A 49,295-nucleotide genomic window follows, 5' to 3' on the forward strand; every position below is an offset into this window, starting at 1 on the left:
CCGCCACGGAGAAGCAGGAGCGCGTCGACACCGCCATGCGAGCCATGGCGGTCCTTCGTGACAAGTTCTACGACTGCGCCGACCGGCAGCTCCCCGGCCTCGTGAAGTCGGGCGAGAGCGCCGACGTGTTGGCGAGCGCCGCCATGACGATCTGCGGCCGGCCGCTGGCCGACGTCCAGGACGCCGCGCTCGAGGTGTCCAAGGCCAAAGAAGAGACGGCCGGCAGCGTCGGGGAGGCGGTCATGCGCGAGCAGGTCAAGGCGCTGGTGAAGGAGCGTGTGGTCGCCGATGCCGTCCAAGCGAAGGCCGGCATAGGCGCTTTCGCGAACACCTCTCGATGAGACCCACCCCGAGCGCCACCCGGCAACCTCGACAATCCGCAGTCCGCCCCATGCGCCCCACAGCCCTCGCCCTCGCCGCCCTCGTGACGCTGGCCGGCGCGACGCCAGGTCGAGCGGAGGACGCTGCGGTGAATGCGGACCCGGACTATGCGGAGCGATATGCTTGCGTCGACAGGCTGTCGGCCGCCAACCTCGGGCGAGGCTCGACGGCGCTGGCGAGCGACATCGCCGACCGCTGCCTCGCGGATTTCCTGCTCAAGCACCACTCGGCCTATCGCTTGGCGGACGTGAAGCGAGCAGCGGCCGAAGCGCCCGGAGGAGTCCTCATCGACCTGATGGGCAAAGTGCCGGGCGTCGGCGACACAGGGTTCGGCGGCATGCTGACGTTACGGGCGGAACAGAACCTCGATTGCAGGTCGATCCACCCAGGCGAGGATGAGATGGTGTGCAACAGGCCTATTGATCGAGCTTGGATCGATGAAAACTGGCCTTGGTGGCAGAAAGAGTTTGGCGGAACCCGCGCCGAATATGAGAGCGATCAACTGCGCTTTATGCTACAGGATCAAGAGCGCCGCCGCAGACTGTTAGAAATAGTCGCTCAGCATCATTGAAGCGCAGTCACTCCCGCAGCCCCGCCCGGCTCGCCGCCGCGAAGGTCGCGAAGGCGCCGAGGTCCGCCCCGTCCGCGTCCCGCACCCGGTAGCGGCCGCGCTCGAAGCGGATCGTGTGCGACAGCACGCGGTCGCCGGAGAAGGTGACGGGGCTGAACGCCAGTTCGTCGCCGGCCCGCAGGGACCGCTTGAGCCTGCGGTGCTCGACGCGGTGCAGGGCGTCCTTCACGTGAAGCCCATGTGGATCTGACTCTCGTTCGGAGAGGCACTGATCGCGAGACAGGTCAGGACCATGAACCAAGGCGCCGCGCGTGTGCTTGCCTCTATCTCGACGAACAGCACACGGTAAATACCATCCGCTGCGATACGACCCGTGTTCATCAAATTCATGTTCTGCGTAGAAGCAGGGCCTGTGAGGGGGTTATTGTTCTGCTCTGCGTCGATAATGCTGCTTTCGTCAATCTTTACCTGCGTATTGATCCATATTGCAGGGTTGATTAGCACCCTTGCAATGATGCCGTTCTCTGTACGCTGGGCATAGCCGACAAGTCCAGTTTTCGAGTTGAGAACGATGGGCCCGCCCGTCTCGACAGCCTGCTCATGGTCGATGATGTGAACGAGTCCTCTGCTCATCGAACACGTGGCGCCGAGTGACAGAGCTACATCGCGTATCAGATTTCGAGCCATGCCCGAGAAGGGCCGAGCCCTCGAATACTTCGGACTTCCGAGGTCGACGTTGACGAGGCCGAGGCCTGTAATCCCAAAGGGCTTCATGGCGTCGAGCGCCAACTGCAATTTGTCCTTCGGCGTCCAGCCGGCGGCCAGCGTAGAGCTGACCCGCGCCTGCTGGTGAGCGTTACCATGCTCGACGGCCCAAATATCGATGTAGCTGTCTACGACGTTCTCGGCATGCGCGTATATGCTTTGTTTGACGTCACCGCTATAGATGAGCCCGATGTTGTTTTCGTACCCCGCCTGCCAAGTGAGTGTCTGAAACTCTTTCCCCTTGAGGGCTGAGATGGTCGCCTCGTTCGGGTTATAGATGCGGAAGCGACTCGGGTTGGGCGAGATCACTGACGCCGCGACGATCGAAGCCTCCACCGTGAGGTCGGTCTGTCTGCCGCTGGGGATGGAGATCGACGCTGACCCGGACAGGGACAGCACGCATCGCCGAAGCCATTGCTCTGTCACGCCACCCTCACCATGAGTTGCGAACCATTGCGGTAGAGGTGGCCGACCTGCACGGGCGGCACCAGCGCCGCGGCCGCGCTGTCGTTGGCGGCGTTGGGCAGAAGGTTGGCGTTCGACACGTTCAGGACGGACACCACCTGGACGCTCGGCAGCGTGCCGGTGACGTCGCCCGACAGCGCACCGACGTTCTGCGATGCGGCGCCGGCGGCGAGGGCGGTGCCGCCGATGGAGTTGGACGGCAGGGACAGGCCCGAAGAAGGGCACTGGAGCGCGATGCCGGCGCTGGACGCGACCTGCACGCCCGACGCGTTCGCCGTGACCGTGTGCTGCCCGTTGAAGGCCGAGAGCAGGGCGCCGGACGGCTGGGCCAGGATCTGGTGCAGCCCGTTCATGGCCCGCATGAAGGCGCCGCCCGCGTGGGTGACGCCGTGCTCGTGTGTGCCGCCCGAGCTGACCGCCTGCCCGAGCAAGCCCTGCGCGCCCCGGACGAGGTGATGGTAGAAGGCCGACGCCATCGACAGCGGGTCGAAGGTCGGGGAGGCCGACCTTGGCCTGCGACGCGGTGTCGAGCTTGAAGCCGAAACCGAAGAAGAAGTCTTTAATGTTCTCCGACATGGTCAGATCCTCCCGCTCTCAGCATCTTGAATGAACGCGCGCCGAAGCCGCATCACTTCGGAGTAAAAGTCCTCGCGTAGGACTGTCGACAGCTTGAACACGTCTTCGTCGGAGCCGCGCAGCACGGGAAGGCTCGACACCATCGCCAGCACCTTGACCAGTGCGGCCCTCATCTCATCGGATCGTTGATTGCCGTGCGGGGCCAGGACACGCATCAGCCCTTCGGTCATTTCGAGAAAGGCGGCGTCATCGAAGGATGCGTGGACGCGCGGGGTGCCGGCCACCCAACTGGCGACGGCCTGTAGCTCGCTGTCCAGGAGCGCCGGGTGGGCAGGAGGTGCGGGGGGCTGCCGGCGACGCCTACCGAACATGCTGCATCCCCTCTGCGGTGAGCCTCGCCACCAGCGCCTCCAGCGCGGCGCGTGAGACGGTGCGGATCGGGATGGAGCGCGATGGGGCCGGCTGCCGGGGAGTGGTGGTCGCCATCTCACCTGTCCTTGATCACGTGGGTGACCGACCTTTGGAGGTCGTAGGTGTCGAGCAACGGCTTCGCGAGGCCGGCGTCGTGCAGCACGTCGTCGGGCACGCCCTCGGCGCGGAGCTTGAGAAAGGAACGGGCGTCCTTGCTTCGACCATCGCCGAGGAGCTTGCCCGTCTCCGAGTTGCGGCGCCGCGCGCGAGCCTCGATGGTGCGGTCGGACAGAGGCGCGAAAGGGCCGTCGATCATCTTCTTCTTGACGGAGACTTCAGCGGATAGGCCGGCCTCGTGCAGACCGTCGTTGATCTTGCTCGGCTGGGCGGAGAATGCTGCGCGGGCGGCGTTTTCCATGCCCTTGACGATCGCGGGCCGCGCATTCTCGACACCCGGCACCAGGAAGGGCCGGGCCGGGATATGCTTCTCGTCGTCGCCGAACTCCTGGATGTAGCCGATGACGGCGTTCGAGGGCGGCGTGCCCTTCTGGCCTGGCTCGGGCGCGCGTGGCGCGCTGTCGCCGGGGATGCCCACGAGCACCTGCTTCCTGAGAAGGCTCGCGACCGCCTTCTCAATGACGCTGAGACCGGGGCCGGACGATGTCACCTTTGCGCGTGCCGCCATCACCTACTCCATCGAGCGGCGCGCGGGACGGTGCGGATCGGGATGGTCCACGCTGGCGTTGCGAAGGCCGTGGACGGGCGAGACGGGATCGGGGCTGTCATCTGGCCGCCCCGGTGAAGGTGGACACGAGCGAGCCCCGGCCAGCCGTCACGGCTCCGGGCGGCGGATGATGTGAGCAGGACGCTGTGAGCGTGATGGCCGCGAAGGCGGCCCACGCAGCGAGGCCCGACGCGAGCGCGCGGGGTCGGAGGCGGTGCAGGACGGGGTGCGGAAAGGTCCGATCGGGCACAGTGCCACCTTATTCGCCGAGGGCGGGAAGGGGCCTGCGAGCTGCCGAAGCAGCCCCGATAGGCAGGAGGGACCGAGATCAACCTCAGACCTCAGTATGCGACCACCGCGGGCGGATCGCAAGGGGCCGCCCAGCGGTCGGGTCGACGCGCTGTGGACGGCGCCGGCGCGGCGGGAAACGCCTTGCCCGCACACCGGCCGAGCCGCATCCTGCCCGGCTCCGGGGCGCCCGTCCCGGCCGAGCGGGGGCGCGGGATGGCGGTCGAGGCGTCGCGGTGGGTGTCCTACGACGAAGCGGCCGCCATGCTCGGCCTGTCGCCCGAGGCGACGAAGCGACTGGCGCTGCGCCGGGGCTGGCCGCGCCGATCGGCGCCGACGGGCGGAACGCTGGTTGCGGTGCCGGACGCGCTGGCCGACGATCCCGACGAAATCGAGCCCGACCGTAGGGGCGCGCGGTCGCTGGTGGATTTCCTCGAGGCCCACGTCGACCGGCTGACGGAGGAACTGGCCGAGGCACGGACCGAGATGCGCGGCGTCCGATACGAGGCCGAGTCCCTGCGGATCGAGGCCGGCCGCGCGCAGGTGCTCGCGGCGCTGGTGGAGGCGGAACGGACCCGGTCGGCGGAGATCAGGGCCGAGCGCGACAGGCTGGCGGCCGAACTCGCCGAGCGCCGCAGGCCGTGGATCGTCCGAGCGCTGAGGATGCTGTTCGGCCGACCGCCGGCGCGGCGGAGGCGGCGGGCGTTCTGAGCGGGAGACGCATCCCACCAGGGCAGGCTTGTCACGATGACAGGTTGCGGTGAGGATCGGGGCACGGGCCGCCACGGGCTCGTGGGAGGGACGACGATGGCGGGTGCTCTCTACCGGATGGACTATCAGTCCGGGACACAGTCTGGCGGCGCGGTAGTCTATATCGGCGATGACGGCGTGACAGGAACCGACGTCGGCGGCGGTATCTACTCGGGCAGCCTTGTCGCGGTCGAGGGGCGGGTGCGCGGCGCCGTGAGGATCACGTACCCGCAGGGCGGCACGCTTGTGACAGGCCAGCCTATTGCCATCGGTCACGGCATCACGATCAACCTCGACATGCCGCCTGACTTCGGGAACGGCCAAGCGCTCACCATCGACATGGGCGGCGTGATGCTCGTCGCCCGGCTGTCGTTCATTTCCCCCATCCCGATCCCGCCGAGCATGAGCTTCAGCAACCCGGCGAATAGCGGCCTTCTGCCCTTGCTGTAGAGGGCCTGGCCGACATCACGCCGCGAGGTCGCGCAGCACGCGGGCGACCTGGACGGGCGACCACCGGCCGCCGCGGCTCGCCGGAACACCGCGATCGTTGAGGCCGGCGGCGAGGCCCGCCAGCGACGTCGCACCGCTGGCGCGTAGCTCGGCCATCACGGGGGCCAAGTCGGCGGCGCGGGCCTTCGCGCGGGCCGACAGGGCAGCTCGACCCTGCGCGCGCTGGGCATCGGACAGCCGGGCGCCACGATCTCCGCCGAGCTTCACGCCGCGGGCCTTGGCGGCCGCCAGCGCCTTGCGGGTGCGGTCCGCGATCATGCCGGCCTCAAGCTCGGCGACGGCCGCCATTTGCTGGAGCATGAACCTGCCCGTCGGCCCCTCGATCTGCGGCAGATCGCAGAACCGGACGTCCACGCCGGCCTCAAGCAGCCGCGACAGGAAGGCCAGCGACCGCGTGAGCCTGTCGACCTTCGCGACCACCAGCGCGGCGCGGTGGAGCCGGGCGCAGGCCAGCGCGCGGGCGAGCTCGGGCCGGGCGTCGTTCTTCCCGCTCTCGACCTCGACGAACTCGCCGACCACGCGCCAGTCGCCGCCGTTGAGGTAGCCCGCCACGGCGGCGCGCTGGGCATCGAGCCCGAGCCCCGAGCGGCCTTGGCGGGCAGTCGAGACGCGGCAGTAGCTCACGAAGGCACCGTTTGCCATGGCTTTACGTCCTAGCCAACGTCCGTTGACCAGAATGTAATACGCCGGACGGGGCGGGAGCGCAAGCCCGTGTGAACTACAGTTGACATCCGAGGCGGTGTGACCTATAGTTCACACATGGTCGAAGTGCGCTCCACCCCTACCTTCGTCGCTTGGCTCGATGCTCTGGCCGACATCACGGCCCGCAGCCGGATCGCGAAGCGCATCGCGCGTTTCGAGGTCGGGTTGTTCGGCGACGTGAAGTCGGTCGGCGGCGGGGTGAGCGAGGTGCGCGTCGACTACGGCCCCGGCTACCGGGTCTACTTCACCCGTCGCGGCGCCGAGGTCGTGATCCTGCTCTGCGGCGGGGACAAGGGCTCTCAGGCCCGCGATATCGCCCGCGCTCAGTCCATGGTGCTCGACTTATGAGAGCGCCCGGCCTGCCGCTCCAACATTCCGACATTCCGACATCGTCCGCCTTTGGAGGCGAACACATGCCCCTCGACACCGTACCCTTCGACTCCGCCCAGTACCTCACCGACTCGGCCGACCAGGTCGAGCTCGTGTCCGAAGCCTTCGCCAGCAACGACCCTGCCGTGATCCGCAACGCGCTCAACCTCGTAGCTCGCGCCCGCGGGATGGGTCGCGTCGCCGCCGACGCCGGTGTGAGCCGCGAAGGCGCCTACAAGGCGCTCGGGCCGGACGGCGACCCGAAGTTCAGCACCGTGCTGGGCATCCTCGCCGCGCTCGGCATCAGGCTCTCGGCCACGCTCGACCGGAGCGAGGCGCAGCCGGCGGGTTGACTGCGCCAGCCTCGCGCGTAGGGGATGGAAACCACGCTGGAAACCTACACCTCTCACACCGCCTCAACGAGCCGTCGCGCGTCGGCCTGGAGCTGGCGCACCAGCCGCCGGAAGTCTCGGCTGGCCTGGCTCCGCCCACCATGGCGCGTGACGGCCTCGCGGTGGCGCTCGATGCCCTCCGGGGTGCGCGGCCCTGTCGACAGCCCGCCGTGCATCCGGCACCGCCGCCCCCGCGCCATCGCCATGTTGCGACAGGGCGCGCCGCTCCGGGTCCTGGCCCCGCAGGCCGGCGGCATGTCGGCGGCGTCCACGGCCTCGCATGACAGCTTTTGAGGACAGTGGGGCGACGGGCTCCCCCGGTGCATGGGGTCAACCGTCCGATCCAGCATCGCGCTCCCCCTCCCCCGCCCCCGCCCCTACCGCGACGGGCTCGGCGTCGAACATCGCCATGGGTGCCGCGCCCTGCCCGATGGCCGCTGGCGCCGGAGGCGAGGCGGGCAGCGGTGCGGTGGTGGTCACAGCGCCCGCCACCAAGGCTTGCCCACCCTCGTTCACGATGACTCGTTCGACCCGCACCGTCTGGCGCGTGCCCTTCCCGCGGCGGCGCTGTATCGCTTCGGTCAGCTCGATCAGGGTCCGGGCCGAGTTGGCGGCGTCGCGGCGCAAGCGGCTCCCCGCGTCGCTCGGCTGCTGCGGCAGCATGGCCCTGCGGGAGCACTCCATCACGCTGGCGTGCATGGCGACGGCGGCGGAGGCGAGCATGGACTCGACCTCGTCCCGCGGCGCGAAGGCCCGCAGGGCGAGGCCGGCGACGCCGGCGTTGTAGTTGTCCAGCGCCATGCCGTCCGGGCCAGCATACTGCGGACAGGCCAGCATCGTGCGCTGGAGCAGGGTGTCGTTCCACAGCGCCCACTCGCTGCCGCCAATCTCCCGCATGGAGTCGGTCGTCTGCTTGCTCACCGTGACCTCGATGTGCCGGGTGGCTCCCGGCGCGGTCATGTCGATCGACGCCGCCTTGGCCTTCGTGTTGCCCTTGCTCATCGTCCCGTCACCCTCTGTGTCTCGACCGCCGCCGTTCCGGCCTCGCGCCGCAGCAGTGCCACCAGCGCCGCGAGTTCGTCGTCCCGCAGCCGCGTCGTCCCGGCCGGGGTGCCCTTCGCCCGCCGGGCCGCCTCGCGCTCCAGCAAGGCCAGCGTCGAGCGGAGCGGGTGCGGCGCGTCCTCGTGCCTGTCCGTCATCGTCCAGCCCTCTCCCGTTGAAGCCCAGCCCATCCGATCAGCGCCGCCTCGGCCCTGTCGTGGTCGAGCTTGCGCGCAAACAGCTCGGCGTGCACCGGCCACCGTTCGATCGCCCGCGACCGCGCGAGATCCTTCATGCCCTTGCCGGCCGGGATCCCGGCGCAGCGCTTCCACACGGCCGGCGTCAGGGTGCGGAATGGCACGCCGCAGCACGCCAGCACGGCCTCAACGGTGGCGCGGCTTCCGCCGAACGCGAAGGCGCCGGCCGGGCGGTCGCCGGCACGCGGCCCGATCCATTCCACCCACGCCCTCGATGGGGCCCAGCGCCGGACGATGGCGGCGAACAGGTGAGGGCTGATCTCGGGCCGGCACGCCGGACCCGCCTCCAGCGTCGGCAGGTCGACGACGTCGAGCAGGTCGCCCGCCTCGTCGAGCAAGGCCGCGGCGCCATGGGCCCCGATGTCCACGGCCAGGATGCGTCGGGTCCCGTCGACCGGCGCGAGGCCCCGCAGATCGGGCGGCAGCGCGGCGCCGCTGGACGCAGGCGCGGGGGCGAGGTCGAGCGTCGTCATGCTGCTTTCTGCTCCGGCCGCCATCCGCGGTCCCACAGGTTCCGGCACGCGGCGTTGAACACGCGGATGAGCTTCCCGCCCGGCGTGATCTGGTGGCGATAGTAGGCGGCGCGGAACGCCGTCATGGTCTCGGCCTCCGTTTCGGTGAGGGCGGCCTCGGCTACCACCACGTCCAGCATCCCGAGCCGGCCGAAGTGCGAGAGCTTGGCCCAGGTCGGCCAGGGTGGCGGTTCGCGGTCGATCCTGAGGCCCTTCGTCCAGGCCGCACGCGCGAGCCGGTTGAACAGGCGGGTGTCGTCGGTCGTCACCGCGTCAGGCGCGTCGGCCATTCTGCCGCGGAAGGCCGCGAAGATGTCGGACTCCACCGTCGCCATGATCTCGGCGTCCTTCGCGATGGCGGCGAGCCAGAGCTTGCGCCGGGCGTGAGACGTCGTGCCGAAGGTGGGCCAGGGCGACGGCTCGGGCTTCGGCGGTGGGGCAGGCCTCTGTGGTGGAGGCGACGGTGAGGTTGGCCGTGCGTCGGCCTTGGCGAGGAGATCGGTGAGGGTCTGGCCCGTGAGACGCGCCGCGAGGTCGTGCCAGTCGAGCCCGGCACCCGCCAGCGTCCTGCCGATCGCCGCGGCGGTGGCGACCACCTCGCCGGCCTGGTCCGACGCGAGGCGCGGGATCAGCTTGGACAGGCGGTCTGCGATGGGGGTGAAGGCGAGGGACTTGGTGTGGCCGCTCATGCCGCTTCTCCCGATGTTTCGGCGCCGTAACCGGCGCTCCGCATGATCCTGTCGACGAGCGTGGCACGGCGCCGCCGGTGCGCGTCGTGGCACTCGCCGCCGTGCACCCACAGGCTGCCGACCTTCGCCTGCATGACCGCGACCACGGGCCGGGCATCGTCGAGGGACTGACCGCAGGCGTGGCACTGGCCGTCATGGGCCTGCCGCTCGACCAGGACCGGGCTGTTGCGGATCTTCGCCGCGGTGATCTCGACGGCGCGGGCCAGCGCAGCAGCATCGGAAAGCCCGAGATCGGCCAGAGCGTGCAGCTCGCGGGTGATGCCGGCACGGACCTCGCCAAAACCGATTGGGAGGGGGTCGGAGGGGGTCGGAGGGGGTTTTTCAGCCCTCTCATGCGAAGTGTCAGAAAAGGTCATTTTGACAGTTTCCATGCGTCTAAGAGAATACCCCCTCCAAGGTCCTCCAAGGTCCTCCCAGGACCCTCAGAACCGAGGCTTCCCGCCGTCCCAGAAAGAGTGGGCGGAGGACGCGGAACCGGGCGAGGACGAGCGCTGCGCGGGGGCCTTGGCGCTGTTCAGCCGCCACGAGGAGGTGCCCTTGTGGCTTCCGTCGGCCTCGAACGAGTCTCCATCCAAGACGCGGTTCTTGTTGCGGCCCAACCACGTCCCAAGCTTCACGGCATCCACGAAGCCGCCGGCGCCACCCACGGCCAGCAGGGCGTCCCGGAACTCGGGATGGAGGAACGGCGCCTTGCCGTTCGGGTCGAAGTGCGACGGTGTCGCCTTCTCCGAAGCGCGCTGCACCACCTCGCTCAGTGTGACCCGCTCCGAACCGATCACCTCGCGCCACGTCACCATCACGGCGCGCAGCCGCTCCATTTTCGGGTCGAGCGCGCGGGCGCTCTCCATCGTGTCGACCGGATCCGCACAATCCAGCCACAGCAGCGCGTCGCGCACGGTGCGAGACCATTCCTCAAACGAGCCGAGCGGCGCCTTCTGCGCGGGCCGGCCGGCGTGCTGGTAGGCGCGCAGGACCGTCAGGGCCGCGACCACGAGCCTGCCGCGCTCCGCCTTGGCGCGCTCGACCGGGTCGAAGTCGAAGGTGCGAAGCTCGGGCCGCTCGACGCCGGCGTCCAGGCGGCACAGCAGCCCGCGACGGGTCATGTCGCCGCCGAGCACGAGGTTGTTGCCTGTCGCCGTGACGAGGACGTTCGTGGGCAGCTCGGGCGTTTCCGACTTGCCGAGGATGCGCGGCCGCACCGTCGTCTGCGTCAGGATCTGGCACAGGAGGTCGGACCCCAGCGTCGCCTCGACGTTGTCGATGGCGATGGCAGAGCCCGCCATCAGCAGGGCCCCAAGCCGTTTCTCCATCTCTTCCGGGTTCGCGCCCATGGCGACGACGCCGGCCTCCCGGCCGGTCGAGATGACCGACGACAGGTCGACGATTTTGCTCTTGCCCGTGCCTGGGGTCGGTGCCGTGAAGCCGTGCAGGGGTGCGGTGCGCAGCGCTCTCCGGATGCAGCTCGTCAGGATGACCGACAGCGCTACGGCACGATCGGCCTCGCCCACGAACGGGAACCCCGCGATCATCTCCAGCAACGCGTCGAGGGCGGCCCGCGCCATGGTCTGCGACGGCCGCTCGGGGATGGCGGGAAACTCGACTCCCACCGGATCGAACAGCAGGGCCGTCCGCTTGTCCCACCCCGGCGCGGCCAGGATGGAGCCGTCGGCTCGCATCGTCGGCGCGTTGACGATGCCGGCGAGCAGCGGGAACTTGAACCGGCCCACGCGCTGCTCCAGCGCCTTGATAACCATCATGGGTGCGTTAGCCGGCACCATCTCCCCCGCGCGGCCGTCGAACTTCTCGAAAGCCGCCGCGACGGATGCGGCCTCAAGGAGCGCGTGGTCGCCCAGCGCCACGATCTGTTGTGCCTGCACGCTTTCCTGCTCGTGCGTCAGTACCGGCACGAGCCCCACCGTCACGAGGGCGTTGGCGCGCTGGTAGATGCCGAGGCGGGCCGCGATGATGGCCCGCTCGGTCTCAGACACCATGCGGGGCAGCTCGCCGGGCCGGATCGCGATGACGGGCCGCGTATCGTCGTCGGACCGCGGCGGCGGAGCCTTGGCGGCGCGGCTCGCTTTCTTCTGTCGACGACGCGCCTCGTCTAAGTCGATGGGACCACCGGCCATCACGCGGCCTCAAGGTTCGAGAGAGCCGGGACCATGATGCGCGGTCGAGGCGGGGTGAGGAGGCGCCGCAAATCCTCTCCATGGGCGAGGTCGTCGGCTTGCAGTGTGAGGCCTTCGAGGATGCGCCTGGCTTCGCCCGGAGCGAGGATCACCACGCCGGCGCGGTCGTCCTGCAGCCATGTCAGCATGTCGCGATGGACGCGGAGGGGGCCGTCGTCGCGCTGCGCCAAGAGGTCCTGCAGGCCGAGCAGCGGCACGGCACCGAGCCAGGGCGCGGTCCATCCGGCCTTCGGCTCATAGGCGACGAGGTCCGCAGGGCCGCCCAGGTCGTCGCGGGCGATCACTACGAAGGCGCCGACGCCGTCCTCGGGTCGGAACTGGAAGCGCCGCCCGACCCGCTCGACCTTGGCGGCGCCGATCGGCCATCCGTAGCCGTCCCCGTCGTAGGCGAGCGCCAGCGGCGGCACGCCGTTGCGCCTCGTCAGCCAGTCGATTTGGACCTGTGTCAGCCCTTTGGTGTTCGCGAGGAATGACGCCTTGAGATTGGTGGAGACGGGGCCTTTCATGCCGCGCCTCGCGGATCGCCGTCGTCGCTCTCTTCGTCGAACTCGCCTCGGCGCACAGCCTCGATGTAGGCGTCGCCCGCCGCCAGCGCGGCCCAGACGTTGTCGAAGGTGCCGATCGGCGTCGAGCGACCCACGACAGGCAGGACAAGCCATCGATCACCGTTCCGCACGACGTCGAAGGCGCGGTAGCCGAACCGATGCAGCCGCACGCGCTCGCCGAGCTCGGTGTGTTCGCGAACTTGCGACAAGAGCGCGTTGGATGGGAGACCTCCGATCAGGCCTCGCGGGACGATGTGGACCCGCGCGCGCGGGATCCGGCCGGATGGAGGTGCGGGGCGGCGCATCAGGGCTTGCCCTCCACCTTCACGCCGGAGAGAAGCGCCACCACCGCGGCCAGCGCGGTCAGCGGCACGACGGTCCGATGCCCCAGCGGCGCGACTGCCGCACTCGGCGACAGCGCCACGTGGCGCAGTTCGACGCCCTGGCGGCCGTCCTGCTCCACCATCGTCAGCCGCAGGCCGCGGCGGCGGCCGGTCGCGACGATGCCGAGCGGGCGGGTCACCTCCACCGGCCCGCCCGGAGCGCGGTTGCGCCGGCTCACGGCCGCGACCCTTCGCGGAGCCGCGTCGCTAGCCGGGCGCCGAACAGCAGCCCGGACCGCAACAGCACGGCGTCGCGGACGGCGTCCGTCGCCTCGCGGCCGAGGGCACCACGGACGTCCACACGGAGGCGGCGCCGGCAGTAGTGTCGCGCGGCTTGGCTGAGCTCGACGTCCACCTCGCCGATCGCCAGCGAGGCGAGTGCCGCGCGCTCGGCCCAGCGGAACGAACGGGCCACCACGAAAGCCGAGAGCTCCGCGCTGCGGTCGCCGGCCTGGCGCCGGATGTCGTCGGCCAGGGTCTCGGCGAACATATGGTCGAGGGACGGGACGCTCATAAGCGCGCCTCCGCCTTATCGTGCCGGCTGTAGTGCATCAGGTGTCGCCAGCGCTCGGCCTCGGGCTCGATAACGATGCGGTGCGCGCCGTCGCGGCCGAGGACTGTGAGCAGGTCGCAGGCATGGTGCGGGTTGTGAAAGGTACGCTGCAGGAGCACCCTCCCGAGCCCGACCTCGTAGGTGGTGACCTGCCACTCGTGCTCGGCCGGGTAGGTCAGGACCGCGACGCGCTCGCGGATGGGGAGACGGACGACGTCGGCCATCAGGAGCGCACCCCCATCGCGTCGGCGACCCGGGCCGATGTCACGCTCGCCAGCGCCGCGAGGTCGCTGCGGCGGGGCTCGCCGAAGGCGAGGGAGGCCACGAGGGCCGCGACGCTGTCGGACGCCGAGATGCGCCGGCGGACGCGATCGGCCTGCAGGAGGATCGGGGGCGGCGCACTGCTGGCGCCGGAAATCTGGACTGTGTGCATTGACCCTTCGCCTTTCAGCGTCGGGCGCCCTTCCAATTTGCCGGGTCCTGCGGTATCTCTTCGGTTGTCACACCAGATCCGCAGTCCTGAAAGCCCGCCGGCGCCCACTGGCGGGCTTTCGGCGTTCTCAGGCCGCTTCGGTCTGCGCCTGCAGGCCGAGCAGCCGAGCGGCTTCCTCGGACGGCACGCGGATCGACCGGCCGATGCGGGTCGAGGCGACCTCTTTCCGCCGGATCGCGAGATACAGCCCATTGCGGGACAGGTTCAGCGCGTCTGCGAGGGACGGCACCTTCACCGGGACCCCTCGCGCCAGATCGCGCTTCAGTTCCTCGTCCATGATCGCGGCTCCGCGTATCGCCTATCATTCTCATATTACGCCATGGTCCTCTTGCGTGTCAAATGTGAGAATGATAGACGATACACTGTGTGCAGGGGATATGAGAGATGCCGAAGACAGCCACGCCGGATGGCCCGGGCGAGCGGGTCGCGCTCCTCAGCCGGACCACGATCGAGCTTCGGAAGCAGCTTGAGCACGCCGCGTCCCTGTCGGGGCGTTCGCTCGGTCAGGAGGTTGAGCGGCGCTTGGAGCGCACCTTCGACTTCGACTACCTGCTCGGCGACAACGAGACCGCCCTCGTCCTGCGCAGCATCGCGAACGCGATCCGGCGTTTTGAACTGGCGTCCGGTAAGTCGTGGGTGAAGGACTCGGAGACGCAGGCCCGCGTGCATGAAGCTGTGTCGAAGATGGTCGACGTCCTCCTGGCCGTGCGCCCCGAGGTCGACGATAGGAGGCAGCAGACCGGCGAAGGGCTCCCTGTCGACTGGAGCGATCCCGAGATGCGTGCCGGGTTCAGGACCATGGCCCTCGACGCAGCGATCCACGACCTGAAGGTCTACCGGGACGACAAGGAGCAGGAATCCAAGCGCCTCAGGCCGGCCGGAGCCGCCCAGCGCGGGGCGCGTCGGCAGGCATCGCAGGCGCCCGCCGACCTTCCGCATGAGACGCGAGTGGCCGAAGCCGCCGCGGCAGCACAGGCCGGCATCGCCGCGGCTCTGCAGAACGCGACACCCGGCGCCGAACTGCACATCGGCGGCGTCAACGGCGGTCCACTGGTGCAGGAACGGGGGCCGAACGGCGAGCTGCGCGAGGTGGTGCCGACCCCGCGCAAGCCGAAGCGCACCCCGAAGTCGGCCTCGGACGAGTAGCCCGGCGGAGATCACCGCCGCCGCCGCGCCCGCATCGCCGCCATCCTCCGTCCGGCTCGCCGCTGTTCGTGACGGTACACCCGGCACGCGGCCGCGGTGCACCCGAGCCCCGCCAGCGCCCGGCCGAGCGTGATGACGAGCCCGAACCGCACCCGGCCCGCCAACAGCGCGCCGACCCGAAGGAGAATGGCCGGCGCCCACCATACGAGGTAGGCCGCCAGAGCGACCCACCACGCCGCTCTTACGAGGACGTCGCGGGAATGAAGTGCAACTCCCTTGACTTCCGGTCGCATGAAGCCCAAGTCTAAATCATCGATCTTAGGCTGTTCGTTCAAGCCATCGTGCGGTGATGCCCCAGCGCCCCGCACACGCTGATGACCTCTCCCTAGTACTCTCGATATCACCTCGCTCGACGCATCTGCGTTCGAGCGATCCTCTACGCATGGGAACAGGAGTTCATCATGGCTAACGGCACAGTGAAGTGGTTCAACGCCACCAAAGGTTTCGGCTTCATCCAGCCCGACGATAGCAATCAGGACGTGTTCGTGCACATCTCCGCTGTCGAGCGGGCCGGCATGACCAACCTGTCGGAAGGTCAGAAGCTCAGCTTCGAGCTGACCAAGGACAACAGGTCTGGCAAAATGTCTGCGGACAAGCTCCAGGCCGAGTGACGTCGAGATCGCCCTTTCGGTCGCGGCGACCACGGATGTACTGGCGCCGCTGATCGAAGGACGATCGTCGAAGGTGAAGGGTCGGAGCGCTGCTCCGGCCCTTTTGCTCGTCGGCAGGGCGCGGCTCACGACGCAGCCTCGCCGAAGCCCGCCACCTCACGCGCGAACGCCTCGCCGAGGTCCTCGTCGGCATAGGGATCAGTGGCGACATGGTCCGCCACCCATGAGGCCTTCGCCCGTAACCCCGGCAGCGTGCGGGCCGGCGTCTCTGCGATCTCCCGCTCGATCTCGCGCAGGACCACGACCGCCGCGCGCCTGGCTTGATCCGCTGCGGCGTACCCCGTGCGGACGTCGACCTCGTGGCGCTCCGCGCACCAGCGATCGTACGCCTCGACGATCTCCCGCCGCCGCGCCTCGGCCTCGGGCGTCCACTGCGCGGTGAACGTGGACGTCCGCAGCCATTCGACCCCGCGGCGGATGTAGCGGCGCTCCCCCTTGTCCCCGATCGGGTCCGAGGCCGCCCGCCCGTAGCTCGTGCGCGGGAAATCGGTCGACCGCCACCGCAGGGCGTCGGGCCACGGCGGTTCGGCCGCCGCCGCGTCGCGGGCCCGGAGGTCCGCCTCGTCCTCAGCTTGCACGCACGCGGTCAGCGCCCCGGCGTGCCGGCCGATGAGGTCGAGCAGCCCGACGTCGAGGTCCGGTGCGGGGCTCGCCAGTGCCGAGCCCGCGAGCCCGGCGGCCGTTGCCCCGATCGCAGCGCCAGCACCCCGGACGAGGCCGCGGCGGGTGAGGGTCGGAACTTCACCCATGGCGAGCCTCCCTGTTCATGGCGTCGAGGCTGACGAGGGCCGACTTCGCGCTTTGCTCCCCGAGGCGGGCGACGGTTCCCAGCGCCTCGCGGAAGCTGTCCTCGACCGGCAGGTCGGTGTTGTTGAGCACGATCGACAGCACGAGGAACACGTCCTGTGCGTCGTGCATCGCCTTGTCGGCGTCGTCGTAGTGGTTAAAGGACCCGTCAGCCACGGCCGAGCCCTCCCACCAGCGGCACGCCGGCGGCCGACAGGGTCACCGCCGCCCGGCTCGACGGCGGCACGGCCGGCAGAAGCCGGAACCGCTCCGACGTCGGATCGGGGTTCAGGACGTGCGTGGTACGGCACCACTCGCGCCTGTGATCGATGACGAAGTCGCGCCACTTCGGCTCGGCGCGGAGCCCGTCGCGCTCGATGAGGGTGTGGCCGAGTTCGGTGGCGAGCCAGTCGACGTAACGGTCGCGCAGCGCGTCCGTGACCGGCACGGCCGCGGCGGTTGGCTCCCCGACGAGAGCGATGGAGCCGCCGACCAACGGCAGCCCCGCCAGGGTGCGGAGGAACCCGCGCCGAGCGATCACGCCGACACCCACGCGCTGGTGCCGAACAGGGCGATGAAGTCGCGCGCCATCGACAGGGCGAGCGCCGTCTCGTGCGCCCCGCTGTCCCGCTCCATGGCCCGCGCGATGAGGGAGTCGAGGCGCGCCTCGCTCCGGTCGCACAGGTCGACGATCGCCAACGCCTTCACGGTCAGCGCGTCGGGGTCATCGGTCCGCATCTCGACGAGGCGGATGCGGAACGCCCTGTAGGCCGCGCTCGCGGCGTCGAAGCGGTCCTGTGCGGCGGTGTATCCCACCGCGTCTTCGGCCGCCGTGTCCTCGGCCTCCCACCGCTCGATGGCGGCCAGGATCTCGTCTCGGCGCGCGCAGGCAGCGGGGCAGCCCAAGCCATCGAGACGACGGAACGCGTCGTTTCGGAGGTGTTCGACCGTGCGGGGGTCCGCCCACCAGTCGCGCCCGTTGGCCTTGTCGGACCACGACGGCTCGGGCTGACGCATGAACAGGCTGCGGTCGCCCGGCCGCACGTAGAGCGCTTCCGGCGGGTCGGGGTACTCGACGCGCTCGCTGACCTCGTCCGCCTCGCGGCAGGCCACCCGGTACTCCCGCGACAGGCGGGCGAGCTCGGCCTGCAGCGCCTTGGTTTCGGGGCTCACAGCCGGAACGGCTGCCGGCGCGGCCAGGGCGGGCGCGACCCCGGCCCCGATGCCCAGCGCGGCGGCCGCGGAGGCCACCAGCGCCCGGCGGCGCGTGACGGGGGCGCTCATAACGTCACCGCGGCGTTGCCGGCCAGCAATGCCGCCAGCACGTCCTTGCGCCCCGCGTGCGGCAGCTCGGCCAGCACGTCGAGGCGCGTCACCGGCTCCGGCCGGGCGACGTCGGGGCGACACCAGCGCTTGCGCGCCGGCCTCCCCGAGTCGGGTGGCAAGCCGACATGGCTCCGCCCTTCACGCTCACGCATGTCATGTCCTCCGGGTCGTGGTGGATCTCGGCCGAGGGCCGATGCCGAGGCCGCAGCGGTGGCGGCGGCCTGGAGATCGGTCACGGGCGGGAGGGCGCCGGAGCGCCCGCGCTCATAACCGCGGGTGCGGGGCCGGGCGGGTCATCGCGCGGGTTCGAGGACGTCGGCCACCCCGCGCAGGACAGCGGCGCAGCGCGCCAGGACGCCCCGCGGGGCCGGGGGCGCCTCGTCGAGGTCGTAGGGCCCGAACACCGCGGCGCGGCGGGCCAGGGCATCCCGAAGCGACGGCAGGGGCGCCGGGGCCGGAAGCAGGGCGATGGACGCGGGGGCGCGATCACGCACGAACAGCATGTGAAAAGCTCCAGGGAGGGGGCGGGATGGGGCGCCGGCTCAGCGCCGGCGGGCGCGCTCGCCGCGGACGTCGCCGGCGATGCGGTCGCGCAGGTCGGCCAGGGCGTCGTCGGTCAGCACGGAGAACGGCAGGAGGGCGCCGCCGAGGCGGAGCGCGTAGCAGGGGCGAGCCGAAGCCCAGGGCGCGAGCTGCGCGATGTGGCGGGCGCGGCGGGTCACGACGGCACCATGTCGCGCAGGCGGACCACGTCGAGGTCGCAGCCCAGCCGGCGGGACCACCAGCCGCGCGAGCGCAGCGCCTTGGTGCGGGTCGTCGACGGCTTGCCGATGCCGACGCCGTCGAGGCAGACGAGGTGCGGGCGACGGCGGCTCACAGGCGCACCCCGAGGGCGGCGGCGCGGGCGTCGAGCATGGCGACCTCGGCGACCATGCGCCGGCCGCTGTCGATGCCGATCAGGGCGGCGGTGCGCTCGAGGAGGATGGCGGCGTGCGAGGCCGGCAGGGCGGAGGCGGCGTCGCGCCGGAAGCACCAGCGCTGGGTCTGCGCGGTGGACCAAGCGGAGGCCAGGGCGTCGCGCAGGGCGACCTTGTAGCGGCGGACCCGGCCGCGGCGCGCCGCGTCGGCGACGTCGTCGCGGGCCAGGGAGTGCGCGAGGGCCATGATGGCCTTCCCGTCATACCGGCCCTCGGCCGTGATGAGGGACGGACGTGGGGCCGAGCGGGTAGGCCGCGCGGCGGGGGATAATAAGCGGAGGAGAGCGGGCATCGGCTTGCCTCTTCAAGGCGGCTGCGATACACAAAGGTGCAAGGCCTGCCCCGTATCGGCGTCAAGCCTTAAGATGAAGAAAATACCTAAAGGTGTAATTTGATCCTCACCGGAGAGCAGTTGCGAGGCGCCAGGGCTATGGCGCGCATCGAACAAGGCGACCTCGCTACCCGCGCCGGTGTGTCTGTAGACACGATCAAGCGTCTGGAGCGCATAGCCGGGCCGGTCTCCGCCAACACGATGACCGTTGACGCCATCCGGCGGGCCCTCGAAGCCGCCGGCGTCGAGTTCATCCCGGAGAACGGCGGCGGCGCCGGGGTGAGGCTGCGGAAGGTCGAGAGCTGATGGCGCGAGCACCCCGACCTGAGGCGGCCGTCGTCGAGCCGAAGTCTGCCGCTCCCGAACGCACCAAGCGCACCGGTCGCAATCCGGAGTTCGAGGCAGCCCTCGGCGCCCGCATTCGCGCCGCTCGCCTGGCCGCCCACATGAGCCAGGGCGCCCTCGGCGAAGCTGTCGGCATCAGCTTTCAGCAGGTGCAGAAGTATGAACTCGGCAAGGACCGGGTCGCTGCCAGCACCCTACAGGGCATCGCGGCAGTCCTGGGCGTCCACCCCGGATCGTTCTTCGACGCGGACATGCCGGCGCCGACCGACTCCATCCCTGATATCAGGGCTGTCGTGAAGATCGGACAGCGCATCCAGCGCGTGCGCGAGCCGGCCGTCGTCAGGCGCCTGCTCGCGCTCGCCGACGCGCTTGCCGAGGAAGAGAACGGGCAATCTGCCCTCACCGGCGACGGGGCGCCCTGACGATGCGCCGCCCCCACGTCTTCGAGCGCTCGGCGCCTCGGCCCCGGCGCGACGTCGAGCAGGAGGCCGGAGGCGCTATCGGCCACGCTGACGCTCTTTGCCATCCATAGGCCGATGCCATGACCGAGGATGCTCTGCTCTACCGCTTCTCAGCCTTCGTCGACCTGACGCCTCTGGAATGCACAGCGCTGCACGACATGATCGGGCCCGGGTCGTCCTTTGACGCCGGTAAGCGCATCCAATGGGAAGGGGATGCGGTGAGCGGCATGTTCTTTCTGCACGAAGGATGGGTGCTCAGCAGCATCATCCACTCCGACGGCAGCCGGCAGGTGCTCAAGGTGCACCGGTCAGGGGACATCATGAACGGCCCGAGCCTACCATTCGAGACGGCGGTGGCAAGCCTCGTCGCGCTCACGCCGGCCAAGGTCAGCACGTTTCCCATTCACAAGCTCGGCATGTTGTTCGCGGCACACCCTCGTCTGGCTGCCGTGCTGTTCCTCAACTGCCAGGAGGAGCGTGTGACCCTCATGGACCGACTGGCAGTCGGTGGCCAGCTCGGCGCCAAGCACAGCGTCGCGGCTTTCCTCCTCCAGCTGTTCGACGGTCGGCCACCTTCGGACGGTTCCGACGCCAAGCTCCACATCCCGCTGACGCAACATCAGATCGCCGACGTGCTCGGCCTATCGCCCGTCCACGTCAACCGCGTGATGGTCGCCCTCGAGGCGGAAGGCCTTATCAAGCGGAGCGCGCCGCGGACCGGACGTGGCGGCCACATCTATGAGTTTCCCGACACACCGCGTTTGAAGAGCCTCGTCGACATGCCCGAGCGTGTGCGCCGACGTAATCCGACTTGGCTGCCGATGCCGACATGATGCCCCTCTCCCCCGAGCTCGCCATCCTCCGCCACCTCGCCGCCCGTACCACCGCCAGCGCGACGGAGATCGGCACCTCCTGCGCGATGTCCCCCGGCGAGGTCCGAGGCCGCCTCGTCATGCTGGAGAGCCAGCGCCTCATCGCCGGACGCAGCGACAAGGCCGCGGGCGAGAGGACGCCCCGCCGCGTCTACGTCATCACGAGCGAAGGGCGTAGGAGGGCTGGCATCAGCGACGCGAGGAGCGGACGCGAGCAGTCATAGCGGACGGATATGGGGGCCATCGCTGACGGTGTCAGGCTCAGGTGACCCGGCCGTGGTAGCCGCGGCTGACGCAATTGTGAGGCGAACGGGGCTATGGTCGACTTCAACGGTGTGCGGGGCTGTGAGGTCATCCTGCGTCCCGAACCCGCAATCAGTGGAAGCGTCTCCGTCGAGCCCGCTCGACCGACCCTCGGCGAGATCCTCGACATGCTCACGGCCGAGTGCCCGGAGCGGATCTGGACCTGCGATCCCGCGCTCCGCGACGTTCGGGTCGGGTCGGTAATGATCCAGGATCGGTAGGGTGACTCAGCGCGCGGTCGGGGTGAATGGCGCGAGGTCGACTACAGTGTGACCGGCTCCAGCCTTGCTCGTGCTACACGGTCCTCGTGCTCTCGATGCGGGAACGCAGGCACTCATGGGCAGGACACGGACGCTGCCGACCGATCAGAGCACTTCCCGCACCGCCACTCCGGCCGCCCAGCGGTTCGTGCCGCTCGCCTACCGGATCGACGACGCTGCAGCGATTATCGGAGTGTCGAAGTCCACGGTCTGGAGGCTGATCCATGAAGGGCGCCTCCCGGCCCGCAAGCTCGACAGTTCCACGATCATCCGGCACGATGACCTGACGGCGTTCATCGACGGCCTGCCCATGGTCCGGCAGTTGGCTGAGCCCTCGACGACACCGTTGCCAGAGCCACCACCGCCCGTTCCGCGGGCCGTTCCTGCCCCGCCAGCGCCCCTTCGTCCGCCAGCGCCGCCGGTGGATCTTCGGCGGGAGCCGCCGCAGCCGAGGTTCTTGCAGCCGCAATCGCCGCCGGCCCCCGCCCTCCCGGACAAGCAGGCCCCGTATGGGCGAGGCCGCATGGGCAAGCCACTCTCTCCACCCAACCCGAACGGCTGGGGAGCCAGGACGCTGCGCAGGCCGTCCGAACAGCTCGCCGCCATCGTCGGCGCCGATCCCATCTCGCGGCCGAAGGCGTTGGAGGCGATCTGGAAGCACATCCACGCGAACGGCCTCCAGCGGCCGGGTGACCTGCGCATCATCTACGCCGACGACAAGCTCCGCGCGGTGGCCGGCACCGACGTCATCACGATGTACGCGCTGGAGGAGCTGATCCGGCCACACCTCGGGGTCATCACGTGACGGCCCGCATCCATCGCGGCTTCCACCGCGTCGGCGTCGTCTTGGCTGTGCCCGTTCTGATCTTGGCGGCAGCTCTGGGCATCCATGAAACAGTGTACCCGTCTGGCCACATCGCTCCGGGCCCGAACGGCGTGCCCTACTACCCATCGGACTACCTCGTGCCCGTCGTCGTCGCCGTGTTCGCGCTCGCCCTCTACGCCGCCGCCCGCGCCGTCGGGTGGATCATCGCCGGGTTCATCGGGTCGAATGACCGCGCGTGACACTGCAGTATTAAAGCATGATAGTGCTACAGAGCGAGAGCGCCGCAGCACGAGAGATAGACCACGTCCCGCACCATTGCCCCGAAGAAGCCCCGCACCGCCGGCGCGCTGACGAAGCCGCTGACGCCCTCGCCCGAGCTGGCCGCCGTGGTCGGCGCCGAACCCCTGGCCCGCACCGCCGTGGTGTCGAAGCTGTGGGACTACATCCGCGAGCACGACCTGCAGGATCCGGCCGACAAGCGCGGGATCATCGCCGACGCCACGCTGCGGCCGATCTTCGGCGCCGAGCGGATCACCATGTTCGAGCTGTCGAAGGTCATCGGTCCGCACCTCACCGCGGCGTGACGGCAACCCTGCAGCGCGATAGCATGATAACTCTGTAGCACTATGGCATCGAAACACGGCAGTGCGACGACCGGCTACGTCCGCGCAAGCCAGCCTTGGCACGACGGTATCACGGCGCTACGGCACGAGAGCCCTGCAGCGCGACAGCACGACGGTGCCACGATGCGAACCATAGCCTTCACGACGCAGAAGGGCGGCGCCGGAAAGACGACGCTGGCCGTAGCGCTGGCCGTGGCCGCGACCGAGGCCGGAGAGAAGGTCATCGCGCTCGACCTCGATCCCCAGGGCTCGCTGTCGGCCTGGGGCGACGATCGCGAGGCGGAGGCGCCGGCGGTCGACCGGATCGACGGCGACAAGCTCGCGCGCCTGCCCGACGTCCTGAAAGCCCTCGCCAAGGGAGGGTTCACACTGGCGCTGCTCGACTGCCCCGGCCTCGCGGGAACCCAGGTCAACGCCGCCATCGCGGCCGCCGACCTCTGCATCGTGCCGGCCCGGCCGACCATGATCGACCTTCGAGCGACCAAGGCCACCATTGCGGCGCTGTTGAAGATCGACCGGCCGTTCGCCTTCGTCCTGAACCAGGCGCCGGCCACGGCGAAGACCACGCGCATGGTCGAGGCGATCGGCGCCGTCTCGCTGCTCGGCGACCTCGCCGATCCGGTCATCACGCAACGCAACGATTATCAGGACGCCGTCGCAGCCGGGCAGGGCGTCACCGAATATGCCCCACAGGGCAAGGCCGCCGAGGAAGCACGGCAGCTCTGGCGATGGGTCGACCGCAAGCTCAAGGGGACGAAGTGACGATGGCCGCCAAGCCCAAGCGCCCGAGCATGATCGACGCCATGATGGCACCCGAGTCGCAGCCCGAGATCGCGCCAGAGGCCGCCCCTGCCGCGCCACGCAAGCCCAAGCCCGACGTGCAGCACACCAGCGTCTATATCCCGCGCCCGGCCCACGAGCGCCTGCGGGAGATCGCCTTCCACGAGCGCGTGAAGATGCACGACCTCATCATGGAGGGCCTGGACCTCGTCATCGAAAAGCGCGGCCACGCCGAGCGGGCGACACGCAGCACGAAAGAGCCATGACGCTGTAAAGCTTCAGCGCTGTAGCACTGCGGTGCCATAGCGCCCCGATGCTGTGCCGCTGGCTTACACCCTCACGTCTGCCCGGCCCACACCGCGAACACGGCCTCCTGGACCGCGATGGCCCTGTCCTGCGCGTCCTGCCCGGCGCCGACGTAGCTCGGCAGGCCCGTCCTCATCCGCACGACCAGGACTCCGAGGTCGGGCCGGTCCTGCTGCTTCTCCTCCGTCCCGATCGCGGTCAGGAGCGGGCCGAGCCCCTGTTTCGCTCGACCCACGAGCGCCGCTGCCCCGCCGTACGTGATGACCTGTCGCGCCCGCGCTCGCCGCTCCAGCTCGGCGCGGATCGCGGCCTTGTCGCGGATGAAGCGGTCGGTCGGCATCAGCCCAGCAACCCCACAGCTCTCACGGTCGCGCGCACCCACCACCATCGCAGATGTAGCTGCCGGTCTCCCCATGCAGGAGGCAGCGCTCCTTCGGCTTCGGCAAAGTCGCCGCGGCTCCGCGGTTGCTCCAGGCCTTCGCGAACGCTCGCGAGCAATTCTTCGGAAGGGGCTTCGCCGCCGCATGAGCGGACGCAGCCGACAGGATCACACTCAGAGCGCAGACGGTGGCGAGCTTCACAGAATCACGTCCTCCGATCGACACAGCGGGGATGCGCAAGTCAGCCGCATATGACTACGATCCTGAGTCGTAAATCAGGGAGGGAGTATGCGGCTGGTGACCCAGAAACACGAGAACGATTGCGGTGCGGCCTGCGTCGCGATCATCGCGGGCGTGAGCCTCAACGAAGCGAAGGGAAGGCTGCCGGCACATTGCGAGATCCGCGGCACCAGCAGTCAGGAGTTGCGCACCGCGCTGCTGACGTTCGGCGTCGACACCGATGAGCTTAAGCGGATCGGAAGCGCCGATTACACGTCCTTCGCCTTCGACGCCGTGCTGCGTGGCAAGCTGGACGATGACGACCATTGGGTCGTGTGGGAAGCCAAGAGGAAGCGCGTGCTTGACCCCTACAAGCCCGGCGGCGAGTTCCGGTGCACGTCCTACGTCAAGGTGAATCGATGACCCCGACAGAATTCCACGAGGAGGTCGCGCAGCCGAACATGGAACACTCACTGCACCATCCTGACGACGTGCGGGCCCTGGTCAATGCTGTGCTGACGCTCGACGCATTGGCCGGCCTCATCCATGCGCACGGTCGCGCCGCTGGCGTGCCGGCCATGGCGAAGCACGAAGCCGACGACCGGTACCGCGATGACCTCGCCGCAGTGTCTCGAAGCTATCGGGTGCTCCGCGATCTCGCTGCCTCGCTCAAGCACGGCGCGCTGGATCCGAAGCGGGCCAAGGCGCGGCTCGTTCGCAACGGGGGAGCGGTACAGTCCGTCGCCAATGGCCTAGGGCTGTTTCAATGCGGCGACAGCATCGGCGGCGAGGTGCTGGTGGTCGAGCTCGACGACGGGCCGGGGTACGTCCGGGCCAGCACACTGGTGGCGGACAGCTACCGGATGCTCAAGCGCATCGTGGATGGCGGGCCGGCGGATCTCGACGAGGGTGATCACTTCACGCGTGCAGGTGAGCCGTGAGCCTGCTGCATCAGCCAGCGCACCTCCCATCCGATCTTCCTACCCTCGCCGATGCCGTCTCGCGATGGGTTGACGACGTGTCAGGGGTGCCGGCCATCTACCTGTTCGGAAGCCGCGTGAGGGGTGATCATCGGCCGGACAGCGACGTCGACCTATGCCTGTTCCAGGCCGAATGGGACGGCTCTGACGCTTGCACCTCGTGGTGGGGCCGCACCAGCGACCTCGAATACCGCGACTTGGCCGATCTGTTGCCCGGACCGCCGCGACTGCACCTTGAAACGTGGGACGCTGCCCTCCGATGGGTCGACGAGGCCCGCGTGGATCCCTCCCGGATCGTGTTGCAGGTCCGCAAGGCGGTTTGCCTTTGGACCGCGCCGAAGCACGCCCGCAAGCCGTAACCTGACCCGTGCCGGTTTGACACGGCACCCCCATCCGGGCGTGATGCCCTATCGGGCGTGGCGCGAGTCGCGGCCGGCAGATGGAGACGGGATGGCCGGATAGGACGCTGAAACGAGAAGAGCCCCAGACCTTGCCGGGTCCAGGGCTCTTGGAATCGATTTGGGCTGTCGCCCGCTGCAATCGCGACAGTCCCATAGCTCCCCTGAGGGAGTCAACGCGGAAATTGCCGTTTCCGTGATCGAGGACGCACGCGCCTGAGGACGGCCCCAGCTTGGGGCAGGGTTCATGTTTGCGGACGACATCAGGCGGGCCCTGCCGGGCACGCCACGGGAGCGGCTTGCCGAGCTGTCGGCAGCCGTGTGGAAGGGCAGTACGGACGCGACCTCCCCCGACCCGACAGCCGCGGCGGATCGCGCGGCCGACCGGGTCACCATGGGGCGGGATGGTTTCGGCCCGGTGAAGGGTCGACCGCTGTGCGGGGCGATGTCCGATCTGCTCTTCCATCCGGCAGATGATCTCACATGGTTTTACGCATGTGCTTGGCCGAGTGCTTCACGTGCCGCGAGCTGACCGTGGAGTCCCCGGCGTTGGACGACGCTCCGAAGCCGCCAGCCTGCGAGTTGTGAGCCGTGGCGGCGTTGGCTGAGCCCGCTGTGACGGCAAGCGGCGAGGCAATCAGGAGGGCGGCGGCGGTGATGCGGAGAATGTGCATGAGCGTGTTCCTCTATGGTCCGCATAGAGGACAGATTGCTATCCGTGAAAGTTGCTTCGATCTTCGATGCACCACCATGAAATGTAGGCTCACATGAGCCGCCGTCGGCTTGAACGGTACAGGCGTCACCGCTTCCGGCGCTGCTGTCCGAAGCTGAACGACGTCGACCCGCAGGCTTGGCCGGCCGACGTGCTCAGCCGCATCGCGGCCCACCCGGCCCAGCGCCTGGGCGAGCTGCTGCCGTGGAACTGGAAGCCGACCTCGGCCGCCTCGCCGAGCCTCGACGCCGCAGCCTGACCCGGACGCTCAGCCCCGGGCCTTATCGACCCGCGATCACGCCGCAACGAAACCCGCAAGCACCGTTTCCACGGCCCTCGCCGTAGGCGTACGGACCGATGCGATGAGGGCGGGGATCTCGGCCGGAGGGACGTGGTTCCGCGCCAGGTAAGCGGAGACGACCTCGGACGTGATCTCGACGAGGGCAGCGGGTGCTGTGTCGGACATGCGGCCTCTCGCGTGGCGATGGCGGCATGCCACCGATGGGAGAACGTCTCAAGCTCTGCAGATTGAGGTGGCTGACCGGCATGGGCTACCTCCGGCCGGCGAAGGATCCTGAGATGGCGAGTTGAGCAAGACGGGCATGGTGACCACGGCGGACAGGATGCCGATTGCGAGTGCTGCCAGTGTCGAGATCTCACCATTTGCATCCGCCGTCGCGACAGTGAGTTGCGATATCAGCGTGATCAGTGCCACGAAGAGGAGATAGGAGACCTGGCCCAAGAACTGCGAGGAGCGACCTCTCGTCAGCCATCCGACCACGGGAGCGAAGGCATAGAGGCTGAGAAGAAGCAAAGTGGCGAAGCTCACGCCTTCACGGTCCGACGCGCTATCAGGCCGAGGCTCGCGCCCTGCACTGCGATCGAGAACAGCACGACCGCGTAGGTGCAGGTCAGGATGGCCGGCTTGGCCGGGTTGTCGGGCAGCGACAGCGACAGCGCGATCGAGATGCCGCCGCGCACGCCCGCCCACACCAGCAGCGGCACGCTCGACGGCGGCAGGTGCGCGCGCCAGCCGGGGAACAGCGCCGGCCAGATCGCCACCGCGACCGCGCGGGCCACGAGAACGAGCGGGATGGCGGCCAACGCGAGGAGGAGGTTCGAGCCCGCGAAGGCGAGCTGCGTCACCTCGAGGCCGATCAGCAGGAACAGCACCGAGTTCAGCACTTCATCGATCAGCGACCACAACGCGAAGACGTACTTCCGCGTCGTCTCGCTCATGGCGTAGCGGGGGCCACGGTCGCCGATGATGAGCCCGGCGGCCACGATCGCCAGCGGTCCGCTCGTGTCGAGCCTCTCGGCCAGCGCGTAAGTGGCCGTCACCAGCGCCAGCGTCACCAGGACCTCGACGGGATAGTCGTCGATCGCCCGCATGGCCCTGTACGCGACGTAACCCGTGACGGCGCCCAGCGCGAGGCCGCCGGCGGCCTCCTGCAGGAGGAGGACCGTGATCGCTTGTGGCGAGGTTTCGGCTGCCGAGGCGCCGGACGCGAAGCGCAGCAGCACGGTGAACAGCACGATGCCGATGCCGTCGTTGAACAGCGCCTCGCCCTCGATCTGCACCTTCAGGCTCTCGGGCAGGTCGACGCTCTTCAGCGTGCTCATCACGGCGACGGGGTCGGTCGGGCTGATCAGGGCGCCGAACACCAGGGCCCACAGGAATGGCAGAGGGTGGCCGAGCGCGAGCGACAGCCCGTACAGGCCCGCCCCGACGATCACGGTCGACAGGCCTGTACCGACGATGGCCAGGGCCAACACGGGCCACGCGCGCCTGCGCAACTCCGGCACGTCGACGCTGAGCGCACCCGCGAAGATCAGGAAGGCGAGCATGCCGTCCATCACCACAGCGCTGAAGTCGATGCGGCCCAGCACGTCATGGATCAGCGAGGAGGCGCGATGGCCCGGCACGACGGCGTCGACACTGAGCAGCACCAGCGATGCCGCAACGCCCATGACGAGCAGGCCGATCGTATGCGGCAGCAGCGCCAGCTTGCGGTTCACCCAGCCGAACAGGGCCGACAGGGTGAGTAGGATGGCGAGGAGATCGAGGACGGACATCGGGTTGCAGCCTCTCACCCGCGCCGAGGGCCGTATGTCGCCGCGGCAGCGGGCGCGTCGGCCATGTCGACCGAGGCCGCGAAAGCGCGGTGCCGCCTCTCGCAGTCTTCGAGGCCTGCTGGATCCGACACGCCGTCCCGCGCCACCCCGATCGCGAGGTCGGCGTGGCGGCGCAGCGCAGCGAGGCGTTCCGGCGAGCGCTCGACCTCAGCCGCATGGGCCAGCACTTCGAGGAGCCGGATCAGCACGTAGGCCGAGCCCGACCCGTTCTGGCGCACCGTGTGGAACATGGCGTCACACAGCCCATCGTAGTCGACCACGTCGAGCCGCAGCACGATCCGCCCGTCGCGGGCCACGGCGCCGCGCGGCAGGTGCCGCTTCGCAAGACGGCACAGGGCGTCGCCGAAGCGGTCGAGCACGCTGCCCGCCGTGAAAGGGTCGTTGATGCCGGGCGAGAGCGCCCGCACCGCGATCTCGTTGAGCTGGCGCACGGGGTATTCGAGATCCTGCAAAGCGGCCTGCCGCGGCCCGAAGGTCAGCGCGCGGTCGACGGCCTCCCGCGCGTCTTCCGTCGAAGCGGAGATGATCGCGACCGGCGCGCCGTGGGGAACGAAGGCCCCCGGCCGCACCCGTAGCGCCACCTCGATCCCCCGCTCGGCCGCCCAGTCGGCCAAGGCATCGGCATCGACGGCCTGGAGGAAGCCGCTGCCCGACGCGGCCACGGCCTCGCCCCGCACCACCTCGGAGGGGGATAGCAGCGGCGGCTCGCCGAGAGCGTCACTGCCGATCGCCGCGACGAGATCGTCGTGCACGGCGCCCACGACGGTCTCAACGTTGATCGAAGTGGCCACATGGTGGACGAACCACACCAGCGTGCCGACGCAGACCAGCGCTAGTGCCATCGCGCCCGTGACGCCGAGGTCCGGAACGAACGCTCCCTCGTCACCGGTCCGTACCGTCCGCAGCACCGTCAGAGCGTAGGCGAAGGTGCCGAGGAAGATGCCGAGCGCGATCTGGTTGCGCGGGTCGCGCACGAAGTTGCGGATCAGCCGCGGCCCCATCTGGCCAGATGCGAGCGACAGGGCCGCGATGGTGATGGAGAAGATCGTGCCGGCGACGCCGATGGTGGACGACGCCACCGCGGACAGCAGGCTGCGCGCCCCTTCGCCGCTTCCGGAATAGAACCAGCCCGTCGACAGGACCTTCCAGGTATCGTCTGTAAGCTCATCGTACCACGTGGCCAGAACGCCGAGGCCGATGCAGGACGCCACCACCAGCGCGGGCCGCAGCCAGAACTGATCGCCGAGGTCCTCGATCCGGGCCCGGAGGCGTGCGCCGCCGAGCCCGGCTAACCACCCCTGCATGCCCTCCATCACGACATTCGGCCTGCGGTGTCGCCGGCGTCACGCTCCTGCGCAGGCCCGGCGCGGCGACCTCGTTGCAAGTGCAGCGGGGGCAGGCCGACGATGTCGTAGGTTGCGGACGCGATGCCGATGCCGGCACGGTCCAGCTCGCCTATGATGTGGCGCGTCATGGCGTCCTTGGCTCCGCGGATCTCGTGCGTGCCGACGATGAAGCGCACGGTCAGCTCCATCCAATTATCGGTGATGCGCCAGAAGACGCGCGGCTCCAGCTCGATCGGCTCCACCCCGAAGCTGCGTTGGAGGTGCTCCTTGGCGCTGGCCGCCATCGTGTCGGGGTCGGCGGCGTGGCAGCGCGCTGCCTCGATCAGGGTGCGCTCCACGAAACCGCGGTCCGCCTGATACGTGATGGGGATCATCATCTCTTCCCAGATGAAGGGGAAGTCACGGCTGTAGTTGTAGACCGGTTCGGAGAAGATTTGACTGTTCGACACCGTCACGATGCGGCCGGTGAACTGCCGGCTGCGCACCCACATGGCGGGATCGGCGCCCTGCACGGAGGGTGGCTGGCCCATCTCCATGATGGTGGTCTGAATGAACCCGAGCCGCATGACGTCCCCGCGCACGCCGCCCATCGATATGCGGTCGCCGACCGTGAAGGTGTTGCCGCGCAGGATCACGAGATAGCCGGCCAGCGAGGTTATGACCTGCTGGAGCGCGAAGGCGACGCCGGCCGACACCAGCCCGAACGCTGTGGCGAGGCGCGTGGGATCGTTGAACCAGATCGACAGGAGACCCAGCACCAGCACCACGGCGGCGAGAAGGCTGATGCCCTGACGCGACCAGAAGCGGAGCTGCGCAGTGGCATCGCGGCTCCGGCCGGCGAAGCGACCCACTAGCGCCCGCAGACCGATGCGGACGCCCACCACTACGACGATGAAGACAATCGAAAGCACGAGCTTGCGCCCGTTCTCGGCGTTGACCCCGACCCAGTCGATTCCGAGAAAATGCACGATGCCTCCTGATGGCCTGCGAAGGCCTTCAACCCGCCTGCCGATCACTAGGTTCGGACCTTCAGCCGTCTTCGCTCGTTCCTGGCTTCCGGCCACGTTCCAAGAGAAGGTCGGGCCGCTCAGCCTCATGGTGAGCTGCCGGCTTTCGGATGGAACTCACCCCGAAGGATATGGAGCCGGGTGGTAAGGGGTTCAGCTCATCGCGGTGCAGGAGGACGCGCAAGCGCGGCAGGCCTTCACGCACTCGTCCATGTCGCCGACCTTTTCGCAGCTCTCGGCGCATTTGGTGGCGATCTCGGCGCACTCCGGTGCGAGGTGCTTGGCGTGGGGCGAGCCCAGGATCATCAGGTGAGCGTGGGTGCGGCACACCTCGGCGCAGGCCAGCATGAGCCGGAAGTGGTCGTGCTCGACATGCGGGCCGCCGACTTTGAGGCAGTGGTTCGAGGCCATACCGAGACAGGTGCTGTAGCACTTGAGGCAGGTCTCGACGCACTTCTGGGTTTCGGCTGACAGCATCTGCATCACGCTCTCCGCGGGTTTTTGGACGACCTGACCTCCGGCAATGAGCGGAGACGGGAGCGGGTTCAGACCAGCTCCGCCAGCCGCCCCAGCGCCGCCCCGACCCGCTCCACCTCGCACCGCGATGGTGCCAGTCGCGCTGGATCGGCGCCACGGGTTCAGAGCCTGCCCGTTTATTAACGAATCGGGAGGACGCTGGTCGGAGCGGCAGGAGCGAGGTTCAGATGAACAGTAGAGCGCAGGCCCGGGTCGAAGCCGACCATACGCCGTTCGCGGCGCCGACATGGGTTCAGACCCTCATGGCGCTGGCCAGCGTTGCGCTCCTGATCGGCCCGACGCTCGGAGTGCTCTGGCCGCGGTAGGGTCAGCCCCCGCGCAAGCTCACCGTGTCGGAGTGCTGGGGTCAGCGGTCTTAGGTAGCAAGCTCACCTAAACCCATCTGCCCCGGCCGGAACGGATCGGCGATGATGCCGAGCCATGTCCCAGCCTCTCATCGTCACCCAACTCCTCCTCAAGCGAGCGGAGATCGAAGCCCAGATCAAGAGCCTTGAGGACCGCCTCGGCCAGGCTCGGGCCGATCTCCTCCACATCGCCGCGACGGTCCGCCTGTTCGATCCCACGGCCATAGACAGGCCCGCTACGGTCTACCACGGCGCCGCGAAGGCCATGCGTCGGTCGGACGTGTTCGCGCTGTGCAAAGCGGCCCTGGAAGCCTCTCCCGAGCCCCTGTGCACCCGCCAGCTCGCTCGGCACGTCATCACGGCCGAGGGCTGGGATCAGGACGACACCCGCCTCCGCCTCACGGTCTCGCACAAGGTCGGCGCCACGATGAAGCGCATGTCGCTGCGCGGGGCCGTGCGGAAGGTGGGCGAGCGGCAGAAGGCGAGCGTGTGGCGACTGGCGTAGTTATGTCGTAAGCGGGTTGCCGAGCCCACGTTGCGTGGGGCTGCCTGGTGAGGCAGGGCGCCGGACGGCTCAGGCGGCCGCCTTGAGCCCCGGGATGGTCGGGTAGGCCCAGGGCAGGAGCTCGTCGAGCCTGCTCTGGGGATGGCCGCCCACGATGCGGGTGATCACGTCGCAGAGGTAGGCCTGCGGGTCCACGCCGTTCAGCTTGCAGGTTTCCACGAGCGACGCGATCGTCGCCCAGGTTTGGCCGCCCCGATCCGAACCGGCGAAGAGGGCGTTCTTGCGGGTGAGGGCGAGGGGCCTGATCGAGCGCTCCACTGTGTTGGAGTCCATCTCCACCCGGCCGTCGTCCACGTAGAGCGTCAGCCCGTCCCAGCGCGAGGTCGCGTAGCGGATCGCCACGGCGAGCGTGCTCTTCTGGCTGAGAAGGGCCAGCTTGTCGCGCAGGAAGAGGTCGAGCTTCACCAACAGCGGCCGGCTGCGCTCCTGCCGCGCCTGGCGGCGGGCCTCGGCCGGGAGCCTGGCGATCTCGCCTTCGATCCGATACAGCGCCGCGATGCGCTCGAGCACCTCGGCGGCGATCGGCGACGCGCCCTTGGCGGCGAGGTCGATGAACCCTCGCCGCACATGGGCCCAACAGAAGGCGAGCTTCACCCGGTCGCCCTTCGTCAGGGCGCGGTAGCCCTCATAGCCGTCCACCTGCAGCACGCCCGTGAAGCCGGCGAGATATGCCATGGGCCGCTCGGCCTTGCGGTCGGGGGCGTAGACGTAGGCCACCGCCGGCGGATCGGCGCCGCCCCAGGGGCGATCGTCGCGCGCATAGGCCCACAGCTGCCCGGTCTTCGTGCGCCCACGGCCGGGGTCGAGCACCGGCGCGGTCGTCTCGTCGGCGAACAGCTTCGTCGACGCCTTCAGGTGGTCGAGCAGCCGCCCGTGCACGGGTTCGAGCAGCAGCGCCGCGCGCCCCACCCAGTCGGCCAAGGTGGAGCGGTCCAGGAGGACACCCTGCCGGGTGAAGATCTGCGCCTGCCGGTACAGCGGCAGGTGGTCCGCGTATTTCGACACGAGCACCTGCGCCACGGTGGCGTCGGTGGGCAGCCCGCCCTCGATCAGCCGCGCCGGTGCGGGCGCCTGGACCACGCCGTCCGTGCAGGCCCGGCAGGCGTATTTCGGCCGGCGCACCACCAGCACCCGGAACTGCGCCGGCACCACGTCGAGCCGCTCGGACACGTCCTCGCCGATGCGATGCAGCGGGGCCGAGCAGCACGGGCAGCTGTCGTCGGCGATGTCCACCACGGTGTCGATCCGCTGCAGGTGGGCCGGCAGAGAGCCCCGGTTGGCCCGGCGCTTGGCGACGCGGGCGGCGCGCACGGTCGGAGCCGCCGCCTCGGCGATGGCCTCGTCGGCCGCCTCGGCCTGCTCGGCTTCCTCCAGCCCGAGCTGGAGCTGATCGAGAGGCAGGCTTTCCGCCCGGCGGCCGAAGCGGTGGCGCTGGAGTTCGCGGATGATCTTGCGCAGCCGCTCGTTCTCGGCCCGCTCGGCCGCCAGCATGGCCTGTAGGGCAGCGGGGTCGTCGGAGGGGGCGGGCTCGCTCGGGATCACAGAGGGATCAGATCACACCCGAGCCCCGCGCGCGACGCCTTCGCCTGTTCTCGCCTAACCGGCCAGCCGCGGCACGGCCACCTCACGCGACACGTGCACGCGCCGCCAGTCGAGCCCGTCGACGAGCGCCGCCATCTCGGCGGCGGTCAACCGGACGGCACCATCGCCCGGCTTCGGCCAGCGGAACGCGCCCGCCTCCAGCCTTTTCGCCACCAGCACCACGCCAGTGCCGTCGAAGAACAGGAGCTTGAGCCGGTCCGCCCGTTTCGAGCGGAAGGCGAACACCGTACCGCAGAACGGGTCGGCGCCCAGCTGTTCGCGCACCACCATGGCGAGGCCATCCATGCCCTTGCGGAAGTCCACCGGCCGCGTGGCTAGCATGACGCGCACTGCGCCCGAGGGGCCGATCAAGAGCCGGCCTTGAGCGCGCCGATCACCGCCGCGATCACGCCGGCGTCGGCGTCCCGGCCCACCCGCACCACGACGCCGTCGATCTCCACCTCGATGCTCGCCTCCTCGGTCCGCATCCGGCGCCTGCGCGGCTTCGGGCCAGTGGGCGCCTCATCACGGGGCGGCGCCTCGGGCTCGGAGGCCACGATGACGGGCACGAACAGCGGTCGCTCGGCGGGCAGAGACGAAGATGGCCCGAGGCGAGCCAGTCGGCGCCAGCCGAACAGCTGCTGGGACGTCAGGCCGTGACGGCGCGCGACCCCGCAGACCGAGGTCCCGTCCGCGTAGCTTTCGTCGACGATCGCAGCTTTCTCGGCCGCGGTGAAACGGCGTCGGCGCCCTCCGCCGGTGAACACGTCGAAGCGCTGCGGCCCCTCCGACACGTGCATGTGCTCAGGTATAGACATGGATCGAAGCCTCCTGCGGCCTCGATCATCGATCACCCGGTCAGGCTCCAGAAGGTGGGGCCGGGGCGACGCTTACGTTATGTCAGCGGCTCTGTCCTCTTCACTCGCTCACCTTGCAACTTGAGCCGACAGCGATAGAGCACGTCGCGATTGCCGTCCCTCAGCTCGCACATAAAGCTACGCTCCTCGCCATCCGGCAGCTCCTCTTCAAGAAGATTGCCCAGGATGGCTTGCGCGTGTTGGCGAGCATCTTCGAAACTATCGAATTCGTCGCCAAACTCATCGGTTGAGCAGTTTGGGCCGTCATGCAGGTCGAAGTAGAAGCGGGGCACGTTCTCACTCTGCGGCTAGGGGTTGGCGGGTCCTGTCCTTTCAACCGACAGGACGCCCTAGCGGAGGGTGCGACAAGGTGTCCAAAACAGGTTTTCTGAGCGGGATTTGTCCATAGGGTAGAGTTGCACACAATACTGATGTGCGAGAGGTTGCACCCGCGACATCACGACAGGGGGCCCCAGTGTCCAAGCCTACGCCCGCTCAGATCCGCGCGGCTCGCGGCATGCTCAATTGGTCCATGCTGGACCTTGCCAAGGCTGCTGGGGTGTCGATCTCGACGGTAAAGCGGTTTGAGTGCGAGGGAGATCAACCCGTGTCGGCCGATACCGTGGGCATGATGCAGGACGCCGCCGAGACGGAGGGCGTGCGCTTCCTAGCCGATGATGGAAACGGGCCAGGGGTGAGGCTGCGAAGGCGATAGGACCACGGCCCCGCCCACCGTGGGCACGGGATCGAGCGGGGCCGTGTAGCGCTCCGCCGTCCTACAGGTGAGTGCCATCGCCACAGGACCATGCTGCGATGCCACAATCAATGGTGCGGCGCAAATTCGGTGAAGGCGGGCGGGTGCTCAAGGATGGAAAGGGTTCGGGGGCGATGTGGCGGCTGGCGTAGTCTCTGCCCTCACTCCCACATGAGCAAGGTCATCAGGACAGCCGCCACGAGCACGAACCCGACAATCGCAACCGCTTCCAATGTGTCCCTCCCGATACGAGGGCTGAAACACATTTTGTGGTGGCAAGTTCGAGGTGCGTCGGGACGTCACGCTCCGCCGATTCCCCCCCAAGACCGCTATGGCGCAGTCTGCTCCAATCGCATTATCTATTGTAGGGACGACTGCGGCTCGGGAGTCGTCGGCCGAGGGGAGCGCGCATATCTCCGAGCGGTGGGAAATCAGGCGTGCCCAAGTTCCACTTTTATCTCGTGAGCGCGAACGGCCGGGAGCATGTCGGTTCCATCGAACTGCCGAGCCAAAACGATCTCATCCCCGCTGGCCTCAGGATCACAACCAAGATCCTCGCGACCATCGTTGGACGGCATTCGGAGCAAGGTGGGCTGATGGTGCAGTCCGTGGATGAGGCTGGATCTGTAGTTTACAACTTCGACGTCTCGCGAGGTGCGAGGGACAGCGACAGCCCGCGAGGCAATCTGCACTGAGGCGAAGACCGCAGCCCCGGCGCAAAGGCGAACGCCGAGGCCGCGGGACGGGCGAGGATCGCCACGACAGGAAGGACGATGCGGGAGCAAGACACCGGGGCGCAAGGCTCTCTACAGCGCTTAGAAGGCCGACGCCCGGCGCCATGGACCACCACGCCAGCTTAACATAAGTTCAGCATGCGACCGTCTGACACAGATCCGTGGAGCGCGTCATGCTGCCTTCTCCCGTTACGCCCCCGTCGTCGCCTGTCTCAGACAGCCAAGCCCTGATCGCGGCGGCTTGGCGCCAACTGGCGGAAACCGGGCGCTCGCTTCAATCTATGAATTCCAACATCGCCGATAGCCGCCGCAGGCTGGCGGAGTCCTATCGCCTGCTCAGACCGTGATGGCTGCGCTCCCCGGCGAGGCGAGGCGTCGAGGGCTGAATGACGGGCGTGAGTCGGGGAGCGGCAGAAGGCGAGCGTGTGGCCGCATTCCTGGCGCGTGGGCAAGAGCTGTGGAGTCGTGCAAAAGGATGCGGGGCTGGTATGGATGCAACGTGCCTGTGAGCGTCGTTATGGAATTTTCATATCATGCGATCGACAAGAATCCCATTTGTGATTCGAAATCAGTAACAATATAGGCAGTATTTAGCTGTATTAGAGCTCCACTCACTGAATTATATTAGAGCTGCTGCCGCTCAGGTTGGCTCGGGCGAGGTAGCGCAGGGGGCGGTGCTGTGATTCGGTGGTGGCCGGATCACGGAGAAGACCGATGCCCCGAGCTTTGTCGCTGGACCTGCGCGAGCGGGTGATTGCCGCCATCGAGGAGGGCGCGTCCTGCCGCGAGGCGGCGGAGCGCTTCAGCGTCGGGGTGGCGACGGCCATCCGGTGGCGCGCACGCTTCCGGGCCGAGGGCGAGATCGCGGCCAAGCCGATGGGTGGGGACCGGCACTCCCACCGAACTGAGGCCCATTCGGCCGCCATCCTGAAGGCCTACGAGGCGCGCCCGCAGATCTATCTGCGCGAGGTGAGGGACGTGCTGGGGGAAAGCGGCGCGACGGCAAGCCTGAGCGGGCTGTCCCGCTTCTTCCGGCGTCACGGCATCACCCGTAAAAAGGGGATCTGCACGCCGCCGAACAGGACAGGCCCGACGTGATGGAGGCACGCGAGGCCGGTTCGAGGGCAACTCGACATCGACCCTGATCGCGTCGTGTTCCTGGACGAGACCGCCACCGCCACCAACATGGAGCGGCGTTACGGGCGGGCTCCGCGGGGCGAGCGCTGCCGCATCGCGGTGCCCCACGGCCACTACAAGACCACCACCGTCACGGCCGCCCTGCGGGCGAGCGGTCCCTTCGCGATCGACCTCATGGACGGGGCCACAAACGGGACGCGGTTCCTATGCTACGTCACCGGCACGCTCGTGCCCGCGCTCAAACCAGGTGACACGGTCGTCATGGACAACCTCGCGGCCCACAAGGTGACCGGCGTCCGGCAGGCCATCAAAGCGGCGGGGGCGAAGCTGCTCTACCTTCCGGCCTACAGCCCGGACTTCAACCCGATCGAGCAAGCCTTCGCAAAGCTGAAGGCCCTGCTGCGCACCGCGGCGGCCCGCACTGTCCCCGACCTGTGGGCTGCCATCCGCGACGCCTTCACGCGCTTCAGACCCGATGAGTGCCGAAACTACCTCGCTGCAGCAGGCTACGATGCCTATGACCCAACCTGAGCGGCAACAGCTCTAGCGCGCAGATCCGCGAGCACGACCTCATAGGGGTCGCAAGACAAAGACATTGCCGCCTCCAAAGGAAGGTGATACGACAGTGCCACGCCGCAGGTGCGAGGCCTGCGACGTGGCGTGCTGAGGACCGAAGGACATCAGGGGCGAAAGCCCCCTCCTAGGATTTGACCGTCATCCTCTTCGCAAACCCCTCGACTTCTCCGCTGGTGTCAAGGAACAGCCACCAAGGCCGATTACGGCGGCTCTGGTGGCTCTTTTATTTCGCGACCGCCGCGAGCCCGCAAGCCGGATTCGCAACCCGGCGCGTCAAAATTTGCAGAATTTGCGCGTGCGGTATCTCTACCGACGCCGTGCAGCGCAAATCGCTACACAAGGCCGTGTTGGAATTGGACCGACAGGCACTCCCGACCGCGTCTCATACGGCATCATGCCGTCTCACGGCGTTTCGCACCCCGAGCGGGTTCAGCAGCGGGGAGGGGCGCCTCGTTGAACGTCCGGTCACGTTTCCTGTACGCAAGCCATCAAAGGTGAGTGTAATCCCGGCCAGTCGTGCCTACGCGTGTTCCGTCGTCGTTTCGATCTCGGCATGCGGCGCTTGGGGGAGCCGTGCACCCTTGCCGCAAAGGCGAGGACTTCATGCCCCGGTACTATTTCGATGTCACAGACAGCAAGGGTTTTCACAAAGACGAGTTCGGACACGAACTCGCTGGTTTCGAAGAAGCACGCCAAGAGTGTCAGGGCTTTCTTCCCGACATCGCGCGTGAAGAACTTCCGGACGGAGATTTGCACACCATCTCGTGCGATGTGCGGGACGAGGCAGGTCGCGTCATCTAAAGAGGCCGGATTACCTACCAGGGCGAGGTGGTGACGCCGTAACAGGCCGATTTACAGGAACTGTCAAGTCATCCAGGGATGAACGCATGCCGACCACCTACAGAGCCGTGCCGCTGGGCGGCCTCGGATCGGCCAAGGCGGAGGTGCCGATCTCGGCATCCAACATCCTGGACGCGCTCGAACAGGCGAAGTCTGCCTTAGGGATGAGCGTAGCCTTCGACCTCTGCGACGGCGACCGGGTCGTTACGACATACCGCCCGGCCCGGCGATGGCGGTCAATGGATCGGCGCGCTACACCTGTGTGAGTGCGCCGTTCATCCCTGTCTGATACCGTGCGACTATGACGTACGTCGAACTCATCGAACGCTCAATCCGGCATACCGATGTCGCGCTCCGAGAAGACCGCGAGCGCATCGAAAACGCCACTGCCATCATTGAACAGAGTCGGCGCATGATCGCCGATGCCGACGCGCATCTCAGGCTTTATGAAACGGCGATGCGTCCATTGGCCTTCGCTTGCGCTATGACGGCTGGGGCACGCCTTGGCTAACCCTTTGTTCTAGCTGTCAGGTGAGGCAGCTACATAAGACCGGTCTGGAACAGCGTCGCACTCGCGGCGAACGGAGCGATCTTCGTTCTCCTCGGCGAGCAGTTGCCGAGCGTGCTCGACCATGCCCTGGATGAGGTTTCCGTTCGAAGCGTCGGCTGGATCGTCGTCTGGATACTGACGATCACCGCCGGGCTCATGCTGGTTCGGTTCGCGTGGGTGTGGGTCTCGCTCCACATCGCCATCCTTCGCGCGCATCGCCGCGGTGAGAAGCGCACGATCCCGGCATGGCGCCTCGTGACCGCCACGACGCTCGCTGGCGTCAAGGGAGCCATCACCCTCGCCGGCATCATGACCCTTCCCGCCACCATGGCGGATGGAAGCCCGTTTCCCGCACGCAACCTCGTCATCTCCCTGGCGATGGGGGTCATTCTCACCTCTCTCCTCGTCGCGAGCATGATCCTTCCGCCGATCCTCCGGGGCTTGCGATTGCCTCCCGGACCGAGCCACGATGCGGAAGAGGACCTCGCCCGGGTCGTGGCTCGTGACGACGCCGTCAAGGCCATCGAGGTTCTCCAGCACCGCTTGGCCGAGGAGCAGGACGATGCCTCGATCGCCGTTGAAGCCGGCGCACGGGCGATGGATCGCTACGAGAGCCTGAAAGCCGACCTCAGCGAAGACCGGACCGCGACGACGCGAGCGAGTCAGATCACGACCATGGAGGGGCGCCTGCGGATCGCTGGCATCGCTGCAGAGCGAGGTGCGCTGTACCGCCTCCGCCGTGAAGGCGCCATCGACGACGTCGTTCTTCGCAGGCTCGTCCGAGAGATCGACCTGATCGAGGCGCGCCTGATCGCATGAGACGCGCACGCCCATGTCTTGAGGAAGGTTGCGATAAGCGGCGCATCATGACGGCCGGTGAACGCCATTCCGGCGTGTTTCTCGAACATCCACGCCATGCGACGAGCCGGCGGGACCTCCGCCCCGTCCTGCCAGCGGTCCGGTCCATCGCCGGCCTGTTCGTCTCCTCCCTGCGCCGCCGCGCCCATTCGACAGCACGGGAAGCGCGGGATAACCCGACGTGCGACCCCGGTCGACATGCTCACGTCCAGGAGATCGCACACAGGCGCAGAGCCGCCGCTCGCAGCGATAGGATGCGCTTTGGGCCTCGCTCGAAAGGTTCAGGGCCAACTCGACGCCGACAGCCGCCGATGGTAAGCATATCTCTAAAGCTTCAACAGTGGACGAGTGCGTGATTGCCAAAAGTTATCAATGAGCGGCAGTCGTTCGGGGAACAGGCATTCAGTGACCAGGAGACTGCGGTGGTCAACGCACTTGCCCGTAAGCTCGAATTATTCGGACCCCTGTCCGATGACGACCGACGATTGCTCGATGAGACGATCATGCGTCCGCGAACGGTCGAAGACCACCAGGACATCATCCGTGAAGGCGACGCGCCCGAGGACGTGCACCTCGTGCTCGAAGGTTTTGCCATGCGCTACAAGATCCTGCCCGACGGCAGGCGATCGATCTTCGCCTATCTCATCCCAGGCGATTTTTGCGATCTGAACATCTTCATCCTGAAGGCGATGGATCACGGCATCGCGACGCTGTCGGCTTGCACCATGGTCGACATCCCGCGGCAACGGATCCTGGAGTTGCTGGAGCGACCCGCCATCGCGCGCGCGCTCTGGTGGGCGACGCTGGTCGATGAGGCCACCCTGAGGGAGTGGCTGGTCAACATGGGCCGACGCAACGCCGAAAGCAGCATCGCCCACCTGTTCTGCGAGATCCACCTGCGCCTCAAGTCCATCGGCTTGGCCGACGGAGGCGAATTCTATTTCCCCGTCACACAGCGGGAACTCTCCGACACCATGGGCCTTTCGGCCGTCCACATGAACCGTTCGCTCCAGAATCTGCAGGCGATGGGTCTCCTCACGGTGAGGCGCAGTAAGATAAAAATTCACGATATCGACCGTTTACATGAAATGTGCGAATTCAATTCGAATTATCTTCACCTCGACGGCAGCAAAACCATCAAAAAACAAATGAGATGCCGAACCGAAACATGTATGGGAATGCTGTCAGCGGACCGCCATCAGGGCGCCGGTGATCGAGGGAAGTCGCTTCCTCGCCCACCCTGTCGCGAGACGCTCATGCCCCGCTATTTCATCGACACGGACGATGGCGATCGACTCCATCAGGACCACACGGGTCATGTGCTGCCCGACACCGAGGCCGCCCGCAAGACGGCCCTCGATGCCCTTCCCGACATGGCGCGGGACAAGATACCGGACGGCGACACCCGCACCATCACGGCCACGGCGCGCGACGAGCAGGGAAACGTCGTCTACGCGGCGACGCTGACGCTCAAGGGCGAGCGTGGACCCGGGTACGTACGCGAAGGATGAACAGCGCTCCGCAGGTCTCGGTCGCGATGATCGACAGCCTGTTCGTCCGGACCCGTCGTCAGGATCGTGACGGCGTCGATGTCCAAGGGCCAGAGCCGCTACGAGAAGCACAAGACGGGTGGCGTTGCCGCACGGCGGGTCGGCCAGACCGGACCTCCATAAGCGACCCTTGAGATCAGGGTTGACGACATGATCGATGTCTGGTGGCTGCAACGCGACGCAGACTCCGCGAGCGACCGAGTCGCCGATGCCCGCTGGTTGGCCGATCCGATCATGACGCCGCAACACCATGCCGAGAGCGTGACGGGCCCGGGCGTCGCGCAGGCTCGCGTGCGGGCGCGCGGCGCCGCCGAGGCGATCGCGAACGGCCGTCACTGCATCAGAACGATGGACTGACGCACGGCCTGCGATCACGAGGACCCTTCCAGAGTCGAGCATCGGCTCGAGCCGCGCCACATGGCCGCGATCAGGGAGGTCGTCGAAGGGCTCCCGTGGTTCTCCACGTGCGCCTGTACTTCCTCCGCCGTCCGGCTTCGACGATGTTCGCAGGCCCACCTTGGATGATCCTGGTCCACCACGCTTCGGTCCAATCGCGTCGACGCCCGTGCCCAAGCTCCGTGCGTCTACGGCCGCACACCTCGAAAAAGCAGCTCGCCCCTGTAGACGACCATCCCCGCACCATTCCTGGCGCTGCACTCGAAGGCGTGGGGCGTCCCATCCGGCAGACTGTGCTGGACCACGCTCGGCAACAGCGAGCCGACGTGCTTGCGGGCCGCCTCATCGTCGGCCAGATCGAGCCCGACCTCGTCCCGCCTATACGTGTCAGCGTCTTTCACGTCGAAGAAGTAACGCGGCATGCTCTCGCCTTCGTGATTGCGGTCGGCGCCCGAGGAGGTTTCCGACCACTGCGCCGGACATCCTCGCCTGGATGTTCTCCGCTTCGCATGGGGGAGATTCGGGCTCATTCAGATTTGATGGAAAACGGATGCGGCAGATCCGTCATCGACGTCGTCAATTTCGCCTTGAGAGGGAAAGGTTGCCCTCCTGCGACATCGGACATAGGGCGCCGCCGACGAAGATCGGCGTCGAAAATGTCCCGCTCCGCAAAGTCGGTCGTGTCGCGAGTCGCGGAGGCCGAAAATCGCTCCGGATCGATCGTTAATTTTCCACTAACCTATCAAAATTTGGAGAACAACAGGAGTCGCTCGTTGCAAATTACGTTCTCAGCGTCTCGTCCCGAGACGCCGGATTGGCGGTGAACCCCTATGCTGCCTCTTCGCCGGCCCGCCGTGATCGGGATCCAGGAACAGGATGGCGTCGCCTTCCGGCCGAGAATGCGAGCGGCGGAGATCGCCCACTTCGTTCGGCGGATGCTCGTCGTGGGCGAGGGCATGGAGAGGTTCGCCGCCGCGGTCCGGAGCCTGATCGAGGAGGACGACGTCGCCTGTCCGACGATGCCTCCTCCGAGGAACGCCGCCCGAGAAGATTCGGCGAGAGACGGAGGTGACGATGCTAAAACGTCCCAAGAGCTACTTCACGCAGGCTGCCCGTGAGGCAGCTTCTGCGGTCCGACGCGCGAACGCCCTCAATCGGACGCACATCGCCGCTCCGGAGATCTTCGTCGTGCGACGCACATCCTTTCCCGACCCGTTCGCCTGGGAGATCCGACGTTTCGGCGCGATGGTCCTGGACCGGAGCGATACGGGCTTCTCGAGCATAGCTTTGGCGAGGGCTGCCGGCCGAACGGCCCTGGAGCGGATGGCGGTGACATGACGGCCGGCCTGGATGCTTCGTCCCTGCTGTAGGTTGGTGGCCTGCTAGGATGCGCCCTGGTGCTCGTCGCCCTGTCGCTCATGCTCCCGCGGTTGAAAGACTGACGGCACCTGCGGCACCTCGCCGTCGGGAGCTTCCGGCGCCTTCCACTCAGTCTTCCACCGCCCGCCGGTCGTAGACTTCGGCCAGTTTGAGGAGGTATGCGCGCTGCTCCAGATGCGGCGCTGCAGCGTCGGTGTCGGACGTCCGGGCGGCCTCGGCCGCCTTCTCCGAAGCGCGTTCGCGCGCGATGGCGGCCAGCCCCGACCACCGGTCCGCGGGCCGTCGATGGGCGCCGACCTTCGCCGTGGCCGCCATCAGGCCGCGAGCCGCAGCGCGTTAGCCGCGACATGCTCCCGGTAGCGGCCGATCACCATGGCGGGCGTGGCTCCCCCGCACAGGCTGCCGCTAGCCTCGATCAGGGCATCGACCTTCTCGCTCACCATCAGGTCGGCCTCGGCGCGCGCCTCGCGACCGCCCGACGCCATCTTCAACATGCGGAGCGCGATGACCCCGTTCGACTCGAAGGCGAGCATCGTCACCGCGTACCAGGGAAACAGCATGGGGAAGCTTTCACGGTGAGTTATGTTGCACTGCATCAATCATATGGGCCCAGGGAAAGGTCCTGCACCCGTCGAGCGTAGACCCGCGACCCTGTCGGCGCCTCGACGTCAGCGGACGATCTGCCGCGCCGTCCTGAAGGACACGAGGGACCGATTGCTCTCGTCCCACAAAGTGAGGGGGACACACCGAAAGCTCTGGACCAGCGTAATCCGGCCGACGTTTCCCAACTCGGGGTAGTCGCGCATGACGGCAGGCAGGCGATAGAACGGGATGCGGCTGCCGAGGTGATGGATGTGGTGCAACCCGACATTGGCCGTCAGCCAGTGCAATGCCTTGGGCAGGTCGTAGTGGGAACTGCCGTGGAGCGCCGCCTCGGCATGGCTCCAGTCGGGCCTCGCCGACCAGTGCGTCTCCTCGAACTGGTGCTGGACGTAGAACAGCCACACGCCGAGGGAGGAGGACATCAGCACGACAGGCCCATGGATCGCGAGGAACGGCACCAAGCCGACCCACCAGACGAGGCCGGCGACGATCAGGCTCGTGGCGGCGTTGGTCCCCATGGTGCTGAGCCACGGGCGCCAGCCCGCCCGCATCAGGCCGACGGGCAGCCGATGCCGCAGGAGGAACAGGTAGGTGGGGCCGAGGCCGAACATCACCGCGGGATGGCGGTAGACGCGGTAGCGCAGCCGGCCCAGGCGGGACGCCCCGCGATATTCGGCCACCGTCAGCGTGGTGACGTCGCCGAGCCCGCGCTCGTCGAGGTTGCCCACCGTCGCGTGATGGACGGCGTGCGTGCGCTTCCAATAGTCGTAAGGCGTGAGGGTCGCGACGCCGATGGCGCGGCCGACCCAATCGTTCGTCGCACGGGAGCGGAAGCAGGCATCGTGGCCGCAGTCGTGCTGGATCAGGAACAGCCTGACGAGGAATAAGGCCGCGGGGATGGCGAGGACGAGGCAAAGTCCGTGGCTCGCCCTGAGGGTCAGTCCCATGATCGCCCAAAGGCCTGCCAGCGGCAGGACCGTGGCGGCGATCTCGAACAGGATGCGGTAGAGGCTGGGCTCACGGTAGCGGGCGAGCGTCCTCGCCCAGGCCTTGGCGTCCACGGGTGTGGAAACGTCGGGGGTCAAAGGCATCTCCATCGGCTCCTCACGCCCGGACAAAGATAGGTTCAACGTCATGAGTGCGGCCGCAGGCGTCGTGCCGGATCGGCTCGACGGATGTCGTCACCACCGGTCCGCCGCGTGCCGCCCCATTCCGCGCGCATGCACATCACCGTCTCGATCTCGCCCGCCTGCAGCAGGGCGCGGATTACGGCGGCCATGAGGGCGTCGCCATCCCGGCCGGCGTCGGCGAAAGCGCCCTGCACGCAGTCGAGGTGAGCACCCAGATCGCCGGATCGCATCGCTCTGTCGAGGACGTCCACCCATTCGACCTTCGGCATCGTCGTGGAGCGCATATCGATAGCCCGTTTCAGCGGCAGCGAGGCAGCGCACGACGTTCCCGACAAATAGGACCGCTGCACCTCGCGGCGAGCGGTCCAAGTCTAGGGAGGAACGCCCTCGGGCGCCCACACTACATGGACCACGTTGACGCCAATAACAACATCCAAATGACAGAACCACAAAAAACAACGACCGTGAGGTTTGTATCATTTGTTGAATATGATGATTTCATGGAAATGGAACTACCTTTTCACCGCAAGAATATCGATTTGTGTGTGGCTGTTCGCGTGCTCGTGGTGCAGCGCGCCGCAGGCTCATGACGAGCCTCGAGCGACACGTCTCAATCGACGAGCGGCTGTGCCGATCGGGCGACGTACGTCGTCGAGTCGGGAAAGCGAAGTCGTCGGCCCGACGCAACAAAGGGTGACGCGGTCGCCCTGAACGCCTTCGGGCACCGGCCGCCACGGCTCCGGGCTCGCGCAAGGCCGTCCCAGCCCATCGTGGAGCCGGGCCGTCCCCACAGGATCACCGGCGCGCCCCTGTGGCCGGCGCCTCGGCGGTTCCGGATGCCATCGGCCACATGGACCTCAGAATGTCAGATCTTCAATCAGCCACGGGGCAGGCGCGGCGCTCGCCCGGAGCGGTCGATACGCCGAACGCCAGCCCGGTGTCTGCGGCCGACGACGCTCGCACGATCTTGGTCAACAACGTGTCGTGGGGCGGCGTGCTGGCCGGGGTGGTCGCGGGTCTCGTGACCCAACTCATCCTCAACATGATCGGCATCGGCATCGGCGCCTCGACGCTGAACCCGACGACCGGCGACAATCCGTCAGCCAGCGGCTTCTCGATCGGTGCCGGCCTTTGGTGGGCCGTGTCGGGCATCGTCGCGGCCTTCGTGGGCGGCTACATCGCCAGCCGCCTGTCGGGACGGCCGAAGGCGTCCACAGGCGGCTGGCACGGGCTGATCTCCTGGGCCTTGACCACGCTTCTCATCGTCTACCTGCTCACCACGGCGGTCGGCGGCCTCATCGGCGGCGCCTTCAACACCGTCAGCGGCGCCATCGGCGGCGTCGGCCACGCCGTGTCCTCCGCGGCGCAGACCGCCGTCCCGCCCCTGACGCAGGGCACGGACCCGGTCGGCGCCATGCAGCAGGCTCTGTCGTCGCCGGCCGCGAACGATCCCGCGGATTTCAAGGGCACCACCGCGTCCTTCGCCAAGGCCCTGGTGACCGGCGACGACGCCCAGGTCGCGGATGCCCGCGAGAAGGTCGCGCAGGCCCTGTCCAAGTCACAGAGCGTGCCGATCGATCAGGCCCGCTCACGCGTCGCCTCGACCGAGCAGCAGATCCGCGACAGGGCAGCCCAGGCGAAGCAGCAGACTGCCGAAGCGGCCGCCGCCGCGAAAGGCGTGTCCCGCGGCGCCCTTCTGGCCAGCTTGGCCCTCGTCCTTAGCGCGATCGCGTCCTGGTTCGGCGGTAGGGCCGGCAGTCGATCCGACCGTGGCGGCGGCGCGGTTCATCCCTACCGCGCGTGTCCGGGGCACCCCGGCCGAGTGACAGCGATCGCCCACCCGGCGACGAGCCGGGCGGGCGAACTCTCGCCCTCTATGTCCACAACGGCCCTCGGCTCGTTCGGATCCGATCCGGCGCCCATCGGCCCGCCCGCCACCTTCGGAAGGGACGACGAGGCGACAGCCGCATCCACACCATCGAGGCTCACGTCATGCTCCGCGCTCTCACCTTCTCCCTGCCTCTCGCCATGGCGCTCATCCCCGCGGCGGCGCTCGCCGGCGTGGCAGACGTCAGTCCGGGCCTGCGCGCCAGAGGCGAGGCGATCTGTAAGGAGGATGCCCTGAGCTCGACTTTACGCATTTCAGGCAGCGCGGCACAGTGTGTCGATCCACCGGTCGAGGAGGTCGGGGTGAATTTTGACGGGGTCTCGGCTGGGCGGGGACGTTGATGAAATCTGCGGCCACCATAACGCGCGGCGGACGTCGGCGAGCGCGTCGCTGAAGGTTGGCAGGCGTTTGTCGTACCAAGCTGCGGTCTGTGGGCGGATCGGTCCGGCCCGGGTGTGCAGCTCGTGTGCCCAGAGCGTGACGAGGGAGTACAAGGCGAGCAAGGCAGGTGTGGTGCGCAGGATGGCCTTGTCGGACCATTGGCGCTGGGTCTCGACGCCGAGGTGCCGGCGGACCTCCTGGAAGGTGGTCTCGATGCGCCAGCGCATGACGAACCGCGTGAGGATCGCCTCGGCGGTGAGGTCGGCGTCGGTGCACAGGAACGCCTGCGCGTCACGGGTGCCGGACGGATCGCGCACCAGCACCCAGCGGATCGGCTGGGGCGGCAGGCCGGCCTTGGACCAGAGCGCCGTGGCCGAGGTGTATTCGAGCCTGCAGGTTTGGCCGCCGTACCATTCGGTCAGCGTCACCTTTGTCCAGACGGTGGCCGGGTCGCGCAGCACGGCATCGAGCTTGGGCACTCGCTTTCCTTTCAGGGCGGGGCGGCCGCGCCGGCCTGGAACGCGCGCGGGGGCGGGTTCGAACAGGTTGGCGTCGAGGCGCAACCGCGTGATCAGGGTGACGTGGCGGCGCACGGCGGCGATGAGGTCGAGCGCGGCGAAGCTGCTGTCGGCCACCACGGTGACGCGGCGGCTCCCAGCCAGCGACTGCTCTGCAGGATGGCCTGACGCGCCCAGTCGGTCAGGGTCTTGTGGCGCTGGCGATGCGCCGGCTCCAGCGCTCCGAGGGGCCAGCACGGTGAAAGGGCAGCGCCCAGCGCCGGCCCGCGAAGGGGACCGGGAGCATGACGGCCAGCACGAGCCAGCGCAGGCCGCTGGTCTTGACGAAATGGCCTTTGGACGAACGGACGGGGTCACGATAGATGCCGCGCGCCGCGATCTTCGGCCCCCATCGTCGCTCCACGGTGTCGTCGATGCCGATGATCACCTCGCCGTCCGGCGACAGCACGGCGACGAGGTGCCCGAGCAGCCTGCGCGCCACGTCGCGCGCATCCCACCGCGCCCGGCTCAGGACGTCGTGGTATCGACCGAAGCCGGGTTTTCCGGCCAGTCCCATCACGCGCAGGGCTTGCGTCACGGTTCGTCCGCCGGGCGACAACACCGCACCGGCCACCAGCACGAGGACTCGGGTCCAGACTGGTGCAGTGAAGCACGGGCGCAGTACGGTCAGCCATGTCGACAAGATCGCTGGCACAGCGGAAAGGTCGGAAGGGGGGCGTTGGCGATGGGGTCTCATCCCGGCCGTAGAATCGCATCGCCGTTGTTCAGCAAGCCCTGCATCCAGCCCATCAGAGCGCAAACGGTCCGTGACGGGACCAGTCCCTCGGAATATCCTGCGCCGCCATGGACGACGACGTCATCATGCGCATCGCGCAGTTTCGAAGCCCGCGTGGTTCTCTCGTGGCCGAGCGGCGCAACCGGGGCTACACGCTCTACGATGCGCGGTCGGGCACACCCGTCGCCCGCCTGCGACCGGCAAAACCCGACGGCCACTTCGAAGTTCTATACTGGTCCCTGTGGAAGGAGCGCTGGTCCTCGACCGGCCCCTTCGGCAGCACTATCCTCGCCCTCGACGACGCCCTCACCTGCATCGCAGCCGAGGACATCTTCTGGGTCAGCACCTGATGCGCCTCCAAAAATGCGGAAAGTCGAGCTGAGGCTCTGCGCGGACGCCGTTCCGGACGAGGACGCCATCGTGGCCTGCATGCGGCCCAAGAGGGCCTTGCTCACCGCTCCGTG

80 protein-coding genes and 2 pseudogenes are annotated in these 49,295 nt (G+C 68.1%); 35 read left to right on the forward strand and 47 right to left on the reverse strand.

Annotation, left to right across the window (positions count from 1 at the left end; all coding sequences use genetic code 11):
- A partial coding sequence (locus L7N97_RS28360) for a hypothetical protein (RefSeq protein ID WP_237482618.1) occupies positions 1 to 341 on the forward strand: 341 nt, incomplete at its 5' end.
- 50 nt (positions 342 to 391) lie between these two features.
- Positions 392 to 952: a hypothetical protein gene (locus L7N97_RS28365; protein WP_237482620.1), complete on the forward strand. Its 561-nt coding sequence runs from the start codon at positions 392 to 394 to the stop codon at positions 950 to 952.
- A gap of 7 nt (positions 953 to 959) precedes the next feature.
- Here the strand turns inward: L7N97_RS28365 and L7N97_RS28370 are convergent, their stop codons facing one another.
- From L7N97_RS28370 to L7N97_RS28390, 6 genes are all read right to left on the reverse strand, one after another.
- Positions 960 to 1,181 (reverse strand): hypothetical protein, encoded by a 222-nt coding sequence (locus L7N97_RS28370; RefSeq protein WP_237482622.1) that lies wholly within the window; start codon positions 1,179 to 1,181, stop codon positions 960 to 962.
- The gene (locus tag L7N97_RS28375) at positions 1,178 to 2,116 is read right to left on the reverse strand and encodes a hypothetical protein (RefSeq protein ID WP_237482624.1); all 939 of its coding nucleotides are present in this window, start codon (positions 2,114 to 2,116) and stop codon (positions 1,178 to 1,180) included. Before L7N97_RS28375 ends, L7N97_RS28370 begins: the two co-directional genes overlap by 4 nt.
- Before the next feature lie 23 nt (positions 2,117 to 2,139).
- Positions 2,140 to 2,658, reverse strand: a complete 519-nt coding sequence (locus tag L7N97_RS28380) for a hypothetical protein (protein WP_237482626.1) — start codon at positions 2,656 to 2,658, stop codon at positions 2,140 to 2,142.
- 102 nt (positions 2,659 to 2,760) lie between these two features.
- Positions 2,761 to 3,129: a hypothetical protein gene (locus tag L7N97_RS28385; RefSeq protein WP_237482628.1), complete on the reverse strand. Its 369-nt coding sequence runs from the start codon at positions 3,127 to 3,129 to the stop codon at positions 2,761 to 2,763.
- Positions 3,119 to 3,244: a hypothetical protein gene (locus L7N97_RS30020; protein WP_255722504.1), complete on the reverse strand. Its 126-nt coding sequence runs from the start codon at positions 3,242 to 3,244 to the stop codon at positions 3,119 to 3,121. Before L7N97_RS30020 ends, L7N97_RS28385 begins: the two co-directional genes overlap by 11 nt.
- A 1-nt stretch (position 3,245) precedes the next feature.
- Positions 3,246 to 3,764: a hypothetical protein gene (locus tag L7N97_RS28390; RefSeq protein ID WP_237482629.1), complete on the reverse strand. Its 519-nt coding sequence runs from the start codon at positions 3,762 to 3,764 to the stop codon at positions 3,246 to 3,248.
- A 561-nt stretch (positions 3,765 to 4,325) separates the two neighbouring features.
- Here L7N97_RS28390 and L7N97_RS28395 point away from each other — a divergent pair.
- Both L7N97_RS28395 and L7N97_RS28400 read left to right on the forward strand, forming a co-directional pair.
- Positions 4,326 to 4,892, forward strand: coding sequence for a hypothetical protein (locus L7N97_RS28395; RefSeq protein WP_237482632.1), 567 nt, complete (start codon positions 4,326 to 4,328; stop codon positions 4,890 to 4,892).
- A gap of 96 nt (positions 4,893 to 4,988) precedes the next feature.
- Positions 4,989 to 5,381 (forward strand): hypothetical protein, encoded by a 393-nt coding sequence (locus L7N97_RS28400; RefSeq protein WP_237482633.1) that lies wholly within the window; start codon positions 4,989 to 4,991, stop codon positions 5,379 to 5,381.
- Between the two features lie 15 nt (positions 5,382 to 5,396).
- Here the strand turns inward: L7N97_RS28400 and L7N97_RS28405 are convergent, their stop codons facing one another.
- The gene (locus L7N97_RS28405; protein WP_237482635.1) at positions 5,397 to 6,083 is read right to left on the reverse strand and encodes a recombinase family protein; all 687 of its coding nucleotides are present in this window, start codon (positions 6,081 to 6,083) and stop codon (positions 5,397 to 5,399) included.
- Between the two features lie 117 nt (positions 6,084 to 6,200).
- Between L7N97_RS28405 and L7N97_RS28410 the strand changes: the two genes are divergently transcribed.
- Positions 6,201 to 6,491 (forward strand): type II toxin-antitoxin system RelE/ParE family toxin, encoded by a 291-nt coding sequence (locus tag L7N97_RS28410; protein WP_237482637.1) that lies wholly within the window; start codon positions 6,201 to 6,203, stop codon positions 6,489 to 6,491.
- Positions 6,492 to 6,556: 65 nt separating this feature from the next.
- Positions 6,557 to 6,865, forward strand: a complete 309-nt coding sequence (locus L7N97_RS28415; RefSeq protein ID WP_237482639.1) for an addiction module antidote protein — start codon at positions 6,557 to 6,559, stop codon at positions 6,863 to 6,865.
- A gap of 53 nt (positions 6,866 to 6,918) precedes the next feature.
- On the opposite strand, the gene L7N97_RS28420 is transcribed toward L7N97_RS28415, so the two are convergent.
- The 14 genes from L7N97_RS28420 to L7N97_RS28485 form a co-directional block, all read right to left on the reverse strand.
- Complete coding sequence (locus tag L7N97_RS28420; protein WP_237482640.1) at positions 6,919 to 7,176, reverse strand: HGGxSTG domain-containing protein; 258 nt, start codon at positions 7,174 to 7,176, stop codon at positions 6,919 to 6,921.
- Positions 7,177 to 7,234: 58 nt separating this feature from the next.
- Entirely contained in the window at positions 7,235 to 7,906 is a 672-nt protein-coding gene (locus L7N97_RS28425; RefSeq protein ID WP_237482642.1) for a hypothetical protein, read from the reverse strand.
- On the reverse strand, positions 7,903 to 8,103 hold the full coding sequence (locus L7N97_RS28430; protein WP_237482644.1) for a hypothetical protein: 201 nt from the start codon (positions 8,101 to 8,103) through the stop codon (positions 7,903 to 7,905). The genes L7N97_RS28425 and L7N97_RS28430 overlap by 4 nt, the downstream gene beginning before the upstream one ends.
- Complete coding sequence (locus L7N97_RS28435) at positions 8,100 to 8,675, reverse strand: RuvC family protein (RefSeq protein WP_237482646.1); 576 nt, start codon at positions 8,673 to 8,675, stop codon at positions 8,100 to 8,102. The genes L7N97_RS28430 and L7N97_RS28435 overlap by 4 nt, the downstream gene beginning before the upstream one ends.
- A complete protein-coding gene (locus L7N97_RS28440; protein WP_237482647.1) occupies positions 8,672 to 9,403 on the reverse strand; it encodes a hypothetical protein in 732 nt (243 codons plus the stop codon). The genes L7N97_RS28435 and L7N97_RS28440 overlap by 4 nt, the downstream gene beginning before the upstream one ends.
- Positions 9,400 to 9,819, reverse strand: coding sequence for a hypothetical protein (locus L7N97_RS28445; protein ID WP_237482649.1), 420 nt, complete (start codon positions 9,817 to 9,819; stop codon positions 9,400 to 9,402). The genes L7N97_RS28440 and L7N97_RS28445 overlap by 4 nt, the downstream gene beginning before the upstream one ends.
- Before the next feature lie 66 nt (positions 9,820 to 9,885).
- Positions 9,886 to 11,454 carry a hypothetical protein gene (locus tag L7N97_RS28450; protein WP_237482651.1) on the reverse strand — a complete coding sequence of 523 codons (1,569 nt, stop codon included), beginning with the start codon at positions 11,452 to 11,454 and terminating at the stop codon, positions 9,886 to 9,888.
- A 137-nt stretch (positions 11,455 to 11,591) separates the two neighbouring features.
- Positions 11,592 to 12,158 (reverse strand): hypothetical protein, encoded by a 567-nt coding sequence (locus tag L7N97_RS28455; RefSeq protein WP_237482653.1) that lies wholly within the window; start codon positions 12,156 to 12,158, stop codon positions 11,592 to 11,594.
- Entirely contained in the window at positions 12,155 to 12,502 is a 348-nt protein-coding gene (locus L7N97_RS28460; RefSeq protein WP_237482655.1) for a hypothetical protein, read from the reverse strand. Before L7N97_RS28460 ends, L7N97_RS28455 begins: the two co-directional genes overlap by 4 nt.
- A complete protein-coding gene (locus L7N97_RS28465; RefSeq protein WP_237482657.1) occupies positions 12,502 to 12,759 on the reverse strand; it encodes a hypothetical protein in 258 nt (85 codons plus the stop codon). Before L7N97_RS28465 ends, L7N97_RS28460 begins: the two co-directional genes overlap by 1 nt.
- Positions 12,756 to 13,094: a hypothetical protein gene (locus L7N97_RS28470; protein ID WP_237482658.1), complete on the reverse strand. Its 339-nt coding sequence runs from the start codon at positions 13,092 to 13,094 to the stop codon at positions 12,756 to 12,758. The genes L7N97_RS28465 and L7N97_RS28470 overlap by 4 nt, the downstream gene beginning before the upstream one ends.
- Positions 13,091 to 13,357, reverse strand: coding sequence for a hypothetical protein (locus L7N97_RS28475; RefSeq protein ID WP_237482660.1), 267 nt, complete (start codon positions 13,355 to 13,357; stop codon positions 13,091 to 13,093). The genes L7N97_RS28470 and L7N97_RS28475 overlap by 4 nt, the downstream gene beginning before the upstream one ends.
- Positions 13,357 to 13,566 carry a hypothetical protein gene (locus tag L7N97_RS28480; protein ID WP_237482661.1) on the reverse strand — a complete coding sequence of 70 codons (210 nt, stop codon included), beginning with the start codon at positions 13,564 to 13,566 and terminating at the stop codon, positions 13,357 to 13,359. Before L7N97_RS28480 ends, L7N97_RS28475 begins: the two co-directional genes overlap by 1 nt.
- A gap of 127 nt (positions 13,567 to 13,693) precedes the next feature.
- The gene (locus L7N97_RS28485; RefSeq protein WP_237482663.1) at positions 13,694 to 13,903 is read right to left on the reverse strand and encodes a helix-turn-helix domain-containing protein; all 210 of its coding nucleotides are present in this window, start codon (positions 13,901 to 13,903) and stop codon (positions 13,694 to 13,696) included.
- A 107-nt stretch (positions 13,904 to 14,010) separates the two neighbouring features.
- Between L7N97_RS28485 and L7N97_RS28490 the strand changes: the two genes are divergently transcribed.
- Together L7N97_RS28490 and L7N97_RS28495 are read left to right on the forward strand one after the other, a co-directional pair.
- Positions 14,011 to 14,772: a hypothetical protein gene (locus L7N97_RS28490; protein WP_237482664.1), complete on the forward strand. Its 762-nt coding sequence runs from the start codon at positions 14,011 to 14,013 to the stop codon at positions 14,770 to 14,772.
- A gap of 461 nt (positions 14,773 to 15,233) precedes the next feature.
- Positions 15,234 to 15,443, forward strand: coding sequence for a cold-shock protein (locus tag L7N97_RS28495; protein ID WP_237482666.1), 210 nt, complete (start codon positions 15,234 to 15,236; stop codon positions 15,441 to 15,443).
- A gap of 125 nt (positions 15,444 to 15,568) precedes the next feature.
- Here L7N97_RS28495 and L7N97_RS28500 read toward each other — a convergent pair whose 3' ends face one another.
- The 9 genes from L7N97_RS28500 to L7N97_RS28540 form a co-directional block, all read right to left on the reverse strand.
- Positions 15,569 to 16,252 carry a hypothetical protein gene (locus L7N97_RS28500; protein WP_237482675.1) on the reverse strand — a complete coding sequence of 228 codons (684 nt, stop codon included), beginning with the start codon at positions 16,250 to 16,252 and terminating at the stop codon, positions 15,569 to 15,571.
- A complete protein-coding gene (locus L7N97_RS28505; protein WP_237482676.1) occupies positions 16,245 to 16,466 on the reverse strand; it encodes a hypothetical protein in 222 nt (73 codons plus the stop codon). The genes L7N97_RS28500 and L7N97_RS28505 overlap by 8 nt, the downstream gene beginning before the upstream one ends.
- Positions 16,459 to 16,830, reverse strand: a complete 372-nt coding sequence (locus L7N97_RS28510; RefSeq protein WP_237482678.1) for a hypothetical protein — start codon at positions 16,828 to 16,830, stop codon at positions 16,459 to 16,461. The genes L7N97_RS28505 and L7N97_RS28510 overlap by 8 nt, the downstream gene beginning before the upstream one ends.
- Positions 16,827 to 17,573: a hypothetical protein gene (locus tag L7N97_RS28515; RefSeq protein WP_237482680.1), complete on the reverse strand. Its 747-nt coding sequence runs from the start codon at positions 17,571 to 17,573 to the stop codon at positions 16,827 to 16,829. The genes L7N97_RS28510 and L7N97_RS28515 overlap by 4 nt, the downstream gene beginning before the upstream one ends.
- Positions 17,570 to 17,734, reverse strand: coding sequence for a hypothetical protein (locus L7N97_RS28520; RefSeq protein WP_237482682.1), 165 nt, complete (start codon positions 17,732 to 17,734; stop codon positions 17,570 to 17,572). The genes L7N97_RS28515 and L7N97_RS28520 overlap by 4 nt, the downstream gene beginning before the upstream one ends.
- 174 nt (positions 17,735 to 17,908) lie before the next feature.
- A complete protein-coding gene (locus L7N97_RS28525; protein WP_237482684.1) occupies positions 17,909 to 18,118 on the reverse strand; it encodes a hypothetical protein in 210 nt (69 codons plus the stop codon).
- A 39-nt stretch (positions 18,119 to 18,157) separates the two neighbouring features.
- A complete protein-coding gene (locus L7N97_RS28530; RefSeq protein ID WP_237482686.1) occupies positions 18,158 to 18,337 on the reverse strand; it encodes a hypothetical protein in 180 nt (59 codons plus the stop codon).
- Entirely contained in the window at positions 18,334 to 18,492 is a 159-nt protein-coding gene (locus L7N97_RS28535) for a hypothetical protein (protein WP_237482688.1), read from the reverse strand. The genes L7N97_RS28530 and L7N97_RS28535 overlap by 4 nt, the downstream gene beginning before the upstream one ends.
- Positions 18,489 to 18,779 (reverse strand): hypothetical protein, encoded by a 291-nt coding sequence (locus tag L7N97_RS28540; protein WP_237482690.1) that lies wholly within the window; start codon positions 18,777 to 18,779, stop codon positions 18,489 to 18,491. Before L7N97_RS28540 ends, L7N97_RS28535 begins: the two co-directional genes overlap by 4 nt.
- Before the next feature lie 225 nt (positions 18,780 to 19,004).
- Here L7N97_RS28540 and L7N97_RS28545 point away from each other — a divergent pair, with 225 nt between their 5' ends.
- The 10 genes from L7N97_RS28545 to L7N97_RS28590 all read left to right on the forward strand — a co-directional run bounded on the left by L7N97_RS28545 (position 19,005) and on the right by L7N97_RS28590 (position 23,659).
- Positions 19,005 to 19,229, forward strand: a complete 225-nt coding sequence (locus L7N97_RS28545) for a helix-turn-helix domain-containing protein (protein WP_309242885.1) — start codon at positions 19,005 to 19,007, stop codon at positions 19,227 to 19,229.
- Positions 19,229 to 19,690, forward strand: a complete 462-nt coding sequence (locus L7N97_RS28550; protein ID WP_237482691.1) for a helix-turn-helix domain-containing protein — start codon at positions 19,229 to 19,231, stop codon at positions 19,688 to 19,690. Before L7N97_RS28545 ends, L7N97_RS28550 begins: the two co-directional genes overlap by 1 nt.
- Positions 19,691 to 19,809: 119 nt before the next feature.
- The gene (locus L7N97_RS28555) at positions 19,810 to 20,562 is read left to right on the forward strand and encodes a Crp/Fnr family transcriptional regulator (RefSeq protein ID WP_237482692.1); all 753 of its coding nucleotides are present in this window, start codon (positions 19,810 to 19,812) and stop codon (positions 20,560 to 20,562) included.
- Positions 20,559 to 20,825 (forward strand): helix-turn-helix transcriptional regulator, encoded by a 267-nt coding sequence (locus L7N97_RS28560; protein WP_237482693.1) that lies wholly within the window; start codon positions 20,559 to 20,561, stop codon positions 20,823 to 20,825. The genes L7N97_RS28555 and L7N97_RS28560 overlap by 4 nt, the downstream gene beginning before the upstream one ends.
- A 93-nt stretch (positions 20,826 to 20,918) precedes the next feature.
- Positions 20,919 to 21,125, forward strand: coding sequence for a hypothetical protein (locus L7N97_RS28565; protein WP_237482695.1), 207 nt, complete (start codon positions 20,919 to 20,921; stop codon positions 21,123 to 21,125).
- A gap of 115 nt (positions 21,126 to 21,240) precedes the next feature.
- A complete protein-coding gene (locus L7N97_RS28570; RefSeq protein WP_237482697.1) occupies positions 21,241 to 21,969 on the forward strand; it encodes an SWIB/MDM2 domain-containing protein in 729 nt (242 codons plus the stop codon).
- Positions 21,966 to 22,229, forward strand: coding sequence for a hypothetical protein (locus L7N97_RS28575; protein ID WP_237482699.1), 264 nt, complete (start codon positions 21,966 to 21,968; stop codon positions 22,227 to 22,229). The genes L7N97_RS28570 and L7N97_RS28575 overlap by 4 nt, the downstream gene beginning before the upstream one ends.
- Before the next feature lie 120 nt (positions 22,230 to 22,349).
- On the forward strand, positions 22,350 to 22,574 hold the full coding sequence (locus L7N97_RS28580) for an SWIB/MDM2 domain-containing protein (protein WP_255722525.1): 225 nt from the start codon (positions 22,350 to 22,352) through the stop codon (positions 22,572 to 22,574).
- 162 nt (positions 22,575 to 22,736) lie between these two features.
- Positions 22,737 to 23,375: a ParA family protein gene (locus L7N97_RS28585; protein WP_237482702.1), complete on the forward strand. Its 639-nt coding sequence runs from the start codon at positions 22,737 to 22,739 to the stop codon at positions 23,373 to 23,375.
- A gap of 2 nt (positions 23,376 to 23,377) precedes the next feature.
- A complete protein-coding gene (locus tag L7N97_RS28590) occupies positions 23,378 to 23,659 on the forward strand; it encodes a hypothetical protein (RefSeq protein ID WP_237482704.1) in 282 nt (93 codons plus the stop codon).
- A gap of 71 nt (positions 23,660 to 23,730) precedes the next feature.
- Here the strand turns inward: L7N97_RS28590 and L7N97_RS28595 are convergent, their stop codons facing one another.
- Entirely contained in the window at positions 23,731 to 24,039 is a 309-nt protein-coding gene (locus tag L7N97_RS28595; RefSeq protein ID WP_237482706.1) for a hypothetical protein, read from the reverse strand.
- A gap of 328 nt (positions 24,040 to 24,367) precedes the next feature.
- On the opposite strand from L7N97_RS28595, the gene L7N97_RS28600 reads away from it, so the two are divergent.
- The 3 genes from L7N97_RS28600 to L7N97_RS28610 all read left to right on the forward strand — a co-directional run bounded on the left by L7N97_RS28600 (position 24,368) and on the right by L7N97_RS28610 (position 25,637).
- Positions 24,368 to 24,721, forward strand: coding sequence for a cysteine peptidase family C39 domain-containing protein (locus L7N97_RS28600; RefSeq protein WP_237482708.1), 354 nt, complete (start codon positions 24,368 to 24,370; stop codon positions 24,719 to 24,721).
- On the forward strand, positions 24,718 to 25,239 hold the full coding sequence (locus L7N97_RS28605; RefSeq protein WP_237482709.1) for a hypothetical protein: 522 nt from the start codon (positions 24,718 to 24,720) through the stop codon (positions 25,237 to 25,239). The genes L7N97_RS28600 and L7N97_RS28605 overlap by 4 nt, the downstream gene beginning before the upstream one ends.
- An 86-nt stretch (positions 25,240 to 25,325) precedes the next feature.
- Positions 25,326 to 25,637: a nucleotidyltransferase domain-containing protein gene (locus tag L7N97_RS28610; protein ID WP_237482710.1), complete on the forward strand. Its 312-nt coding sequence runs from the start codon at positions 25,326 to 25,328 to the stop codon at positions 25,635 to 25,637.
- Between the two features lie 518 nt (positions 25,638 to 26,155).
- On the opposite strand, the gene L7N97_RS28615 is transcribed toward L7N97_RS28610, so the two are convergent.
- Positions 26,156 to 26,350, reverse strand: coding sequence for a hypothetical protein (locus L7N97_RS28615; RefSeq protein WP_237482712.1), 195 nt, complete (start codon positions 26,348 to 26,350; stop codon positions 26,156 to 26,158).
- A 150-nt stretch (positions 26,351 to 26,500) separates the two neighbouring features.
- Between L7N97_RS28615 and L7N97_RS28620 the strand changes: the two are divergent.
- Positions 26,501 to 26,647, forward strand: a pseudogene (locus tag L7N97_RS28620) (transposase domain-containing protein); the annotation flags it as partial.
- Positions 26,648 to 27,213: 566 nt separating this feature from the next.
- Here the strand turns inward: L7N97_RS28620 and L7N97_RS28625 are convergent.
- The 4 genes from L7N97_RS28625 to L7N97_RS28640 form a co-directional block, all read right to left on the reverse strand.
- Positions 27,214 to 28,464, reverse strand: a complete 1,251-nt coding sequence (locus tag L7N97_RS28625; RefSeq protein ID WP_237482714.1) for a cation:proton antiporter — start codon at positions 28,462 to 28,464, stop codon at positions 27,214 to 27,216.
- 14 nt (positions 28,465 to 28,478) lie between these two features.
- Positions 28,479 to 29,828, reverse strand: a complete 1,350-nt coding sequence (locus L7N97_RS28630; protein ID WP_237482716.1) for a DUF2254 domain-containing protein — start codon at positions 29,826 to 29,828, stop codon at positions 28,479 to 28,481.
- Between the two features lie 8 nt (positions 29,829 to 29,836).
- Positions 29,837 to 30,967, reverse strand: a complete 1,131-nt coding sequence (locus L7N97_RS28635; protein ID WP_237482718.1) for a mechanosensitive ion channel family protein — start codon at positions 30,965 to 30,967, stop codon at positions 29,837 to 29,839.
- A 63-nt stretch (positions 30,968 to 31,030) separates the two neighbouring features.
- A complete protein-coding gene (locus L7N97_RS28640) occupies positions 31,031 to 31,360 on the reverse strand; it encodes a four-helix bundle copper-binding protein (protein ID WP_237482720.1) in 330 nt (109 codons plus the stop codon).
- A gap of 474 nt (positions 31,361 to 31,834) precedes the next feature.
- Between L7N97_RS28640 and L7N97_RS28645 the strand changes: the two genes are divergently transcribed.
- On the forward strand, positions 31,835 to 32,263 hold the full coding sequence (locus tag L7N97_RS28645) for a hypothetical protein (protein WP_237477092.1): 429 nt from the start codon (positions 31,835 to 31,837) through the stop codon (positions 32,261 to 32,263).
- A 69-nt stretch (positions 32,264 to 32,332) separates the two neighbouring features.
- Here L7N97_RS28645 and tnpC read toward each other — a convergent pair whose 3' ends face one another.
- The 4 genes from tnpC to L7N97_RS28665 form a co-directional block, all read right to left on the reverse strand.
- Entirely contained in the window at positions 32,333 to 33,814 is a 1,482-nt protein-coding gene (tnpC, locus tag L7N97_RS28650) for an IS66 family transposase (protein WP_237482921.1), read from the reverse strand.
- A gap of 105 nt (positions 33,815 to 33,919) precedes the next feature.
- Positions 33,920 to 34,276, reverse strand: a complete 357-nt coding sequence (tnpB, locus tag L7N97_RS28655) for an IS66 family insertion sequence element accessory protein TnpB (RefSeq protein WP_237482722.1) — start codon at positions 34,274 to 34,276, stop codon at positions 33,920 to 33,922.
- Complete coding sequence (gene tnpA / locus L7N97_RS28660) at positions 34,273 to 34,722, reverse strand: IS66-like element accessory protein TnpA (protein WP_237482724.1); 450 nt, start codon at positions 34,720 to 34,722, stop codon at positions 34,273 to 34,275. Before tnpA ends, tnpB begins: the two co-directional genes overlap by 4 nt.
- A gap of 77 nt (positions 34,723 to 34,799) precedes the next feature.
- The gene (locus L7N97_RS28665) at positions 34,800 to 35,054 is read right to left on the reverse strand and encodes a DUF6894 family protein (RefSeq protein ID WP_237477093.1); all 255 of its coding nucleotides are present in this window, start codon (positions 35,052 to 35,054) and stop codon (positions 34,800 to 34,802) included.
- Positions 35,055 to 35,236: 182 nt separating this feature from the next.
- Here L7N97_RS28665 and L7N97_RS30460 point away from each other — a divergent pair, with 182 nt between their 5' ends.
- The 9 genes and pseudogenes from L7N97_RS30460 to L7N97_RS28705 all read left to right on the forward strand — a co-directional run bounded on the left by L7N97_RS30460 (position 35,237) and on the right by L7N97_RS28705 (position 42,117).
- Complete coding sequence (locus L7N97_RS30460; RefSeq protein WP_342398957.1) at positions 35,237 to 35,476, forward strand: helix-turn-helix domain-containing protein; 240 nt, start codon at positions 35,237 to 35,239, stop codon at positions 35,474 to 35,476.
- A 476-nt stretch (positions 35,477 to 35,952) separates the two neighbouring features.
- Positions 35,953 to 36,210 carry a hypothetical protein gene (locus tag L7N97_RS28670; protein ID WP_237477094.1) on the forward strand — a complete coding sequence of 86 codons (258 nt, stop codon included), beginning with the start codon at positions 35,953 to 35,955 and terminating at the stop codon, positions 36,208 to 36,210.
- A 753-nt stretch (positions 36,211 to 36,963) separates the two neighbouring features.
- Positions 36,964 to 37,917 (forward strand): annotated as a pseudogene (locus tag L7N97_RS28675) (IS630 family transposase).
- 648 nt (positions 37,918 to 38,565) lie between these two features.
- Entirely contained in the window at positions 38,566 to 38,763 is a 198-nt protein-coding gene (locus tag L7N97_RS28680) for a DUF6894 family protein (protein WP_237482726.1), read from the forward strand.
- 86 nt (positions 38,764 to 38,849) lie between these two features.
- Positions 38,850 to 39,068, forward strand: coding sequence for a hypothetical protein (locus L7N97_RS28685; protein ID WP_237482728.1), 219 nt, complete (start codon positions 38,850 to 38,852; stop codon positions 39,066 to 39,068).
- A 35-nt stretch (positions 39,069 to 39,103) separates the two neighbouring features.
- Positions 39,104 to 39,313 carry a hypothetical protein gene (locus tag L7N97_RS28690; protein ID WP_237482730.1) on the forward strand — a complete coding sequence of 70 codons (210 nt, stop codon included), beginning with the start codon at positions 39,104 to 39,106 and terminating at the stop codon, positions 39,311 to 39,313.
- 111 nt (positions 39,314 to 39,424) lie between these two features.
- Entirely contained in the window at positions 39,425 to 40,171 is a 747-nt protein-coding gene (locus L7N97_RS28695; protein ID WP_237482732.1) for a cation:proton antiporter family protein, read from the forward strand.
- A 395-nt stretch (positions 40,172 to 40,566) separates the two neighbouring features.
- Positions 40,567 to 41,721: a Crp/Fnr family transcriptional regulator gene (locus L7N97_RS28700; RefSeq protein ID WP_237482733.1), complete on the forward strand. Its 1,155-nt coding sequence runs from the start codon at positions 40,567 to 40,569 to the stop codon at positions 41,719 to 41,721.
- A 189-nt stretch (positions 41,722 to 41,910) separates the two neighbouring features.
- Positions 41,911 to 42,117 carry a hypothetical protein gene (locus L7N97_RS28705; RefSeq protein ID WP_237482735.1) on the forward strand — a complete coding sequence of 69 codons (207 nt, stop codon included), beginning with the start codon at positions 41,911 to 41,913 and terminating at the stop codon, positions 42,115 to 42,117.
- 227 nt (positions 42,118 to 42,344) lie between these two features.
- Here the strand turns inward: L7N97_RS28705 and L7N97_RS28710 are convergent, their stop codons facing one another.
- The 5 genes from L7N97_RS28710 to L7N97_RS28730 all read right to left on the reverse strand — a co-directional run bounded on the left by L7N97_RS28710 (position 42,345) and on the right by L7N97_RS28730 (position 45,538).
- The gene (locus L7N97_RS28710) at positions 42,345 to 42,578 is read right to left on the reverse strand and encodes a DUF6894 family protein (protein WP_237482737.1); all 234 of its coding nucleotides are present in this window, start codon (positions 42,576 to 42,578) and stop codon (positions 42,345 to 42,347) included.
- A gap of 1,066 nt (positions 42,579 to 43,644) precedes the next feature.
- Positions 43,645 to 43,851 (reverse strand): hypothetical protein, encoded by a 207-nt coding sequence (locus tag L7N97_RS28715; RefSeq protein WP_237482739.1) that lies wholly within the window; start codon positions 43,849 to 43,851, stop codon positions 43,645 to 43,647.
- Entirely contained in the window at positions 43,851 to 44,096 is a 246-nt protein-coding gene (locus tag L7N97_RS28720; protein WP_237482741.1) for a hypothetical protein, read from the reverse strand. The genes L7N97_RS28715 and L7N97_RS28720 overlap by 1 nt, the downstream gene beginning before the upstream one ends.
- Positions 44,097 to 44,204: 108 nt before the next feature.
- A complete protein-coding gene (locus L7N97_RS28725; protein ID WP_428981071.1) occupies positions 44,205 to 45,230 on the reverse strand; it encodes a fatty acid desaturase in 1,026 nt (341 codons plus the stop codon).
- 41 nt (positions 45,231 to 45,271) lie between these two features.
- Positions 45,272 to 45,538, reverse strand: coding sequence for a hypothetical protein (locus L7N97_RS28730; protein WP_237482745.1), 267 nt, complete (start codon positions 45,536 to 45,538; stop codon positions 45,272 to 45,274).
- Between the two features lie 135 nt (positions 45,539 to 45,673).
- Between L7N97_RS28730 and L7N97_RS28735 the strand changes: the two genes are divergently transcribed.
- Together L7N97_RS28735 and L7N97_RS28740 are read left to right on the forward strand one after the other, a co-directional pair.
- Positions 45,674 to 45,859, forward strand: a complete 186-nt coding sequence (locus L7N97_RS28735) for a hypothetical protein (protein ID WP_237482746.1) — start codon at positions 45,674 to 45,676, stop codon at positions 45,857 to 45,859.
- Between the two features lie 347 nt (positions 45,860 to 46,206).
- Positions 46,207 to 47,394 (forward strand): PhnA-like protein, encoded by a 1,188-nt coding sequence (locus L7N97_RS28740; RefSeq protein ID WP_237482748.1) that lies wholly within the window; start codon positions 46,207 to 46,209, stop codon positions 47,392 to 47,394.
- A gap of 17 nt (positions 47,395 to 47,411) precedes the next feature.
- On the opposite strand, the gene L7N97_RS28745 is transcribed toward L7N97_RS28740, so the two are convergent.
- Together L7N97_RS28745 and L7N97_RS28750 are read right to left on the reverse strand one after the other, a co-directional pair.
- The gene (locus tag L7N97_RS28745; protein WP_237482750.1) at positions 47,412 to 48,176 is read right to left on the reverse strand and encodes an IS701 family transposase; all 765 of its coding nucleotides are present in this window, start codon (positions 48,174 to 48,176) and stop codon (positions 47,412 to 47,414) included.
- A 61-nt stretch (positions 48,177 to 48,237) separates the two neighbouring features.
- The gene (locus L7N97_RS28750; RefSeq protein WP_237482752.1) at positions 48,238 to 48,792 is read right to left on the reverse strand and encodes a transposase; all 555 of its coding nucleotides are present in this window, start codon (positions 48,790 to 48,792) and stop codon (positions 48,238 to 48,240) included.
- A gap of 107 nt (positions 48,793 to 48,899) precedes the next feature.
- Between L7N97_RS28750 and L7N97_RS28755 the strand changes: the two genes are divergently transcribed.
- Positions 48,900 to 49,181, forward strand: a complete 282-nt coding sequence (locus L7N97_RS28755; protein WP_237478198.1) for a hypothetical protein — start codon at positions 48,900 to 48,902, stop codon at positions 49,179 to 49,181.
- Positions 49,182 to 49,295: the final 114 nt, after the last annotated feature.

Origin of the sequence: Lichenibacterium dinghuense, assembly GCF_021730615.1 — a bacterium.
Classification (GTDB): domain Bacteria; phylum Pseudomonadota; class Alphaproteobacteria; order Rhizobiales; family Beijerinckiaceae; genus Lichenihabitans; species Lichenihabitans dinghuensis.

What these genes read in the sequence shown, in the direction of transcription:
- L7N97_RS28445 (WP_237482649.1), bottom strand. Translation starts at nt 9,819, where the DNA reads ATGACCTTTTCTGACACTTCGCATGAGAGGGCTGAAAAACCCCCTCCG.
- L7N97_RS28615 (WP_237482712.1), bottom strand. Translation starts at nt 26,350, where the DNA reads ATGCACATTCTCCGCATCACCGCCGCCGCCCTCCTGATTGCCTCGCCG.
- L7N97_RS28500 (WP_237482675.1), bottom strand. Translation starts at nt 16,252, where the DNA reads ATGGGTGAAGTTCCGACCCTCACCCGCCGCGGCCTCGTCCGGGGTGCT.
- L7N97_RS28680 (WP_237482726.1), top strand. Translation starts at nt 38,566, where the DNA reads ATGCCCCGGTACTATTTCGATGTCACAGACAGCAAGGGTTTTCACAAA.
- L7N97_RS28385 (WP_237482628.1), bottom strand. Translation starts at nt 3,129, where the DNA reads ATGTTCGGTAGGCGTCGCCGGCAGCCCCCCGCACCTCCTGCCCACCCG.
- L7N97_RS28400 (WP_237482633.1), top strand. Translation starts at nt 4,989, where the DNA reads ATGGCGGGTGCTCTCTACCGGATGGACTATCAGTCCGGGACACAGTCT.
- L7N97_RS28480 (WP_237482661.1), bottom strand. Translation starts at nt 13,566, where the DNA reads ATGCACACAGTCCAGATTTCCGGCGCCAGCAGTGCGCCGCCCCCGATC.
- L7N97_RS28715 (WP_237482739.1), bottom strand. Translation starts at nt 43,851, where the DNA reads ATGGCGGCCACGGCGAAGGTCGGCGCCCATCGACGGCCCGCGGACCGG.
- L7N97_RS28555 (WP_237482692.1), top strand. Translation starts at nt 19,810, where the DNA reads ATGACCGAGGATGCTCTGCTCTACCGCTTCTCAGCCTTCGTCGACCTG.
- L7N97_RS28570 (WP_237482697.1), top strand. Translation starts at nt 21,241, where the DNA reads ATGGGCAGGACACGGACGCTGCCGACCGATCAGAGCACTTCCCGCACC.
- L7N97_RS28410 (WP_237482637.1), top strand. Translation starts at nt 6,201, where the DNA reads ATGGTCGAAGTGCGCTCCACCCCTACCTTCGTCGCTTGGCTCGATGCT.
- L7N97_RS28685 (WP_237482728.1), top strand. Translation starts at nt 38,850, where the DNA reads ATGCCGACCACCTACAGAGCCGTGCCGCTGGGCGGCCTCGGATCGGCC.
- L7N97_RS28625 (WP_237482714.1), bottom strand. Translation starts at nt 28,464, where the DNA reads ATGTCCGTCCTCGATCTCCTCGCCATCCTACTCACCCTGTCGGCCCTG.
- L7N97_RS28485 (WP_237482663.1), bottom strand. Translation starts at nt 13,903, where the DNA reads ATGGACGAGGAACTGAAGCGCGATCTGGCGCGAGGGGTCCCGGTGAAG.
- L7N97_RS28440 (WP_237482647.1), bottom strand. Translation starts at nt 9,403, where the DNA reads ATGAGCGGCCACACCAAGTCCCTCGCCTTCACCCCCATCGCAGACCGC.
- L7N97_RS28640 (WP_237482720.1), bottom strand. Translation starts at nt 31,360, where the DNA reads ATGCAGATGCTGTCAGCCGAAACCCAGAAGTGCGTCGAGACCTGCCTC.
- L7N97_RS28720 (WP_237482741.1), bottom strand. Translation starts at nt 44,096, where the DNA reads ATGCTGTTTCCCTGGTACGCGGTGACGATGCTCGCCTTCGAGTCGAAC.
- L7N97_RS28470 (WP_237482658.1), bottom strand. Translation starts at nt 13,094, where the DNA reads ATGAGCGTCCCGTCCCTCGACCATATGTTCGCCGAGACCCTGGCCGAC.
- L7N97_RS28380 (WP_237482626.1), bottom strand. Translation starts at nt 2,658, where the DNA reads ATGGCGTCGGCCTTCTACCATCACCTCGTCCGGGGCGCGCAGGGCTTG.
- L7N97_RS28630 (WP_237482716.1), bottom strand. Translation starts at nt 29,828, where the DNA reads ATGCAGGGGTGGTTAGCCGGGCTCGGCGGCGCACGCCTCCGGGCCCGG.
- L7N97_RS28435 (WP_237482646.1), bottom strand. Translation starts at nt 8,675, where the DNA reads ATGACGACGCTCGACCTCGCCCCCGCGCCTGCGTCCAGCGGCGCCGCG.
- L7N97_RS28365 (WP_237482620.1), top strand. Translation starts at nt 392, where the DNA reads ATGCGCCCCACAGCCCTCGCCCTCGCCGCCCTCGTGACGCTGGCCGGC.
- L7N97_RS28565 (WP_237482695.1), top strand. Translation starts at nt 20,919, where the DNA reads ATGGTCGACTTCAACGGTGTGCGGGGCTGTGAGGTCATCCTGCGTCCC.
- L7N97_RS28495 (WP_237482666.1), top strand. Translation starts at nt 15,234, where the DNA reads ATGGCTAACGGCACAGTGAAGTGGTTCAACGCCACCAAAGGTTTCGGC.
- L7N97_RS28585 (WP_237482702.1), top strand. Translation starts at nt 22,737, where the DNA reads ATGCGAACCATAGCCTTCACGACGCAGAAGGGCGGCGCCGGAAAGACG.
- L7N97_RS28560 (WP_237482693.1), top strand. Translation starts at nt 20,559, where the DNA reads ATGATGCCCCTCTCCCCCGAGCTCGCCATCCTCCGCCACCTCGCCGCC.
- L7N97_RS28525 (WP_237482684.1), bottom strand. Translation starts at nt 18,118, where the DNA reads ATGCTGTTCGTGCGTGATCGCGCCCCCGCGTCCATCGCCCTGCTTCCG.
- L7N97_RS28690 (WP_237482730.1), top strand. Translation starts at nt 39,104, where the DNA reads ATGACGTACGTCGAACTCATCGAACGCTCAATCCGGCATACCGATGTC.
- tnpC (WP_237482921.1), bottom strand. Translation starts at nt 33,814, where the DNA reads ATGCTGGCGGCCGAGCGGGCCGAGAACGAGCGGCTGCGCAAGATCATC.
- L7N97_RS28590 (WP_237482704.1), top strand. Translation starts at nt 23,378, where the DNA reads ATGGCCGCCAAGCCCAAGCGCCCGAGCATGATCGACGCCATGATGGCA.
- L7N97_RS28425 (WP_237482642.1), bottom strand. Translation starts at nt 7,906, where the DNA reads ATGAGCAAGGGCAACACGAAGGCCAAGGCGGCGTCGATCGACATGACC.
- L7N97_RS28475 (WP_237482660.1), bottom strand. Translation starts at nt 13,357, where the DNA reads ATGGCCGACGTCGTCCGTCTCCCCATCCGCGAGCGCGTCGCGGTCCTG.
- L7N97_RS28405 (WP_237482635.1), bottom strand. Translation starts at nt 6,083, where the DNA reads ATGGCAAACGGTGCCTTCGTGAGCTACTGCCGCGTCTCGACTGCCCGC.
- L7N97_RS28605 (WP_237482709.1), top strand. Translation starts at nt 24,718, where the DNA reads ATGACCCCGACAGAATTCCACGAGGAGGTCGCGCAGCCGAACATGGAA.
- L7N97_RS28725 (WP_428981071.1), bottom strand. Translation starts at nt 45,230, where the DNA reads ATGCCTTTGACCCCCGACGTTTCCACACCCGTGGACGCCAAGGCCTGG.
- L7N97_RS28540 (WP_237482690.1), bottom strand. Translation starts at nt 18,779, where the DNA reads ATGGCCCTCGCGCACTCCCTGGCCCGCGACGACGTCGCCGACGCGGCG.
- L7N97_RS28710 (WP_237482737.1), bottom strand. Translation starts at nt 42,578, where the DNA reads ATGCCGCGTTACTTCTTCGACGTGAAAGACGCTGACACGTATAGGCGG.
- tnpA (WP_237482724.1), bottom strand. Translation starts at nt 34,722, where the DNA reads ATGTCTATACCTGAGCACATGCACGTGTCGGAGGGGCCGCAGCGCTTC.
- L7N97_RS28755 (WP_237478198.1), top strand. Translation starts at nt 48,900, where the DNA reads ATGGACGACGACGTCATCATGCGCATCGCGCAGTTTCGAAGCCCGCGT.
- L7N97_RS28450 (WP_237482651.1), bottom strand. Translation starts at nt 11,454, where the DNA reads ATGGTGTCTGAGACCGAGCGGGCCATCATCGCGGCCCGCCTCGGCATC.
- L7N97_RS28455 (WP_237482653.1), bottom strand. Translation starts at nt 12,158, where the DNA reads ATGAAAGGCCCCGTCTCCACCAATCTCAAGGCGTCATTCCTCGCGAAC.
- L7N97_RS28430 (WP_237482644.1), bottom strand. Translation starts at nt 8,103, where the DNA reads ATGACGGACAGGCACGAGGACGCGCCGCACCCGCTCCGCTCGACGCTG.
- L7N97_RS28515 (WP_237482680.1), bottom strand. Translation starts at nt 17,573, where the DNA reads ATGAGCGCCCCCGTCACGCGCCGCCGGGCGCTGGTGGCCTCCGCGGCC.
- L7N97_RS28595 (WP_237482706.1), bottom strand. Translation starts at nt 24,039, where the DNA reads ATGCCGACCGACCGCTTCATCCGCGACAAGGCCGCGATCCGCGCCGAG.
- L7N97_RS28550 (WP_237482691.1), top strand. Translation starts at nt 19,229, where the DNA reads ATGGCGCGAGCACCCCGACCTGAGGCGGCCGTCGTCGAGCCGAAGTCT.
- L7N97_RS28735 (WP_237482746.1), top strand. Translation starts at nt 45,674, where the DNA reads ATGGACCACGTTGACGCCAATAACAACATCCAAATGACAGAACCACAA.
- L7N97_RS28490 (WP_237482664.1), top strand. Translation starts at nt 14,011, where the DNA reads ATGCCGAAGACAGCCACGCCGGATGGCCCGGGCGAGCGGGTCGCGCTC.
- L7N97_RS28705 (WP_237482735.1), top strand. Translation starts at nt 41,911, where the DNA reads ATGATCGATGTCTGGTGGCTGCAACGCGACGCAGACTCCGCGAGCGAC.
- L7N97_RS28750 (WP_237482752.1), bottom strand. Translation starts at nt 48,792, where the DNA reads ATGAGACCCCATCGCCAACGCCCCCCTTCCGACCTTTCCGCTGTGCCA.
- L7N97_RS28600 (WP_237482708.1), top strand. Translation starts at nt 24,368, where the DNA reads ATGCGGCTGGTGACCCAGAAACACGAGAACGATTGCGGTGCGGCCTGC.
- L7N97_RS30020 (WP_255722504.1), bottom strand. Translation starts at nt 3,244, where the DNA reads ATGGCGACCACCACTCCCCGGCAGCCGGCCCCATCGCGCTCCATCCCG.
- L7N97_RS28645 (WP_237477092.1), top strand. Translation starts at nt 31,835, where the DNA reads ATGTCCCAGCCTCTCATCGTCACCCAACTCCTCCTCAAGCGAGCGGAG.
- L7N97_RS28460 (WP_237482655.1), bottom strand. Translation starts at nt 12,502, where the DNA reads ATGCGCCGCCCCGCACCTCCATCCGGCCGGATCCCGCGCGCGCGGGTC.
- L7N97_RS28730 (WP_237482745.1), bottom strand. Translation starts at nt 45,538, where the DNA reads ATGCCGAAGGTCGAATGGGTGGACGTCCTCGACAGAGCGATGCGATCC.
- L7N97_RS28415 (WP_237482639.1), top strand. Translation starts at nt 6,557, where the DNA reads ATGCCCCTCGACACCGTACCCTTCGACTCCGCCCAGTACCTCACCGAC.
- L7N97_RS28635 (WP_237482718.1), bottom strand. Translation starts at nt 30,967, where the DNA reads ATGAGGCTGAGCGGCCCGACCTTCTCTTGGAACGTGGCCGGAAGCCAG.